The organism is Microcoleus sp. S13_B4 (genome assembly GCF_036700885.1).
Classification (GTDB): domain Bacteria; phylum Cyanobacteriota; class Cyanobacteriia; order Cyanobacteriales; family Microcoleaceae; genus Microcoleus.
On sequence record NZ_JAUBPU010000029.1, the window covers coordinates 1 to 57,671 of the forward strand.

The following is a 57,671-nucleotide window of genomic DNA, read 5'->3' on the forward strand; positions in this document are numbered from 1 at the left end:
GCGAGGATTTAATAGGGTTGAATCCGGGTTTGAGTTTCACTCAACTCAGCATCACTTCTACCAACAATCAGACTGTGATTACTGTGACGGACACCAATCAATTGTTGGCGAAGCTTAACAATATTACGCCCGGTATTCTCACCGCTAGCGATTTCATTACTCTGTAGTTATTATACCAAATCCAGGTTGGCTACTCCCTTTATCATTCTGCGTATCATTCGGCGGTTTCAACCGCTACTAAACAATCGAACTCCGCCTCTGCGGACTGAGAGATAAAGGGAGTAGTTAAGCCGGATTTAGTATTAAAGGAGATAGCAATAAAAAGTAGCTAAGCCAGAGAAATGTTATCTAATTTTCTGATGCTGTCGCCACAGATATTAAGCAATTATTCCTAATAAAGCAGACTTGATATTATTCTGTTTGTCTATCCTACCAGAAGGAATAATATTATTGATCCTTCTGCCTCCTACCTGATTTTTACTCGATCGCACAAATGTCTATCCTCCTCCTTCACATCAGCATTCGTTCGCAAATAATCCTGCACCCAGTCGCATCCATACTGGAGAAAATCGAGCTGGAAAATTCGCTCTAACTTCCACACAATTGCTGTAGTATCCTGACTGGCTGAGGCGAGGAACTTTCCATCAGGGCTAAATGTCACTCCGAACACCCCATCGCTATGTCCTTTTAAGGTTTCAAGCTCTTGACCATCGTACCTCCAAAGTTTAACAGTGCCGTCAAAACTTGCTGAAGCGAGAGTCTTGCCATCGGGGCTAAATGCCACGCCGAATACCCCATTTTTGTGTCCCTTTAAGGCTCTAATTTCTGTACCATCCAACCGCCAAAGTCTCACCATACTATCCATACCTGCTGAAGCGAGAGTCTTGCCATTAGGGCTAAATGCCACTCCAGCCACCTGACGGCGATGGCTTGTTAAAGTGTGTAGAAGCTTGTAGCTGGGCTTTCCAAATGCGATCGCATTATCCCACTGCCAAAGTTTGACAGTGCCGTCCACACTACCAGAGCCAATGAGCTTTCCATCGGGACTAAAGGCAACTCCGTTAATGTGATCGGTATGCCCTTTGAGAGTTGCCAATTGGGTGCCGTCAATACTCCAAACTTTGACCGTTTTGTCCTCACCCACCGAGACGAGTGACTGCCCATCTGGATGAAAATCAACCGCGAAAACTCTACCTTGGTGTCCAGTAAAAGTCTTGATTAAGGTTCCATCTAGTCGCCACAATCGAACAGTGCTGTCATAACCACCTGTAGCAATAGTGTCTCCCTTTGGGCTAAAATCAACTCCGAAAACTTTATCTGCTTGTTTGGGGAAAGTGCGAATTAAGCTACCATCAAGTCGCCAAAGTTTAACAGTATTGTCACGACTAGCGGTGGCAATTGTCTTACCATCAGGACTAAATTTTATGGTGTAAATCGATGCTTGATGTCCGTTAAGAGTCTTGAGCAAACTGTCATCAAGCTTCCAGAGTGCGATCGGGCCATCCCAACTGGATGAGGCGAAGATTTTCCCGTCAGGACTCCAAGCCAATCCAGAGACGACATCCTTCGCGACTAGAAGGGTTTTTACCAGAGTCCCGTCAAGCTGCCACAGTTTGACTGTTCTGTCTAGACTTCCCGAGGCAAGCAAACCACCTTGAGGGTTAAAAGCGATTTTGGTCACGGCATCGCTGTGTCCAGTTAGGGTTTTGACTAAAGTTCCATCAAGATGCCAAAGTTTGACCGTTTTATCCCAACTCGCCGAGGCGATGAGATTTCCTTGAGGGCTAAAGGCAACATTCTTGACTCTATCCGTATGTCCCGTCAGGGTTCTTATCAGTTGACCGTCTGCATTCCAGAGTTTGATAGTTTTATCTTTAGAAGCAGATGCAATAATTTGACTGTCTGGACTCAAGGCAACGCTGTCAACTTCATCTGTATGCCCGGTGAGAGTTCTCAGTAGTTTTCCGTCTGTAGTCCAGAGTTTAATGGTTTTATCTTTAGAAGCAGATGAAATAATCTGATTATTAGGAGCGATCGCGACTTGTGTAACGTTATCGGTATGTCCTTTTAAGGTCTGCCACAAGGTATAACTCGGCTTGACTTTGGGTAAATTTGTACTGTTTTTGCGCCAAAGTTTGACTGTTTTATCCCCAGAACCCGAAACAATTAGATCCCCTCTGGGGTTAAATACAACTCCCCAAACTGCATTGTTGTGTCCTTGAAGTATTCCTAGTTTTGTACCGTCTTTTTTCCAAAGATCGATCGTTTTATCGGCAGAAGCTGAGGCTATGAGTTCCCCATCAGGGCTGAAAGTTACATCATTAACCACATTGTCATGCCCCGATAAATGATTATAGTCAACGGCTCCATAAACAGCTTGATGAAGAGCTTCTTTAACTGAGCGTTCGAGTTCTGGGTCTACACCACCTAACTTTTGCAGTTGCCGCTTTCCTCTGATTGCCTCTATGAATGCGTCTAATTTTTGATTGGATGCGAATAGTGCTTCGGAAGATTTGGCGATCGCTTTGATCTCGCTGACAGCCGTTTGCCGATACTGAAAATACACCGCTAGCCCCAATGCACAGGCGATAATTAATGCTATTGTTACTACAAAAAGCAAAAACTTTTGCCGCCTAGAACTTTTTTTCTCTACAGCTAATCTTTTTTGTTCTTCTGTTAGTCTTGCTTCAATTTCTTTAGCCCGTTCTGCTTCCAATCCTATCTGCATTTCTCTTCTGTCTAATTCTTCAGAAGCGCCTAAAAATTGATAATCTAAGTCACTCAAACTTTTACCCTGGGCCCAAGCTTGAGCATTTTTCAATGCCTCTCCGCGCAAGAGTCGGGATTTATCGGTCTGCTTGGAAGTTATCCAAGCATCAAAGGCTTGAGAGTATGGACGCAAGGAAGCGAGATTTTTTTCTACCCATTTTTTGTTAAATACTTCTTGATAAATGGGGTTTCTTACCTGTAAAAAACCCTGGTATTTTACTACCAAACCAGACAGCAATAGTTCTACCTGTTCTCGCGAGTCATCGGTGGGTACTTCCACTCCTTGTAAGATTTTTTGATAGATGCCTAGTAGTCTTCCAGCACGTTGCTCATTTCTCAAAATGCGATCGCGGATCGTCTTTAAATGCTCGGGTTCATCTTGAGATTCCCAATTCTGGATGATGTGCGATCGCACGACTGATTCCACAAAAAATCCTTCAGTTTCCGGTGGAATTATCAGCACGTCACTGTGAGATTCTCGCGTCGCTCTTACTATCAATTGACACAGCTTTTGGCTCAGAAATGGTTGCCCAGAAGTCCAATATAATATTGATTTGATAATTGCCTCGGCATTACTAACTACACTCTCTAACCCTTGAGCTAAAGGAGAGGCTTCTTCCAAGTAAAAACCGGGCAAATCTACTGCTTGTCCGATATTAAAAGGTGTCCGATTTTTATCGGCGATTAAATCGCTGGGTGCAGCTACTCCGAAAATCGCGAAGGTAATTCGGTTGTATTCTGGATTAATGGCTCGTTGGTTGTAACAATAACGAATCAAGGCGAAAAAGTCATCTACGGGAAAATCTAAGCTTAAAATACTATCAATCTCATCGACAAATATAAAAATTCGCTCGTTAGGAAATCTCGCTAATAAAATCTCTTCAATAAATTGACTCAATCTTTGCAGGAGAGAAACTTCTTCTTGTTCTTGCCACCAGCTTTTTAAATTAACTTTTCCTACAAGATTGAAACTGCGCCACAAATCCCCAACAATTCCTTTGTACCACTGTAAAGGAGTAATGTTTTCGCTACCGATGCGAGTCATGTCGATCGCGCTGCATTGAAATCCTTCTGCTTGCAGTCGGTGCAGGGTGCGAACGAGAAGGGAAGATTTGCCCATTTGTCGGGAGTTGAGGACGTAGCAAAACTCGCCTCGTTTTAAGGCTTGATAAAGTTGGATATCTGCTTGTCGTTCGACATAGGTAGGCGCATCAGTTGTGAGACTGCCACCAATGTGGTAAGAGTAATCTTTCATAATGGATAGTTAATTGTTTCGGAGAATGTCACGATCGCCCACTGCATCGCACAAATGTCTATCCTCCTCCTTCACATCGGCATTTGTTCGCAAATAATCCCGCACCCAGTCGCAACCAAACACCAGCGGGTCCGTATTGAGAATGCGCTGCACATTCCACAAAATCGCCGTTTCGTCATGGCTGGCGGAAACAAGGAAAGTGCCGTCGGGACTGAAGGAAACTCCTGTCACTATACCTGTATGCCCCGCGAGCGTCCTCAGCAAGATGCCGTTTTTGTTCCAGAGTTTCACAGTGTTATCCAGACTTGCCGTAGCGACGATCTCACCATCCGGGCTAAAGGAAACTCCCATCAGTGCCTGTGTGTGACCTTTAAGCGTTCGCAGGAGCTGTGAAGAGTGAGGAACCGAAGTGTCAATAAGAGTCGATGAGAGATCTAATTTCCAGAGTTTGGCGGTGCTATCCATACTGGCTGAGGCGAGCATCTTGCCATCGGCACTGAAACTGACTTTTTTAATCAAAGCTTGATGGGCATCAATCGCCTGCAACAAAGTGCCATCGGGCTTCCAGATCGCGATCGCGCCACTGCTATTGACGGCGGCTAGAGCTTTTCCATCAGGGCTAAAGGCCACACTCCAGAAGGTGCTGCCATCTAGCTTCAGAGTTCTCAGCAAAGTGCCGTCTGGCTGCCAGAGTTTCACCGTGCCGTCTGCACTTGCGGAGGCAATAATTTTACCGTCAGGACTCCAAGTAATTCCGTAAACGATTCCGTTGTGTGCCTTGATTTCTCTCAGGAATCTGCCACCCTTGTGCCAGAGTTTAACTGTTTTTTCGCCCCCCGCGGCAATGAGTTTACCGTCAGGACTGAATGCCAAATCCCAAAGCTCTCCTGTGTCCTCCTTGAGCGTTTTGTGCAACGTGCCATCGACGCACCAAAGTTTCACCGTGCCGTCTATACTTGCAGTGGCGACGAGTTTACCGTCATCCGCGAAAGCAGCAGCATAAAGAGCAGCGTCGTGACCTTGCAGGGGCAAGAAAAAAATGTTTTTCGGCTGCCAAAGTTTGACATCATTTCCTACACCCAGCGAAGCAATGAAAGTGCCGTCAAGACTGAAATTGATATCCCACACGGCACTGCTATGTCCTCTAAAAGTTCTCAGCTCTTTACCGTCTTTGCTCCAAAATTTAATGGTTCGATCGTCGCTGCCTGTGGCGATAATCTCACCGTCAGGACTTAAATCTAGACTCTCAATGCCAGATGCGTGACCCTTAAGGGTTTGTAGGGGAGGCACTTGCGTTGGCGGGTTCCCCGACGTAAGCAACGTGCCTGGGTGTAACTCTTCGTCCAGGGGAGCATTGGAGCGCCAAAGTTTAACAGTTTTATCCATGCTCGCGGAGGCAAATATCTCGCTGTCAGGACTGAACTTGACATTCCAAATGGCAGCGCTATGCCCTTGAAACGCTCGTAGTAACTTTACGGAGTCCCAGAATGGGCCGTTTTTTTTCCACAATCGGATCGTACCCTCCGTACTGCCGCTACCGAGCATTTCCCCGTTGGGGCTAAAGCTCAGGCTCCTCACCGCATCGGTGCGATCGAGAATCGTTAATAAAACGCCGTTTTTGTCCCAGAGTTTAACGGTGTTATTCTCACCGGATGCGGCTAAAATCTCGCCATCTGGGCTGAACGCCACACCGTTAAACTCGGTGCTGTGTCCCTTAAGGGTGTGTAAGAGTTTGGGGTTTTGCCAAGACGTTCCCTGTTGCTGCCAAAGTTTAACTGTGCCATCTTCACTGGCGCAAGCGAGGAGTTTACTGTCGGGGCTAAAAGCCACCCTCCATACCACACCGTTGTGGGGAAGAGTGGCAACAAGGGTGCCATCTCGCTGCCAGAGTTTGACCACTGTCTCTGTACTTGAGGAGGCAATGGTTTGAGCGTCGGGACTGATTGCTAATCTAAACAGTGTCGCCTGTTGTCCTGACAAGCGGTTGAACTCCGACGCTCCATAAACTGCCTGCTCTAGTAATAATTGCACGCGATTTTCTAGTTCGGGATTTGCGCTGCCGAGTTGTTGCAGTTTGCGCTTGGCTTTGATGGCGGCAATGAGGCTGTCTAATTTTTGCTCTAAGGTGAAGAGGGCTTCGGAGGAGGTGGCGATCGCTTCGATTTCACTTATGGTAGCTCTTCGATATTGCCAAAAAGCTGCTGTTCCGAGAAAGAGGGCGATCGCTAATGCTAAAGAGAGTGCAGCAATAAACCACTTTTGCCGTCTGGCATTTTTTTCGACTTCTTTTAACCTTTCTGCTTCTAAGGTCAGTTGCATTTCTTGCTTGTCGAATTCGGCGCTAGCAGCTAAAAACTGATAGTCTAAATCGCTCAAACTTTTTCCCTGCATCCAGATTTGAGCATCTTTTAAGGCTTGTCCCCTCACAAGGCGCGAATAATCTGTTTGTTTAGAAGCAATCCAAGCATCAAATGCTTGGGAGTAAGGGCGGAGTTGCCCTAAGTTTTTTTCTACCCATTCGAGATTAAATACTTCTGCGTAAATTCGGTTTTTTACGTGCAAATAACCTTGCTGTTTTACTACTAAACCTGATAGCAATAGTTCGATGTGTTCGCTACTGTCATCGGTTGATACTTCAAATCCTTGTAAGATCTGCTGGTAAATACCCAGCCATCTGCCTGCGCGTTGTTCGTTTCGCAAGATGCGATCGCGTATCGTTTTCAGATGCTCTGGCTCATCTTGAGATTCCCAGTTGTTGACGATGTGCGATCCTACCACCGATTCGACAAAAAATTCCTCTGTTCCCGGTGGTATTTTTAAATCACCGCTGTGGGCTGACCCCGCCATTTTTACTACTAATTCACATATTTTTTGGGTTAAAAATGGCTGTCCTCCCGTCCAAACTAAGATTTCTTTGAGAACTTCTTGCGGATTGGCTATGACATTTTCTACCCCTTTCGCTAATGGTTGCGCTTCTTCTAAGCTAAATCCTGACAAATCGATCGCTTGTCCGATATTAAAAGGTGTCCGATTTTTATCGGCGATTAAATCGCTTGGTGTAGCTACTCCGAAAATCGCGAAGGTAATGCGGCTATATTCTGGATTGATAGCTCGTTGATTGTAGCAAAAACGAATCAAGGCGAAAAAATCATCTACCGGAAAATCTAAACTGAGAATACTATCAATCTCATCGACAAATATAACAATTCGCTCTTCCGCAAATCTGGTCAATAATATCTCTTCAATAAACTGACTCAATCTTTGCAGGAGAGAGACTTCTTCTTGTTCTTTCCACCAGGTTTTTAAATTAACTTGTCCTAATAAATTAAAGCTACGCCACAAATCCCCAACGATTCCTTTGTACCACTGTAAAGGAGTAATGTTTTCGCTGCCGATGCGGGTCATGTCAATGGTGCTGCATTGAAATCCTTCTGCTTGCAGTCGGTGCAGGGTGCGGACGAGAAGGGAAGATTTGCCCATTTGCCGGGAGTTGAGGACGTAGCAAAACTCGCCTCGTTTTAAGGCTTGATAAAGTTCGATATCTGCTTGTCGTTCAACATAGGTAGGTGCATCACTAGCGAGACTGCCTCCAATTTGGTATGTAACCTGGGTCATGCCGTTTCTGGGTTAATTTAAATGTGAGTATCTATTGAGTTTATTGAGAGGTGAGGATGTGGTGCGAGCGCTTAATTCTCATATAAATTACGCAAATAAACTCTCAAACCTCGATCTAAATAAAGTTGGGCGAACCAAAATATATGCGGTACAACTCGCAGCTCAGCGTACAGCGGTTATTATCGATATGAATCAGCCCCATACTAATTAATTTAGAAGCTACTATCGGATCTAATTCCACCCCGCGTTCCGATTTTACCACTTGTTTAAGTGCAACCGCAAGTTCGGGATACTCTTGCAATGTCACCCAAAAACTCCGCAAATAATCTTTATAAATTCCGGCTAGGGTGGGAGCTTCTTGTAGTAGCTGATCTAGCGTTAAACTGTTTTGACAGAGGTGGTAAAGAGCTAGCCGCACTAGATAAGGATGTCCCCCTACCATGGCCATCAGTCGATCGGCATCGGAACCCTCTGTCCAATCCAGTCCGTGACGCTGGGCTAAAGCAAGTATCTGCTCTTCTGTAAAATAGGGCAATTGCAGCGGTAAACCGACATTAAAAGGCGATTCAGTGAGCTTTAAAGGAATATAAATTTCTGTGGAGTGAAGAACGATTAACCGCAGTTTTCCCACCACTTCAATGCGCTTTGCTTCTTCATGCCAGCTTCGTAGCAGCGGCAAAAACTCTCTGGCAATTTTTGGATACTCAAAAATTCTATTGACTTCATTTAAAGCTAAGACTAGAGGACTCTTTATTTTGTCTAAAATATATTGTTGTAAATAGATAGCACAGCTTACTTTGCTACCCATGTCTTCATCCCAATAATCATCTAATAGAGGGGGCAATTCTAGTTGACGGCTGATGTTGGCACAAAACCAGCGTAAAAATTTATCGAGGTTGTCTAAAACAGCTTCCTCGGCTTGCTGAAAATCTAAACTTACAGTTCGATAGTCAAGAGAAGTCGCGCGCTCTAAAATCCTTAGCAGAAGGGAACTTTTTCCCATCTTTCTGGGAGCTTTTATCCGCAGAACACTTCCGGGTTTAGTAATCTCTCGATAGGCGAGTTCTTCAATTAGCGGGTGATGGATATAGAATGGCGAATCGAGGGGCACGGGAGAACCGGGAAATTCTAAAGGTGTTGCTAAGCATTGGCTGCGGGTGAATTCTTCTATTAATGCTCGTTCATCTGCAGTCAGGGAACGTGATTCTACACAAGAGCGAAAATTCGATTTGCTAATAGAGGTGTGTAAGATTTCAGAGAGAGATTGCCACAAGGACGAGGCGATGTTTCTCAGGTAATGCTCTCCGTAATTAGACGTAGATGCGATGCTTGTATAAGTCTTTCCTTCCCAAACTTGGCGGAGTATGATTTCTTGTACGGGATATAAATCTTTTTGCGATCGGACACGAGTTAGCTGGAGTACCTCATCTATCGTCATAAGTCACAATTACTATATAAGTGTATCGTTGATATTATCACTTATGATTGACTGTAAAGCCCAAAGTGATCGCCTATTGGATTGCGACACGATCCTGTCGCGACATTTGTCAGGGAATAACTGCTCAAATCCGTTAAATCTCGCGCCCAGAGTACCATTGTCAATAAAGAGTCGCCTGGTGGGTTGGGGGCGGGTGTATTTAAGTTGTCTGCACTCTTCAAGGCTACAAGAGTGCACCCACCTCTCCAGGTTTTTGAGAAGGGTTCTCTTCGTTAAGTTAAATCCGTGACATCGGTTAAATCTTGTACTTGCCCCGTTGCCTCCCTAGTCACTGATTCTTATAACCCAGTTTCAAGGTGTGTTGGTTAGCCTAACTTTCAGGTAGCTGCACTCACTTTTTTGCCCTCGTTAGCCAAAATGTCATGCAGGTGTCACAGTTGCTCATGAAGCCACAATTAAAAATGTGACACTTGACCTTGCTAAAATGTACTCAATTGATGTTAATTTAATAAAATGTACTTTCATATCGCTGCATCTACTCCTCACAAGTGTTAAGTCCAAAAGCCTAATTCTTCTTTTTGTGACAGCAGGTTTTGGGATTTTTTGCAATTTTTTTTAAAATTATTAGCCAATAACCGAGTTGATTTGATGCAAATGGTTCATAAAATGTTTCCCAATTATTTTATTCCTCACGGTCATTGCTACTTGTGGAAGCCGGGATTAGTGGGACTACACATTTTGTCCGATGGTTTGATAGCCGTCGCTTATTTTTTGATACCGATAACGCTGATTTATATTGTCAAAAAGCGACAAGATGTGCCTTTTGACTGGGTTTTCATGCTGTTTGGCTCTTTTATTATTTGCTGCGGTATTACCCATATTATGGAAATATGGACGCTGTGGCATCCTAATTATTGGTTCTCTGGTTTTCTTAAAGGGATTACAGCGCTGATTTCGCTATCTACCGCAGCAGTGCTGGTGGAACTCATCCCAAAAATCTTGGCTATTCCCAGTCCAGATCAATTGGCGGTGGCAAATGTAGCTTTACAAAAGGAGATTGGCGATCGCAAACAAGCTCAGGAATCACTCTCAGAATTAATGCTGGAACTGGAAAAACGGGTTCTGGAGAGGACGCTAGCTTTAGAATCCACTAATGAACTTTTGCTACAGGAAAATCGCGATCGCTTTTTGGCTGAAAATTCATTGCGGCACTCGGAAGCTAAACTGCTAGAACGAACTCAGCAGCTAGAGGAAACTCTGCAACAACTTAAAGGCGCTCAAACTCAACTCGTGCAAACTGAAAAAATGTCTTCTTTGGGGCAAATGGTAGCTGGGGTTGCTCACGAAATCAATAACCCTGTTAACTTCATTTATGGCAATCTGATTCCGGCACAGGAATACATTAAAGATATTTTGGCATTGATTAAGGCTTATCAAGTTTATTACCCCACTCCTGCGCCGGAAATTGCCGACAAGATTCACACTATAGAACTCGATTTTATTTTAGAAGACTTGCAAAAACTTTTTGGTTCGATCAAAATTGGAGCAGAGCGAATTAGGGAGATTGTTAAATCTCTACGAAGTTTCTCCCGATTAGACGAAGCCGAGATGAAAAAGGTAAATATTCATGAAGGACTCGATAGCACTTTAATGATTTTGCAGCACCGCTTAAAAGAACAAACAAACCGTCCGCCTATCCAAGTGATTAAAGAGTATGGAGAGTTGCCACTATTGGAATGCTATGCGGGACAGCTTAACCAAGTATTTATGAACATTTTTTCTAATGCTATTGATGCTTTAGAACAGATGGCACAGCAGGGAGAGTCGCCTCAAGGCTATTGGGAAAATAATTTCTCTGAACACTACCCATATACCTATTGCGACCTGCTAACAATTCGCATCCGCACGCTTTTAGTTGATGGCAAGTGGGTGCAAATTCACATTGCTGATAATGGCACTGGCATAGATTATGATGCGATCGCTAAAATTTACGATCCGTTTTTTACGACGAAACCTATCGGTGCTGGTACTGGGCTGGGTTTGGCGATTTCTTATCAGATTATTCAAGCCCATGAAGGTTATTTGCGCTGCACTTCCGAGGTTGGCAGAGGTACGGAGTTTATCATTGAAATTCCTTGGCAATCGCAACTTTGCCAATGCGATTGCCACCTGCCCCACAAGCAAGTTGTTATGAACGAGCTGGGTTGAGGCGTTAATAACTCATTCCGCATCCAGCTACAATTTTGAATCTATTTTACTTTTTTCCCTAGCTTAGGCATCGTTCACATCAACATTATCTGCAAATAGCAAATATTATGTGGGAAGCACTCAAAAATATCTTTTCTCCAACTCAGTATATGCCTCACGGTCACTGCTATCTGTGGCAAACGCCTTTAGTGTGGCTGCACGTAACAGGCGACTTTTTAATTGCGATCGCCTACTATTCAATTCCGGCGATGCTGATTTATTTTATCTTCAAGCGGCGCGACGTTCCTTTTTTAGGAATATTTGCTTTATTTGGTGCATTTATTATTCTCTGCGGCACGGGACACTTGCTAGACATTTGGACGTTGTGGCATTCCGCTTATTGGCTGTCGGGGATTGAGAAAGGAATTACTGCACTTGTTTCCTGCTTCACTGCTGGACAGATGGTAACACTATTACCACAATTTTTATCTTTAAAAACTCCCCAAGAATTAGAGGCAATAAATCGCAAGTTGCAGTGTGAAATTAATGTGCGTGAAGAGGCAGAATTAGCCTTGCGTCACGCTTATGATGACTTAGAAATTAAAGTTCAAGAACGTACCGCAGACTTGAGAGAAATAAATGGTTATTTAGAAGCAGAAATCCGAGAAAGAATAGCCGCTGAATCCGCTTTGCGCGAACGAGAGACTAGGTTAACAGAACAACAAAATGGTTTGCTCGAATTAGCAAAAAACTCTAGTATCTACGAGGGAAACATCGGCGAGGCGTTGAGAGAGATTACACAAATGGCAACCCGTACTCTGAATGTCGATCGGGCAAGTGTTTGGTTTTATCAGGAAGATAAATCCGCAATGTGCTGTGCGGATATTTACGAACTGACTCCCAATCAACACAGCGTCGGTGCAGAACTGAAAGTTGCTGACTATCCTAGCTATTTCCAAGCTGTGAATACACAACAGGTACTCGCAGTGGTTGATGCCAAAACCGATCCGCGCACCCTTGAATTTAGCGAATCTTATTTGACGCCTTTAAACATTTCGTCGATGCTAGATGTTCCTATTACCCATCAAGGACAAATTGCGGGTGTAATTTGTTTAGAACATCAGGGAACGACCAGGAATTGGACGCTCGACGAACAAAGCTTCGCTAGCTATGTGGCGCAGATCGCAGCTTTAGCAATGGAAGCTCGCGATCGCAAACAAGCCGAGTTAAACTTGCGCTCTGTCACCGAACGCTTGCAATATTTGCTGGCGACTACTCCGGCGGTGATTTTTAGCTGCAAATTAGGGGGAAATTATGACGTAACATTTGTCAGCGATAATATTGTTTCAATGATTGGTTACGAAGCACAAGAATTTGTTGATGGTCCCCTTGATTGGCATAGCCTCATTCACCCCGAAGATCGAGAAATTGTTGCTACTGCTTTTGCTCAGATATTGGAAAAAGAATCGATTTCCTACGAATACCGCGAACGGCACAAAGACGGTAGTTATCGCTGGATATACGATGAAGTTAAGTTGGTCAAAAATGCTGCTGGCATACCTGTGGAGTGCGTTGGTTATGGAGTAGATATTACTGCTCGCAAACAGGCGGAAGCAGCTTTGCAGCAACAAGTAAAAAGGGAGCGGCTCGTGAATTCCATTCAAGAGCGAATTCGTTCCTCTCTTAACTTAGAAGAAGTAATGACAATGGCTGTGGAAGAAGTCCGCCAGTTTTTGTCCACAGACAGGACTATTATTTACCGCTTTAACCAAGATTGGAGTGGATTGGTAGCCGTCGAGTCGGTAGCCGTCGGTACGATGCCTATTTTGGGAATTGACATTAATGACCCTTGTTTTCGAGAAGGCTACGTCTCTTTTTACGAGCAGGGACACATTCGCGCGATCGACAATATTTACACGGCAGGTATTTCAGAGTGCCACGTTAATTTACTGAGCGAGTTTGAAATTAAAGCTAACCTCGTGGTTCCCCTTTTGCAAGGTGAAAAACTGTGGGGGCTACTCATTGCTCATCACTGTCGCAGTCCTCGGCATTGGAGCTCTTCTGAGATAGAATCTCTCAAGCAAATTTCCGTGCAGCTAACAATTGCCATCCAGCAATGCACCCTTTTTGAACAAGCCAAAATAGAAATTGCCGATCGCAAATTAGCAGAAACAGCATTACAAAAAGCTGTCGTAGCTGCTGATACAGCTAACCGCGCCAAGAGCGAATTCCTTTCTTCTATGAGCCATGAATTGCGGACTCCTCTGAATGCCATTCTAGGATTTAGTCAAGTGATGGTGCGCGATTCATCTCTCAACAATCAACACCAACAGCACCTAGAAATTATTAATCGGGCGGGTGAACACTTGCTTGCCCTGATTAATGACATTTTGGAAATGTCCAAAATTGAAGCCGGCCGAAGTCAGCTTAATGAAAGCAGTTTTAATTTAATGCGCTTGCTAAAAACCTTAGAAGAAATGTTTCGATTAAAAGCTAAATCTAAGAAATTGCAGCTAAATTTGGAAGTGGGTGACGGTGTACCGGACTTTGTTAGTGGAGACGAAGGTAAATTGCGCCAAATTTTGATTAATCTTGTAGGAAATGCGATCAAGTTTACAGAGAGGGGTAGCGTTACTTTGCGAGTTAAAAAGAAGGTAGAAGAAAGTTTGGGGGCTGAAACCGCAGACTTTTCCGACACGCAAATACAACTTGCCGGCGCGGGTGGTGAACATTCCGAAAGCTTAGCGGTTGAAACCGCAGCTATACAAAGAAAACCCGGATGGTGGAATGGTTTTAATCAGTCCCAAAGCTTGGGGGACTGTGATTGTGTAGACGCGAATGACATTCACCCGAAATTGTTACGCCTTCAGTTTGAAATTGAAGATACGGGCCTTGGCATTGCCCCAGAAGAAATGAATAAGTTATTTGAACCCTTTGAGCAAACAAAAACAGGTCAAAAATCTCAACAGGGAACAGGGTTAGGTTTACCAATTAGTCGCAAATTTGTACAAATGATGGGAGGAAATATTACTGTCAGCAGTACACCTGAGTTGGGAAGTAAGTTTGCATTTGATATTCAAATCAACCTGGCCACTCCCACCCAGATTAAAATTCTTAAACCGCAGAAAAAAGTAATTGGTTTAGCACCGAATCAACCCGAATACCGGATTTTGGTTGTTGACGATCGCGCCGATAACTGCCTAGTCATAGACAGATTATTGTCACCACTAGGCATCCTCGTGCGAGAAGCTAGAGATGGTGAAGAAGCTATTGCTGTATGGGAGGATTGGCAACCGCACCTGATCTGGATGGATATGCAGATGCCTGTCATGGATGGCTATGAAGCCACCAGAAAAATTAAAGCTCATCCTCTCGGAAAACCAACTGTAATAGTTGCTCTTACTGCTAGCGTTTTTGAAGAGGAACGACAAACTATTTTAGGAGCAGGATGCGATGATTTCATGCGTAAACCCTTCGAGGCACAGATATTATTTGCGAAAATGGAAGAACTTTTAGGAGTGCGTTACATTTACGAGGAATCTGTTGATGTACCGCTAGAAAATGAAAGCGAAATTAGCGGAGGAACTAGCAATCTATCTGTCGAGGCACAACTCGGTCAAATGCCGCTTGAGTGGGTAGAAAAGATATCTCATGCTGCTCATGAATGTTGCGACGATAAAATTGTCAAGTTGATTGAGGAAATGCCTAGAGAGTTGGCTGTAGCCGCACAAGTTTTAACTACTTTAGTGGAGGATTTCCTGTTTGACGATATTATAGAGCTAGCGCAATCAGCAGTTACGACGATGATAATACCAGTTCCCAACTAATCTCAACTTAGGAGCATCTCCTATTTAAAAAAGACCTAACCTTAACCCCCCACCACTTCTGCTGAACCTCTTTTTGTAAGAGAGAAATTAAAATTTATACTGTTTCGTTTTGGTGGATAGCGAATTATTAAGTGTGAAGATCTTTGAGCTTAAAAAACAACCGTGAACCCTCGCATGGACAGCAATCAATATCCTACCATTAAAGCCAACATTTTAGTAGTTGATGATAAGCCCGATAACGTGCGGCTTTTATCTACAATCTTGACCGAACAAGGGTATCAGGTTCGTAAAGCGCTGAACGGGCAAAGGGCGATCGCGACAGTGCTGGAGTTTCCGCCGACTCTAATTTTGCTGGACGTGATGATGCCAGACATGAATGGATATGAGGTATGTGCAAAGTTGAAAGCTTCACCAAAAACCAGTTCCATTCCCGTGATTTTCTTAAGCGCCTTAGATGACGTTTTAGATAAGGTGAAAGCTTTTGAGGTGGGAGGAGTTGACTATATTACTAAACCTTTTCACGGTAAAGAAGTATTGGCACGAGTGGCAAATCAGTTAACAATTCAAAGTCAACAAAAGTTACTTCAAGAGCACACGAAGCAATCCCAAGAACTTATCGAACGTTTGCAAAACGAAATTAAAGAACGGCAGGGGGTGGAGGTAGCTTTACGGCTTGCTCAAACAAAGTCGGATCATTTATTGCTGAATATTTTACCAGCAGCGATTGTTGAAAGTTTGAAAAAGGGTCAGGGTTCTCCTGCCCAGAGGTTTGATTCAGCAACAGTTCTTTTTGCCGATATTGTCGATTTTACGTCTATTGCTGCTAGAATGTTACCTCTAGAATTGGTAAATGTACTGAACCAGATTTTTTCAAGGTTTGACCAACTAACTGAAAAACACGGTTTGGAAAAAATTAAAACAATTGGAGATGCTTATATGGTAGCGGGGGGGTTGCCTGTGCCGAGGGCAGATCATGTAAAAGCGATCGCGAATATGGCTTTGGATATGCAGGAAGCGATCACTGATTTTCAAACTGACAGAGGCGAACCATTTCAAATTCGGATTGGGATTCATACAGGGCCCGTAGTTGCTGGCGTAATTGGCACTAAAAAATTTATCTATGACTTGTGGGGAGATACTGTTAATGTTGCTTCTCGGATGGAATGTCAAGGATTACCGGGATATATTCAAGTTACTACGGCTATTTACGAACTGTTAAAAGATCGGTATTTATTTGAGGAAAGAGGTGCGATCACGATTAAAGGAAAAGGAGAGATGATCGCCTATTGGCTAAAGGCTAAAAAAGATAATTCAGCGGTTGAAATTGATTCTTGTCAAACGAAGTCTACTCCTAGCGAACTAAGAGAGTACCCAAATACCCCACTTCTTTAAGAAGTCGGGCATCTAACCTAGGATCTCTGGATGAGCGTCGAGCTAATCCTTAAAAAATGAAAATAATTTGCAGTTTCCAATTGGTATTTTCCCGGACGATTTCAATGCGGTCGATAAATTCTCGAAAGTAAAACCTGCGTTCTGATTCTGATAAATCGAGCCAAAATTGGGGAAGGGAAACGGTTTGGGCAGTTTCTCGCAAATTTACTGGGGGTAGTTGCGCTAATTTGCTTTGCAGTTCGGCAATTTCGGTGCGGATTTTGTAGGCTCTAAACTCTGCCGTTTCGGTGTCTAATATGCCGCTGTCAATCAGGGCGGAAAGTTGCTTTATGATTTCTTGTTTCGATGCGATTGCCCTGACAATTCCTGCTTTAATTCCACTCATATTCGGCATTTGCAACCCAGCAACAGCATCGGGTAAATCCCGACAAATACCGGCGATAGTTAATTGCAATACTTCATCGTAGGAAAGGCCGCTACATTTAGGCTGTTTTGGACAGTTAATGGGTCGCAAATAAAGGTATTCTTTTTGTTTGTGGTAGGAGGTGACTTTGGCAACTGTCATGGGCGATTTGCATTCTGCACAAATTGCTAAACCTGCGAGGGAACGTGGGGCGCTAGCGCTGCGAGGAGAAAGGCAGCGGTTGCGGCGCAGTAACCGATCTATTTGGGCGGCTTCTTCTCGGGAAATAATCGGGACGTGGGTGTTAGAAATTACTTGGCCGTTTTGATATTCCAAATCGCCTCGGTAGGCGGGATTTGTCAGCCAGCGGCGGCCGGTACTTACAGAGATTTTTTTGTTGTATTTCTTGGCTAAATACCGCACGGAACCTCGCAAGGAACCGTAAATTAAAAAGTGTTCAAAAAAGTCTTTGACGGTGGGGGCGGTGGTTTTATCGATCGTATAACAATCTTTGCCGCGCCGGTAGCCGTAGGGAGCCTTACCCGGTGGAATCCGGGATTTGATGCGGTTGCGCGCGTGTCCTTTGCGAATACTCCGGCTGTGTTGGCTGCGCTGGATTTCTGCGAGTATTTGCAGCAAGTTTTTGCGGTTTCGCGGTTCTGTTTCTGCTTGTACGATGATTTCGACGCCGAGGTTTTCGAGTTGGGCGAGGTGCGAACACACTTGCTGCAATGTGTCGCCTAGTTCTTCAAACCGCTGAATTAATAAGTATTTGACTGGTTCTTTTTCGCAGTCTTTTAGGAGTTGTTGCAGTTGTTGTCGCCCTCCTAAGTCTTGATAGGTGCGATCGACTTCTTGACCCCAAATTTCCGGTGCGGGTGCTGCTTCCAGTAGCGGTTCAGTGTAAGAATAAGCGATGATTTTCATCTGTTACTCGCTGAGTTCGATGATGTTGCCGTCGGGATCTTGGGTAAATAATGCCGATCGACCTGACGCGCTCATTTGAAACGGGCAATTGTGAACGATTAACTGCTGTTTGGCTGCCTCTAAGTTAGCAACAGAAAATGCTAGATGTCGGTTGCGTCCCCATTTGGCATGGTCTACGGCATCTGGGATAATTGTTGCAGCTAAAATTAAGTGGAGCTGGAAGTCGCCGATTTGATACCAGATTCCGGGAAATTTTAAGTCTCGATCTATTTTGGGCAGTCTGAGTACGGTGCTGTAAAAGTGTTGGGATTTTTCTAGGTTGGAGATGAGTATGGCGGTATGGAAGGCTTGAGTAATTTGCATTTTTGTTGAGTATTTATTTTTTTATTTTAACCGCTGATGGAGGCAGATGAGCGCTGATTAACGCAGATTTTTTGATGTTGGTTGAGTTTTTGATATGATAACATTGTTAGTCGCTCTTAATATATCCATTATCAAGTCTTGTAACAAAAAACTGCCCGCTGGGAGTGTTTTTAACAATGGTTTCTCAAAAAAGTGCGATCGTCTCCAGATCGGGCAAATTCCGTCTCCGCAATGTCTTGGTAGTTCCCTTTGTTCTCCAAATTTTGGCTGCTGTTGGCTGCGTTGGCTATCTTTCTTACAGAAACGGAGAGCAGATAGTTAACGATATTGTTAGTCAGTTGCGGCATGAAGTGAGTGCGAGAGTTTACGAACGGGTCCAAACCTATCTGGAAGCTCCGCCACTGGTGAATCAGATCAATCAGGATGCTGTACCTTTGGGAGTGTTGAACTTTGACGATTTGGAGCAAGCTCGACCCTATTTTTGGAAACAAGTTCTGCAATTTAAATCGATCGGTTACGCGGGAATTGCCAACGAAAAAGGTCAGTACCTGCGTGTGGGTTGGGTAAATCGGCTGGTTGGACTTGAACAACCTCAACTTGCCCAGCAACTGAGTCCTGGGGGTGGCGACTTGATATTTTACAACCTTGACGCTGATGGAAACCCGACAAAAATTGACAAAACCACGCCCAATTATGACGTTCGCACGCGCCCTTTTTACAGGGTTGTTGTTGAGAAGAAACAGGCAGCTTGGAGTGAAGTTTATATTAATTTTGGCTACGGTACACTACAAATTAATGCGAGTCTACCCTATTATGATGCCGAAGGGAAACTAATTGGCGTGCTGACTTGCCAGATGGGACTAGATCAAATTCGCCACTTCCTGGAAACCTTAAGCGTGGGTAATTCTGGTCAAGTATTTATCATTGAACCCCATGGTGAATTAATAGCCACCTCGGTTAAAGAACAGCCTCTTTCGGTGGGAACAGGCAAAGATACAAAGCGGATCAAAGCACAGGAAAGCAGCAACCCGCTGATGCGTCAAAGTGTGGTTTATCTGCTCGATCGCTTCAAGCGTTTGGAAGACATCCATCAAACTGTTCAACTTGACTTTAAGCTGAACGGTGAGCGGCAATTTATCCAAGTTTCTCCGCTAACTGACAAATACGGCCTCAATTGGCTGAGTGTAGTAGTAGTTCCTGAATCGGACTTTATGGCGCAAATTTATGCTAACACCCGGCAGACCATTTGGCTGTGTATTGTGGCTCTCATTGTCTCTGTTGGAGTGGGTATTTTCACCGCTAGCTGGATTACTCGCCCCCTAAACCAAATTGCTCAAGCTTCAGAATATTTAGCAGGTGGTGCTCTTAACCAGAACGTTGCTTCCAGTCGGATTTGGGAAATTGAAACCTTAAGAAATTCTTTTAACCGCATGGCGAGACAACAGCAAGAATCCTTTGAAACTCTAGAAGATAAAGTCAAAGAACGCACCTCTGAACTCGCCACAGCCACTAAACAAATTGCCGCTCTAAACCAGCTCCTGAAAGCGGAAAACCTCCGCATGAGCTCCGAACTCGATATGCTCAAACAAATGCAGCAGTTGATTCTCCCTAAACCCGCAGAACTTGCAGCCATTGAAGATTTAGATATTGCCGGATTTATGGAGCCAGCCTCGGAAGTAGGCGGTGATTACTACGACGTACTTTGTACTAACGGGGTGGTCACGATTTGCATTGGTGATGTCACCGGACACGGGTTAGAAAGTGGCATTTTGATGGTGATGACTCAAGCTGCTGTCCGCACTCTTCAGGAAATGCAAGAATCCAACCCGGTGCGTTTTTTAGATACCCTCAACCGCACTCTTTATAAAAATGTCCAGCGCATGAACTCCGACAAAAATATGACACTAGCTGTGCTAAACTATGCGGATCGTACAATTAGTATTAGCGGTCAACATGAGGAAACTCTTGTGGTCAGAAAAGGTGGTAAAATCCAGCGGATAGACACCATAAATTTAGGATTTCCTCTCGGCTTAGATGAGGATATTTCCGATTGGATTAGCCATGTTTTAGTAGACTTAGAACCTGGGGACGGGGTGGTGCTTTATACTGACGGCATCCCCGAAGCTAGAAACATACACAAAAAATTTTACGGTATCGAAAGACTCTGTAAAGTGCTTTCTCAAAACTGGCATTTGAGCGCCGAACAAATTAAGGAAGCCACCATCGATGATTTGCGGAAATTCATTGGAGAACAAAAGGTATTTGATGACATTACCTTGCTAGTATTGAAGCAACAGGGAAATATTGTGCATAATTTATGATTTACGGTCGTCAACCCGGTTTCTAGGAGGAATCTTGGATGTAGTGATCCAGCATCGAAGCAGAAACAGGATTTCGAGTTCCGCGCCTGTAAGTTATAATAATTTACAGCGAGGAAGTCAAACAATTTTGCGCTTCCAGATTCGGAAGTATAAATTATGAAACCACAAATAAATTTAGCACCATCTAAATCTCCAGAAGAACTCCATAACCAGCTACAGGAGTTGAGCGAAAGACTTGAGGAAGTCGAGGATGAAAAAAACAGCTATGAAACCTTAGTAGAAATTATCACGCAACACTCCACGGATCTGGAAAACCAGATCCGTCATAAAAACCGAGAGATGCAGACTTACATTGAGCAGGTAAAAAAGGTTATAGATGCAGCTATTGCTGTAAAAAACAATAGCTTTGAACCCCAGATATTGTCAGATGTGGCAGCGCGCAGTGATGCACTGGGAGAACTGGCACAGGTATTTTCGCATATGGTGGAAACGGTGAAAGCGCGGGAACAAGAATTAGAGAAACTTTTGCAGGCTTACGGACGTTTCGTTCCCGATGAATTTCTCCAATTTCTCGGCAAGCAGAGCATGGTTGATTTCCAGCTTGGAGATCACGTGAGCAAAGAGATGGCAATTATGTTTTCCGATATGCGTTCGTTCACCACGATGGCGGAGCAAATGACTCCTCAAGAAAACTTTGATTTCATCAATAACTATTTACAGCAAGTTAGTCCCGAAATTCGTAAGCACAACGGTTTTATTGTCAAGTATATAGGAGATGGAGTCATGGCAGTTTTTCCTGATGGCGTGGATGATGCTATTCAGGCAGGAATTGTGAAATTGGAGCAGTTGCATAAATACAATCAAAGCCGTAAAATAAATGGGGAGAGACCGCTGAAGATTGGCATTGGTATCCATGTGGGTGATACGATGGTTGGGATTATTGGAGATGCGAATCGGATGCAAGCAGATGCGCTCTCAGATCATGTCAATCTCACCGCTCGTCTGGAAGGTTTGACTAAGTATTATGGCGTATCTTTATTAATTTCGGGAGATGTGGTACAACGTTTGAGTCAACCCGAAAAGTATCATATCCGTTTTTTGGATCGGGCTATTGTCAAAGGTAGACAAGAAGCCATTACAGTTTGTGAGGTGTTAGATGTTGAAGTAGAACCAGTGCGATCGCTCAAAATTCAAACTTTGCCTATATTTGAGGAGGGACTCCAAGAATATTGTCAGGGAAATTTTGCTAAGGCCATAGTTTGTTTTAAACAGATAGTAGCCCTAAATCCAGATGACAAGCCCAGTCAACTTTACCTAAAACGCATCCAATCGCTGTTAGAAAAGAGTATTCCTGCTAACTGGAATGGCGTGTGGAAATTCACCCAGAAGTGACATTAATACATCAATTGGAGGGATAAAAATCATGACATCTGGAAGCTTAAAAACAATGACACAAATCTTTGGAGAATTCATTGAAGAATTTCCTCCTGAACACGACTCCCTAGAACTTACATTTACCCCGAGTTCTCGCCCCATCAAACAGCGCTGGCGCAATAACAGGCTGTCAGCTCATTTTGTAGCCGATTATTTGTCTAGCTTTCTTCCGGTGGATGAGGAGGATGCTAGCAGCGAGAAACGGATAAAAGAAAGCAAGGGAGCTGTGAGCTACGTAGCCAACGAACTGTTAGAAAATGCGATAAAATTCAACAACGATGATACCAATTACAAGGTCAAATTTGGTATACATTTTATTGGTGAAATAGAGGTGACGGCCGTAATTTTTGCCAGTAATAGTGTCAAGCCACAAGGGGCAAATAAGTTGAAGGAGTTTATTGAAGAAATTCTGGCTTCCGATCCCAATGAACTTTATTTGCAGCAGCTTGAAAAGAATGCGGAATTTGAAAGTGATACCTCGGGATTGGGATTGCTGACGATGATTAATGACTATTCAGCTAAGATAGGTTGGAAATTCGATCGCACGCCAGATAGTGATACCATCATTGTTACGACTGTAGTTCAAATTAGGGTCTAGTTTCTAGCATTTCAATGTTTACTCTCTTGTGCGATCGCAATATTTTAGTCAGGAAACAAAATTACAATGGGCATTCAAGAAATTAAAGGTGAAGATTACAGCATTCAGTACGCTCCCGAATCAGTCACTGTCACTTTCCAAGGCGAACTCAGTCTGAGCGGCCCAGCAGAGTATGCACCAATAGTCGAATTGTTAGATGAGGTCGCCAATGGCGAACCGCCTACTATTACCTTGAACCTAAAACAATTGGAATTTGTTAACAGTTCCGGTATCAGTATGCTGTCTAAATTTGTCATTAGCGTCCGGAAAAAGAAAACGATTCAACTTTTGGTATTAGGTTCCAATGATATTCCTTGGCAACAGAAATCTCTCAGAAATTTAGAAAAGCTGTTGCCAACTTTGAAGCTCGAATTAGCGTAGGATATGTGTAAATTTTAATTACAGTTAACACAGGCGGGACGCCCATGCCACACACAGTTAACACAGGCGGGACGCCCGTGCCACAGTTAACACAGGCGGGACGCCCGTGCCACAGTTAACATAGATAAATTTGGATGATTAGTAAATTGCTTAAGTTTGCTCGATCGGCAGTTCAATGATAAACTCGGTTCCCTTGCATGGCTCCGACTCGCACCGGAGCGATCCTCGGTGATTTTCTACTAATATTTTATAGACAATAGACAATCCTAAACCGGTACCTTTACCGATTTCCTTGGTGGTGAAAAACTGCTCGAACATTCGCTCTTTTATCTGTGGTGTCATTCCGGGTCCCGTGTCAGCAATCCGCACTCTCACGTGATCGGGCCCAGCTAATTCTGTGGTGATCAAAATTTTTAGCGGAGCATAGGGCTGATTTTGTGATACCTCGTCTAAAGCATCGATCGCGTTGGTAATTAGATTCATAAATACTTGATTTAGCTGTCCCGAATAACACTCTACAGCAGGCAATTTTCCATAATTTTTAACTACTTGAATGTCGCGACGGTCTATTTGAGAATTGAGACGGTTTCGCAAAATTAACACGGTGCTGTCAATGCTGTCGTGCAAATCGCACATGGTCATGTTACTGTTATCGGTTCGCGAAAAGTTGCCCATAGATTTGACAATTTCGCGAATGCGATTGGAACCCATTTGCATGGAAGAGATAACTTTAGGCAAGTCTTCAACTAGAAAATCAAGATCTATCTCTTCGATTAGAGCTTTAATTTCGGGGCAGGGATTGGGACAGTATTCTTGATATAAACACAGCAGGTGCAACAAATCTTGAGTATAAATGGCGGCATGGCTCAAGTTGCCGTAAATAAAACTAACTGGGTTATTAATTTCGTGGACGATACTAGCCATTAGCGCCCCCAGCGAGGACATTTTTTCGCTGTGGAGGAGTTGAGCTTGAGTTTGTTTGAGTTCGTAAAGTGCGCGATCGATCTCGGCCGCTTGAGCTTCTGCTTTCGCGGTAGCAGCACAACTTTCTTGATAAAGTTCAACCTGTTTGAGGTCGATTTCAAATTGTTCTATTTCGCTTTCTTGCTGGTATTGACTCACCACGGCATCGAAACCTTCTAGCAAGTCGCCGCCCGCTGCTTCGACAATATACAGCAGATGGGGATTTTCCAGCATGAGTTCGGCATCGGGAACTTGCAGCAATGCTTTTATGCGATCGATATATGCGCGCACTTGTTTGTCTAAATACACTGGCGACTCAAAATACAGTGCCTTGACGGTGGCTGAAGGAGGACTCACTAAGTTGACGCTGCTGCCAATATTAATTAAGTCGCGGTGCGATTTTTCCATAAGATCGATCGCCTCTAACAAATTCCCCCGCAGTTTTGATCTTTCTGCCGCATTCTCAGAGCAAACTAACCTCATGCAAAAAAAAGCCGTTCGTTGGGAAAGCATTCGCTGGCGGCCGCTGATGTTAATTACCGCAGCACTAATTTTTCTGGCTGTCGTAATTTCTTCCAGATTAAAATAGTTCCTCATTGCCGCCATTGGTAATATCCCCGACTCAACTAAATGTCTGTCGCTCCTGCTGACACAAGATTTAAGAGCCATAAAAATAATTGTACAATACACTAATCAATATATTCTGTATTTTTTTAAAAAGTAGTATACTAAAACACAATTATTGGCAATTAGTGGCTTATCACAATTTTTAGGATTCGGCTTCTTGGACAGTTTGTCTTAATTATTCAAAAATTTACAAGTCAACTTCGCCATAATTTGAGCTTGAGTTTGGGGCAACCCGTGAGCAGCATTAGGAATAATTGCTAACTCGGCCCCTGGTATCTCGTTAGCGTAGGTTTCACAGTGCCATAGAGGAATTGTTTCGTCACTCTCTGCTGCGATTACTAAGGTAGGAATTTGCAATTTGTGAATTTCTTTTTCTACTGTATCAACTGCGTCTTCAGGCCGCATCCGGCTCATTAAAAATGACCTTGCTACTGGTTGAGACATTAACTCCCTGCGCCACCCGGAAATTTGCTGCAATTTCTCACTTTTTCCAGCTAAACTAGCAAAAGGTTTTGCCAACTGCAAGGCCCAATCAACGGCTGGGGTTTCCCACAGCAGCGGCCGCAAAGCATCGTATTGACCGCAAAAACTGTCGTCCCGAATTCCGGCTGGTGCTGCTAACACTAAACTGCTAACAGAATTAGGATATTTGAGGGAATATGCAGATGCTACCCAACCGCCAAAAGAATGTCCGATAATGCAGCAGGGTTCGATATTTAGTTGTTCTACAACTTGCCGCACAAAAGCAACTTCTACAGCTACGTCATAGCGGATTTCTGGTTTGCTGGATTCTCCAAAACCTAACATATCTAAACTGATGCACCGAAACTGAGATTGCAATAACTCAATTAATGGCAGCCAGCAAGTCTTTTCTCCGAAGAAACCGTGCAGCATCAATAAGGGTCTGCCGCACCCGATGTCGAGGTAGGCTGCTGTTTGGGTGGTGCTATTGACAAATGTACTTAAGGTGTGCTTTTGTCCTACAACTGCTTGAGACTGCATGGGGATCGACTCCGGATAGGTAAGAAATATTTGTAAACAATTGTAACAAAATAGCAGTCCAAAGGTTAAAGTTCATTACGGAGTACACAATTAGAAATAGACCATGATATTCTCTATGATTATTAGAAAATACTACAAACTCAAAGCAGGAGAACACTTTGAACTCTACTTTAAAACAGTACCCGGCTTGCTCTCTTCGCGAAGATGTCAGTGAGTACGTAGCACACCTACAGCTTCACATGACGTTACAAGCTCGCAACTTGCTCCCTACCATTACCACCGCTAAGGATAGTCGCGAACAACTCTTGCAGCAGACTCAGGCTCATTTTGAGAAACGAGTTTCTCGACAAGCTATTTAAACAAATTTTACGATCGCCCGCGGTCGAACTTTTCCACCTTTCAGCATCCCAGAAACCCGGTAGCCTCAAAAATACCGGGTTTCTTTTCGGCTAATTACGCAGGGGGCCAGGTTTTGGGTAATATGCGTTGGGTGTGCTTTAAATTTAATGTCTATGCGAATTCCGATTATTGCATTTTTGACTTTGGCTGCGCTGACTGGCGGCGAATTGGCAGCGCGGGCGATCGATCCGAGTGCCGCACCGACTGAGGCGGAGTTTAGAGAGGGAACCGCAGAGGCACAGAGGGCGCAGAGGGAGGAGGATGAGGTCATTGCTGACAACTTAACGTCAAACCCACCGTCTCTGTTGTTTGTAGCGAAGTCTAGATCCCCCCTAACCCCCCTTAATAAGGGGGGGACAAGAAATATTCTCAAAGTCCCCCTTGTTAAGGGGGATTTAGGGGGATCTAGACTCGACTACAAGCGAGATTTATTATCGGTTTCAGTCTTAAGTTCTCATCAATCGGATGAGGTGAACCCAACTGTGCAGAACTTGCCGGCATCCGATGAGTTCGCAGCTTCTGGAGAAGTACGCGCGCCGCAGCTATCCCCTAGGGAATCGCCCTCTCTCAAGTCCAGCCACAAAAAAGATTTTACATCTCTGTTAAAAACTCCGGCGAGGATCGCGGCAAAAGCCGAAATTCCCGAAGCAGTAAACAGCAACGCCCGACAGCTAGGCGGTACTCTACAAATCAGCCAAGCAAGCAATGCTGAAGGCGTTTACGTTGCAGAGGTAAAAATTCGCTTTGTTAATTCCCGAGGTGAAGCTGTTGATAAAAAAGGGAATCCGGTTGAGGGCAGAATTTCGGAAGATTTTATCCGAGGTGAGCTCAAACTCAAGGCGGGGGATAACTACAGCCGGGAAGTTGTACGATCGGATTTACAGCAGTTGCAGCAATTGGGATTGTTTGACAAGGTTACGGTTTCGATCGAAGAAGTTGGCACAGATGTTAATGTAATCTACAACGTTCAAGAGCGCTCGGCTCGCTCTTTTAGCGTGAGTGCCAGTCTTAGTGATGATATAGGCGTTGCTGTTCCTCTTTCCTATACCGATCGAACTTTCGGAACAACCCCGCAGCGGCTGGCGGTGGAACTTCAGCCCAGCCTCCGAGGTATCCAGTACGATGTCCAGTTTGTCAGCCCTTACGTTGCCGCCGAAGACCGTTTGGGATACAGTGTGAGAGCTTTTGGCGATCGCAGAATATCGGAAATTTTCAACAAAGATATTGATTTGCCCAACGGGAACCGAGTTCGGGAGATTCGGATGGGGGGAAATCTCAGGTTTACTAGACCTTTGGGCGATTGGCAATCGACTTTGGGACTGAATTATACAAATATCAGTACGCGCGATCGCAACTTAAATATCGCCCGCCGCGACGAACTCGGCAATCCTCTCACATTCAGCGGTAGTGGCGTTGACGAGCTATACACTGTTTCTTTTGGTGCGATGCTCGATCGGCGGGACAATCCCTTCAACCCCACCAGCGGCTCGATTCTCAGCCTCAGCACCGAGCAGTCGATACCTCTGGGTCGAGGCAACATTGTGAGTAACAGGCTGTTAGCCAATTATATACAATATGTACCAGTAACTTTGTTGGGCATCAGCGAGTCTGAAGCCTTGCCCGAAATGCTGGCTTTTAACTTGCAAGCGGGGACGGTAATCGGGGATTTGCCACCAACGGAAGCTTTTCGCCTCGGCGGCCGCAATTCCGTGCGGGGTTACGATAGCGGGGATATTGGCAGTAGCCGGAGTTATTTTTTAGCTTCCGGCGAATATCGGTTTCCTGTGGGTCAGGATGTTGGCGGCGTGATATTTGTTGATTTTGCGTCGGATTTGGGAACGGGAGATAGCGTACTCGGGAAACCGGCGGTAGTCAGGGACAAACCGGGGACTGGGGCGGGTGTTGGGTTAGGTGTGAGGGTGCGATCGCGCTTTGGATTAATTCGCTTAGATATGGCGGTTAGCGACTCCGGCGATCTCCAATTTATACTCGGTACAAAGCAACGTTTTTAAGAATAGTGCAACAGATCAGTTAACTCACAGTCTTAAATAGATTTTGCGCGACGCAATTGCCGCCAAACCCGTTGGCAGGGCATCATCAAACCTATGGGCCTCGGCTGGCGGGGTGTCGGTGATTTCTGCTAAGAATTGGGTAAATTGTCGAGACAATAATTGAGTTTGATTTCGTTCCTCAACCCAACCTCTACAGTTTGTGGTAGTAATCGAAATTGAGTGAAATACAGCACCTCGGTAAGGACACAACAATGTTGTATCCCTACTGTGTTTTAGGCAATTGATAATTGCTATATTTATGCTAGTAACTTCTTAACGCTTTGGTTTCTTCACCTCAACAGTTTTCGCCTTAGCAGGCGGAGTGCGCGGATAAAACTTAAACTTATTGAGCGCAGCACTTGCCGATTTAGCCACACCGCTATCTGTATCCCGCAAAGCTTTTTGTAGCAGCGGAATCACTTTTTCCGACTTAATCATTGCTAGTGCTTCCACAGCAGCTTCGCGCACCTCCGGGTGAATATCTTGAGCTAATTTTCCCAAGGTTTCTATTGCTCGCTGTCCTTCGGCTCTCAGAGCATTAGCAGCAGCCATTTTACCTAAAGCATACGCTGCAAACTTGCGGGTTTCTTTGTCCTGACTTTGAACACATCCCATCAACTGCGGTAGGGAATAGCTTGGTGCTTGTCTGGCAATTGGAAGCAGTGGTTCGACTTCTGGTTGATGTAAATCAATCGGTTGTGGTTCCGGAAAATCCGTGTAATTTAACTCTTCTTCAACGTCTGTTTGATTTAACTCGCTTGACAGTTCTTGCCAAACTTCTTCTTGTGATAAACCTTCGGCCAATTCTGTGGGATTTAACTGACTGAACTGCTGATCCGGGACTTCTTGTTGTACATTACTTTCGTACTGCTCTTGCAAAGACCTGATAGTAGCTTGCATCTGAGCTTCGTGAGTTCTCAACTGCTCGTGAGCCGCTTGCAACTGACTCTCGTATTGCTCTTGCAAAGCCTCCATATTTAACTGCATCTCAACCTCTCGGTTCTCATATTCCTCGGCAATTTGCCTCAAGCGAATTTCGTGTTCATCTTGCAGGTTTTGCAAATGTTGCTCCATCTGAGCTTGATAACTTAGATGCAATTCGTCAGCAACTCTGAGTAAATGATTTTCGTGTTCTGCTTGCAAAGATTGGATATTTTGCTGAAGCCTAGCATTGTTAGCAGCCTCTAATTCCTCGCTGATTTGTCGCCGCAGCTCATGCTCGTCTACGGTGGCAACTGGTTGGAGCTGACTGTTGCGTTCTGCCCGAACTTGTTGGAGCTGACTGTCGCGTTCTGCCCGAACTTGTTGGAGCTGATTTTCGTATTGAGCTGCAACTTGTTGGAGCTGGTTTTCGTATTGGGTAGTAACTTGTCTGAGTAAATTTTCGTGTTCGATAGTAGCTTTTCTAAGCTGATTTTCCCGTTCTCCTTGCTGAGATTCGACAGCTTGTTGCACGCGAGACATCTGAGCTATTTCTATTTCCTCAGTAATTCTGCGAGTTTGCTGCAAGTATTCTTGCTTTTGCTTGTTTAAGCGCTTTTCCACTAACCAGTAAGCAACTGCTATCCCTGCCAAAAAACCTACGATCGCTCCTATGATAGCCACGACTCATCTCCTCCGGACAAAATAGTTATTCTGGACTTTTTACATTTAACCATACAGCCTCCTGTAACCCCCCAATAGCAGCAGCCAGGCTGTCACTGCGAGCCAGTGAACCGCCACCGCAGGCCAGATAGAACCGCTTTGCAGGTATGCGATGGAGCACGCAACTCCCAAAATTGCCGCCAGCAGCAAAAACACTGGATTCATAAAGGTCGATCGACCAACCGGGTAAAAAGTCAGCGCGTTCAGCGGGTGGTAAACTACAAAAACCGCCAAACTCGCGCATCCCCAAAACCACAGCATTAACCCAGAAGCCTTCTCGAACGGGTGCGGCAGCATTAACACCCGGAACAATAATTCCTCGGTGATGCCCGGACTTAACAAACAGCCAAGAAGCACTCCCACAATTGTACGCCGAGAGGTTTGCACGTCTACTTTTAGAAATCCCGACCAAAAACCCACGGAAAGAGCGATCAAAGTGTAAACCAGCGCGATCGTAACTGCAACCAGGCAATCAGTGAAATCGGGAATAGTTGAAAAAGCCAGTGTGACGCGGCGTACTAGCAATCCCAGCAGCGGGATCGCACTAAAATTTAACATAATCAAACTGATCCTTAAAAATTTCCAACAGATGTTACCAGTAAGTTAACCCGTGTATGCAAAACCAATCACCCCCGCCCGTCAGAGTCCACGTTTTTGTTTCCGGAGTAGTTCAAGGAGTAGGATACCGATATTCAACGAGGAATCAAGCAAAGTATTTCGGCCTGGGCGGCTGGGTGAGAAATCTCCCTGATGGCCGCGTCGAGGCTGTCTTTGAAGGCTCCAAAAAAGCTGTTGAAGGAATGATTAGTTGGTGCCGCCGCGGCCCCACCGGTGCTAGGGTTAGTGAGTTGGTTTTGGAATACGAAGACCCGGAGGTCGATTCCCTTCAAGATAGCTCCGCCGCGCGTACTTTTGAGATCCGCCGATAAAACAATAAAGAGCATAAACTGCGGTTGAAACCGCTACTGTAGAAACTAGGTCCGCCTTGTATAAGGCAGGCTTCGTTCACGCTGACTAAAGAATGAATCGCATAAAAAGCGCGAATTTGGTATTGCCAATTCATCCATGATTAGCAAGTTGACTTAAATTAGCAAACAATTGAGCAACTTTGGTCAAATCTTTATCTCCCGGCGCTATTTCTACGCCGCTAGAAAGGTCAATACCGCTGAAGTTATTGCCGATCGCGCTATCAATTGCATTTAAAATATTATCAGGTGTTAAACCGCCCGCCAGCAGCCAAGGACACTGCGGTCTAAACTCTGATAACATCCTCCAGTCGATCGTTTGGCCAGTGCCGCCGAGTTGATTGGGATGGTAAGCATCGAGCAGTAAAGTATCGACACGAACAGCGTAAATAGCGGCAGTCTCTAGAGTTTCAGGAGTCTTAACTCTCAGGGCTTTGATAATTTCAATTCCCGGCAAAAACTCCCGCAGTCGATCGCAATATTCCACTGTTTCATCTCCGTGCAACTGCACCCCACTTAAATTTGACACTGCCGTTACTTGACAGATATTTTCTATTGTGGTATTTGCAAAAACGCCGATGCGATCGACATTTTCCGGCAACTGCTCGACAATGAGCCGAATAGTTTCTGGACTGACATAGCGGGGGGAAGTAGGCACGCAGATAAACCCCAAAGCCTGGGCTCCCAAGCGGGCGATCGCCATTCCTTGGTCTAATTTAGTGATTCCGCAAATTTTAACCCGCACTCCTCGTCCTCCGTTCCGAATTTGTATCAAAATATCAACGAATTGTTAACTATTAAAACAAATCTTAGTTTAATGCAAACCGCTTTTTATAATCGTGGAAATCAATTTATCTGTGAAATCAGGAGATAAGAACGTGATCAACTCATCTTTGCTGTTAGCCGTACAATCTACCGCTCCCTCAACACCCGAGTGGTCGCCAATGGTAGGACTGACAATGATTTTATGTAATTTGCTGGCGATCACGATCGGCTACTACGGCATCTCCAAGCAAAACCGAGGCAAGGGCCCAGCTTTACCTGTTGCACTCCCTGGAATGTTCAAAGGCTTCGGCGTACCAGAATTGCTGGCAACAGCCAGCTTCGGTCACTTGCTCGGAGCCGGAGTAATCTTGGGCTTGGGTAACGCCGGAGTTCTGTAAAAATCCGGGGAAAGGCAAAGGCAAGGGGTAGAAAAGATATAATAGAAACTCTTTCTTGCTCTCCTTTCCCAGGAAACTTCATGCAGACAGGTTGGCGAATCGGCTCTTTATTTGGCATCCCCCTACTTATAGATTATTCGTGGTTTATAATTTTAGCCTTAGCAACCCGCGAATACGCAAACAGTTACCACCGGTGGGGGACTGCGCTCTCCTGGAGTGCGGGGTTAGCAATAGCTCTGCTGCTGTTTGCTTCCGTACTCTTGCACGAACTCGGACACAGCTTGGCGGCGATATCGCAAGGCATTAAAGTTAATTCTATTACCTTATTCTTATTTGGCGGGGTAGCTTCGATCGACTCGGAATCAAAAACTCCTGGTCAAGCTTTTCAAGTAGCTATTGCCGGCCCTCTCGTGAGCTTTGCGCTGTTTTTAATCCTCGGTTTGGGTGCTCAAGTTCTTCCCACGCAAAGTTTGCTAGCAATTGTCACCGAAAGGGTAGCACTAATCAATCTCGTTTTGGGATTATTTAACTTAATTCCCGGTCTACCTTTGGATGGAGGACAAGTTTTAAAAGCAGCAATTTGGAAAATCACCGGCTCTCGATTTGCCGGCGTCCGCTGGGCGGCAAAAACAGGACAAGTTTTAGGTTGGCTGGCTGTTGCTTTGGGTCTGAGTTTATGCTTTTTAGCCCACGAGTACGGCGGCTTGTGGATTGCGCTGATCGGCGGGTTTGGCATTCGCAATGCCACTGCTTATAGCCGATTGACTTCACTGCAAGAAGCCTTGATTAAAATTAAAGCCAGCGATGCTATGAGCCGCGAGTTTCGAGTTGTAGATGCAGATTTAACTCTGCGAGAATTTGCCGATCGATATTTGTTAGAAGTCAATCCGTTTCCATTTTACATTGCTGCGACCAACGGCCGGGATTTGGGCTTAGTGTCGATCGACGATATCCGCTTCACAGAACGCAGCCAGTGGCAAATTCAGACTTTGCACAACATTTTGAAACCCCTGGGAAAAACCCCCACAGTCTCAGAAAAAGCATCCCTCGCAGAAGTAATTAACAGCATGGAAGCCCGTCAACTCCCCCGAATCATCGTCCTCTCGCCGATTGGTTCAGTAGCGGGCACGATCGATCGGGGCGACGTGGTTAAAGTTTTGGCAAAATACCTCAAACCCCAGATTTCCGAAGGCGACATCAAGCGCAGCAAAGAAGAAAACAGCTATCCTCAAGGATTGCAGTTAAGTGCGATCGCCAAAACCGCACAAGAAAACTAAAAATTGGGCATCGGTAAGGGGTATCAGTGATAAGTTAAGATGTAGGATACTTTGTCAATGAGGGTTGAAGCAAAAAATTTTATGCCCAAATTCTTTAGTAGAATTTATCAGAAATGGGCAGATGGACGTGGAAAAAACTTAACTTATTTCTTCCCCTTCCCTGACTTGCAGCCTCTTGCTATTATCTGGATTGTCGTGACCGGAACTCTATTGGGAGTGAGGCATTTAGGCGGGTTGCAGCCACTAGAATTAAATGCTTACGACCTCATGGTGCAGTTGCGTCCTGATCAGGGCCCTGACCCCAGGTTGCTGATAGTTGAAGTCACTGAGCGGGATATTAATACTATTGAAAAATGGCCAATTTCCGATCGCACTTTAGCAAAAGCGATCGCCGAAATAGCGCGTCTTGAACCCCTAGCTATTGGCATCGATATAATTCGCGACATTCCCTACGAGCCGGGGAATGCAGAATTAGCAATTCAATTTAAAAACCCCAAAGTATTTCCGATTACCTTCCGGGGCTACTCAAAGCTGCAGCGAGTGCAACCAAATCCTAACATACCAGAGAAACGGGTAGGATTTAACGATTTAGTAGTCGATCCAGACCGTATAGTGCGTCGCAATTTGATGTTTGCTAGCGAGGGTAAAACGACACAGACTTCATTGTCAATGCGGCTAGCTTTTGCCTATTTGGATAGTAAAAAAATAGAGTCTAAATTGACAGAAAAACAAGAAGTTCAGGCAAATAAAATAGTCTTTTCAAAATTGCGCTCTGACTCAGGAGGTTATCAAAACATTAATGCCCAAGGCTATCAAATATTGCTCAATTACCGATCTTCTAAAAAGATAGCAGAAATTGTAACACTAAGTCAAGTTTTGGAGGGCCAAGTTGACCCCACATTGGTAAAAGGTAAAATAGTTTTAATCGGGGTTACAGCCCCAACTGTAAAAGATATTTTTTCTACCCCTTACAGCGCTACTAAAAACGGTAATATCCAGACGCCTGGGGTATTAATTCATGCAACTGCCACCAGCCAAATTCTCAGTGCAGTTTTAGACGGCAAACGCCTATTTTGGTATTGGGAGGAATGGCAAGAAATTCTCTGGATTGCTGTTTGGAGTGCAGTGGGCGGCTGTTTAGCTTGGCGGCTAGAAAAATCCCTGAATTTGATGGGAAGTGCGATCGCAGCTTGCGGCTCATTATTCGGATTCACCTTTTTCCTCTTCATGCAACAGGGGTGGATACCTCTAATAGCTCCAGCCCTGGCCCTTTTAATCACGGCAGGAGTCGCAGTTACCTATAAATACGAGCAGTCGAGGCAACAGCAAGGGATTGTGATGAAATTATTAGGACAACAAACTTCACCTGCGATCGCAAATGCCCTGTGGAAAGAGCGCGTCCATCTGCTCGAATCAGGGTTATTGCCAGGGCAAAAAGTTACTGCTACGATCGTCCTCACCGACTTGCAGGGTTTTAGTACAATCTCCGAAAAACTACCACCAGAAGTGGTAATGAGTTGGTTAAATGAGTATTTATCAGCAATGGCGCAAGAAGTCCAAGAACATCAAGGCGTGATTAATAAATTTACCGGAGATGGAATGCTGGCAGTATTTGGCGTACCCATTCCCCGCACCACTCCAGAAGAAATTGCAGAAGATGCTCGCCTCGCCGTATCTTGCGCTTTAGCCATCAGTTCCCGCTTGCCAGAAATGAATCAAAATTGGCTTGATCGCGGTTTACCTGTCGTAAAAATGCGAGTAGGCATCTTTACAGGGCCTGTTATGGTGGGTAGTCTGGGAGGCACAACCCGTTTAGAATATGGAGTGATCGGCGACAGCGTAAATATTGCCTCTCGCCTGGAAAGCTGCGAAAAGGAGCGGCACGAGGACACTTGCCGGATATTGATTGCAGAAGAAACCTTTGTGCATCTGGCGGACAAATTTGAGGTAGAATCTTGGGGAGCTTTACCGTTAAGAGGCAGGGAACAAAAAGTTAATGTCTACCGGATTTTGGGAAGAAAAAAGAAATAAAAAGAAAGAATCTATCCCTACAAATTCATGGAGTTAATATGAAAACAATTACTAAGTTTCTCATCAATCTGACATCTGTTGGCTCAATAGTATTGATAGCAACACTTAATGCTTCCCAATTAGCAGTTGTGGGACAGCCGCTTCCCCCGAATGTGGGCCAGCCACCCACTGAACCGGGAGGGCCGCGCTTCGTTCAGCCCCGTGAAGATATAGATGAGCGACCCCCCACTCAACCGAGACGCCCTGTGCGCGGTGGCTGCGCGAGCATTAGTCAGCTAGGTCTCACAGCCTTAGTGCCTAAAAATAAGATCGGACGGACTGTTTCCGACTATCCAACATTCTTGTTCTACTTGCCTCAAACAGAGGCGCAATCAGCCGAATTTATCCTACAAGATCCAAGCGGCAAGCCGATTTATAAACAGGATGTCACAATTAGCAATTTATCAGGGGTGATCGGCGTTAGTATCCCTGCTGACAAAAATGTGCCACCCTTGGAAGTAGGCAAAAGTTACACTTGGAATTTGACAGTGATTTGCGACTCTCAAGACCGATCGAGCGATCAGATCGAAAGCGGTACTGTACGGCGAGTTGAAATCAGTGCAGATATCCGTCGTAAATTAGATCAGGCAGATCCGCGCCAGAAAACCGTTATTTATGCTGAAAATGGGATTTGGCAAGATGCCCTCAGCACCCTAGCTGCCGCTCGCCGCGATCAGCCTAATGATGCAGCGCTCAAGGCTGATTGGGAAAGCTTGCTGGATTCAGTAACATTGGGCCAAATTGCCAAAGAGCCGATAGTTGAAATTGAGCAGCAGCCATAGATGAGTTTTCCGATTTTAGATTGGCGATTTTAGCGAGATACCCGACTTCTTCAATAAGTTAGGTATCTAGTATCTAATATATTTTCCTTCTTCCATCTTCCTTCAATATCTGCTATATCCTGCCATTCCCGATCCGAAAGCGGCTGCACTTCCAAATCAATTTCAAAACAGCGACAAGCAGCCGCACTCAAAACATCAATTACAGTTGCAATTAAATCATTCCCATCTGAAGAGAGAGGTAATTTCACAGGAATTAATTCCTCCCCAAACACTTGAGAAAATAATTTAACATCCGGCTGCAAACGCATCGAACCGTGCTGCAAAATAGCATCACCCCGTCGCAATTGCGCGCTACCAATTAACTTGCCGCCATCAAGTGTAACTAAATCCGCACCCGTCGCAGTACCAAAACAATTCGGATTGTGAATATAACCCCGTCCCGCTTCCCCGTATTGCAAATCCAAACCCATCGCCCTCCAACCCTCAATCAAAAACTCGCAAATAGTCTGATAAGCTTTCAGACGGCTGCTTCCAAATCCCGACGCCACAACTGCATAAGTTAAATCCCCTTGGTGCAGCACGGCGCGCCCGCCGCTGGGCCTCCTCACTAACTCCACAGGCATTCCCTGCCAAGACAAATGCTGCCAAAACTCCGGCCACCTGCGCTGGTGGTAGCCCAAGGAAATCGCCACCGGTTGCCAAGTGTAAAATCGCAGAGTTGGCGGATGTTTGCCCGCTAGATGCTGTTCCAGCAGCCATTGGTCGATCGCCATCTGCACGCTACCAGACCCCGACAACAGTGGAATTAAACGCCATACAGAATTAGCCATCAGTCTCCCGTCCTGAGTTCGCACTCAATAATTCGCAGAATGTTTTAAAATTAGTAACAGTTTTTTGGGCCTGTCTTCTAAGTTGGTGCAAGTTTCACCGAGCGGTGCTTTAGAAATAAATAGAAAAAATAATCCCAGAACCATGAGCAACAGTGTAATTGTCATTAACGACGAAAAATTTGAAACAGAAGTCCTGAAAGCAGAGCAACCAGTGCTTGCCTATTTTTGGGCTAGTTGGTGCGGGCCTTGCAAACTGATCGCGCCTTCGGTAGACTGGGTGGCGGCCAACTACAGCGATCGGCTGAAAGTGGTTAAAATGGAAATTGACCCCAATCCTAATACTGTCAAGCAGTATAAAGTAGAAGGAGTCCCAGCTCTCAGGCTGTTTAAAAATGCCGAAGTAGTGCTTTCTCACGAGGGAGCTATTACTAAACAAACTTTGGTCGGTTTGCTCGACGCTCACTTATAAAGTTTGGAAACGATTCGGGAGTTTCCAACTCCCAACTTAGAATTATAACAAGCACAAATATTTTTTTTTTCAGACCTCTCTTTTCTCCTCGATATTCCTCTCTAACTCTGCGCCCTCTGCGCTCTGTGCGGTTAGTAAAAAAAATAATTCACAAAGCCCATAAAAATGTAACATAAAAAATAATTTAGCTAATATAAAAATATTCATTAAAATCCCCCAAAAATACAGAAGATATGCAATTTGCTAAACGTTTAGATCCACTGCAATTTAATGTATTTGCCGATATGGATCGGGCAAAAGCTCAAGCTAGAGCAGCGGGGCAAAAGGTGATTGACTTGTCTCTGGGTTCTTCGGATTTGCCTGCGGCTGCTCACATTACAGATGCGATCGCACATTCTCTGTCCGACACCAGCACTCACGGCTATTTGCTATTTAACGGCACAAGAGATTTCCGGGATGCAGCAGCTATTTGGTACGAGCAAAAATTTGGGATTGCAGTCAATCCAGAAACGGAAGTGCTGCCGTTAATTGGTTCCCAAGAAGGCACGGCGCATATGCCTTTAGCTGTACTCAACCCGGGAGATTTTGCTTTGTTGCTCGATCCGGGCTATCCTTCCCACGCGGGCGGTGTGCATTTGGCGGGCGGTCAAATTTATCCGATGCCGATATTAGCAGAAAATGCGTTTTTGCCGATATTTGAAGATATTCCGGCAGCAGTGCTGGCTCAGTCGAAGATGATGGTTTTGAGCTATCCTCACAATCCTACAACTGCGATCGCCCCGGTTGCTTTTTTTGAGAAAGCTGTGGCTTTTTGTCGAGAACATCAGCTTGTTTTAGTTCACGATTTCCCTTATGTGGATTTGGTTTTTGACGATCGCAATTCTGGACTTGAGGCCGCTGGGATCGAGGAAAACCGAAAATTGATGGCGCCGTCAATTTTTCAGGCGGATCGAGATAAGAGTGTGGCGATCGAGTTTTTTACACTATCGAAATCCTACAGTATGGGGGGTTTTCGAGTCGGATATGCGATCGGCAATTCCGAACTAATTGCAGCCCTGCGCCAGGTAAAAGCCGCAGTAGACTTCAACCAATACCGAGGGATTTTGAACGGAGCGATCTCCGCATTAACCGGCCCTCAAGATACCGTCAGAACCAGCGTAGAAACCTTCAGAAAACGGCGGGATGCCTTTGTAAACGCGCTACAGGGCATCGGCTGGCAAGTGCCTGTACCCCCCGCCACCATGTACGTCTGGGCGAAACTGCCGGAACCTTGGGCCCAAGATTCCGTGAAATTTTGCACTCAGCTAGTAGAAACTACAGGAGTCGCAGCTTCCCCTGGTGCCGGTTTCGGGAAATCAGGAGAAGGCTACGTGCGATTTGCCTTAGTCGAGTCGCCAGAAATTTTGGAAGCAGCAGTTAGAAAAATTGCTGAGTTTCTAAATTGAGCGATGTGATATTTGTCAACTTAACCCGAAACACCCTCGTGAGACTTAAGCCCACCAGACTTGAGCTTTCAGGCAGGGGTTAAAACCCCTGCCTGACTGGGGCTTTGACGTTTTTGGACATAGGATGAAGGGCACGGCGTCTAAGTGCTTACCCGTAGCTCAAGATGGATGCAATTGCTAAAATAGTGTGATTTCTACCTAAAGGAATAGATATTGGCACGCAGTATCTGTCACAATCTTTTTTAAGAAATGTTAACGTGAGACATCTTGGGAATTAGCAGTTCCGCTCACCCACTCTAAAAATCCTTGAACTGAATTCTGTCGGGGTAGCGATTGTTCCGTAGCGGCTAGCGCACACCCGAAAAAGACCACACTGCCCAAAATAGCAATCAGCGGAAAAGGCTTACCCAGCCCAAAGTCCCGCTGAAGGCGAGCTAACGGTCTGCTCTCGCGCCTGAGCATCTTTCCCACCGTCAGTTGTTTGAGACTAAAAGGATCGCGCACAAAATGACCGCTCCAGCTAATTACCATATGAGAATGGCAGTGGGGACAAGTGAATAGTCCACTGACCATCCCGACTGGGCCTACGACGCTGGAACGGTTGCATATCGGGCAAGTGACAGAATGAGTGTTATAGGTGGGAGCGTTCATAACTGTTTTTCTTGAGTAAAAAAAACTAACAAGTAATTGGGAGCCTGTGTTAACGCCTAAGGTATAGACCTTGAGAAGCACTTTTCCTTAATTCTTAGTTTACCGCTCCGATCGGGTCAATCGGAGCTCACTGCTTGGGAAAACCTTCAACTTGCCAATCCCGCAACGAGTGCAAGTCTGGAGCACAGGTGAGATTGTACTGCAGCGGAGTAACGGTAATTTTATTGTCGCGAATAGCTTGTACGTCCGTAGGAATATCATGCGGCACTGCCGGATCATGGACTTCTTCTACATCTTCTAACAATTCCCCAGCTAGCCAATAATAAGTTTTGCCGCGCGGATCAGTGCGCTTTTGAAATATGTCGAAATAGCGGCGAATGCCTTGACGGGCGATCGCAACTCCGGTAATTTCTGCTTGTGTCACAGCAGGTATGTTGACATTCAACAGTACCGGTTTCGGCATTGGCTGTTTTTCCAACTGTGCCAGCAAGGTGACAGCGAAATCCACCGCCGGCCCAAATTCCTGCGAAGTAAAGCTGGCGAGGCTAAAAGCAATGCTGGGAATGCCTTCCATAATTCCTTCCATTGCAGCAGAAACCGTACCCGAACAGATGATATCCGTGCCTAAATTGGGCCCGTGGTTGATACCGGAAAGAACAAAATCCGGAGGTTTGTCAAGTAAAGCCCACAAAGCAAGTTTTACGCAGTCGGCGGGAGTGCCCGAACAGGCCCAAGCTTGGACTGCGGGATCAAAAATAGATTCGACAATTTCGGCGCGGATGGGTTGGTGCAGGGTAAGGCCGTGGCCGGTAGCAGAGCGCTCTCTGTCGGGACAAACTACGCTCACGTCGTGGCCAGCGGCGGCGAGAGCGTTGGCGAGGCTACGAATGCCTTGTGCAAAGATGCCGTCGTCGTTGCTAATTAAAAGTTTCATTGAAATTTTTATAGGCCTTATAACAATAGTAAACTAGATTTAACTAGGGCGATCGCTCTAACATCCCATTACTTATTACGAATTATCCGTAAATACCGAAAATCTAAAATATAAAATCAACAATACTGTCGAGCCAAAATTGCGCTAAACTCAACTTGGCCCAAAACCGCCCTCAATCTAAAATCTAAAATCAAAAATCTAAAATCAAAATGACTGTCCAGCTAAGCGACATTGAAACTCAACTAGAAACCCTCGGCCAAGAGTCCAAAAGTGCGATCGCCACTGCCAATACCCTCGAACAACTCGAACAGTTGCGCGTCGGCTACCTCGGCAAAAAAGGCCAACTCTCTCAAATTTTAGGCATGATGGGCAAACTGTCGCCAGACCAGCGGCCCAAAGTAGGTGCGATCGCCAATACTGTAAAAGAAGCTCTGCAAGCCGATTTAGAAGAGAAGCGCGCCGCCCTCCAAACCGCCCAAATAGGAGCCAAATTAGCCTCAGAAACCATTGATGTCACCATGCCGGGGATTTTTCGTCCCCAAGGCCGTATTCACCCCTTAAACGCCGTCATAGACCGCGCTCTCGATATCTTTGTCGGCCTCGGCTACACCGTCGCCAACGGCCCGGAAATAGAAACAGATTATTACAACTTCGAGGCGCTCAACACCCCGCCAGATCACCCAGCGCGGGATATGCAAGATACATTTTACTTGCCAGGCGGCGACTTGCTGCGGACTCAGACATCATCAGTGCAAATTCGCTACATGGAACAGCACAAACCACCGATTCGGATTGTCTCTCCCGGCCGCGTTTACCGCCGCGATACTGTCGATGCTACTCACGCGGCAGTCTTCCACCAAATTGAGCTTTTAGCAATTGATGAAGGTCTAACATTTACTGACTTGAAAGGCACAATTAAAGAATTTTTGCGGCAAATGTTCGGGCAAGATTTGCCGATCCGTTTCCGCACGAGTTACTTTCCGTTTACGGAACCTTCTGCCGAAGTTGATTTGCAGTGGAACGGCAAATGGCTGGAAGTTTTGGGCTGCGGAACGGTCGATCCTAATGTTCTTAAAGGAGTCGGTTTAGATCCAGAAAAATATACTGGGTTTGCGGCCGGTTTTGGGGTCGAGCGGTTCGCAATGGTACTTTATGAAATCGACGACATTCGCCGGGTTTATGCTAGCGACTTGCGCTTTTTGCGGCAATTTTAAAGCATGGTTTGGGGTCGGTTCTACCAACCCTCTAGAGGTCTTGGTCAATGTACCTCAATCTTTCAGTTTCAAGTAAGTAAGTACAAATAAACATTACTGGGGGAGAGGGCGGGTTCTGCAACGATCGACTCGCCCTTACTGTAGATAAGCCCTAAAGCCGCCCCTACAAGCCCCTGCAAGATATTATTGTTTTTTTGCGCTTACCTACTTATTTATTGTCTACTTGCTAAAAACACCCTTGATGCTGTCAACAGCGCTCTCGACAGCATTCTTGGTATTATCTACTGCTTTCTGAGTCCGAGCTGAATCTTCCGATGCTCTTTTCTCAATTGTGGCCGCATCTTTCTTAGCTTTGCGCTCTACTACACTACCATTTTCCGATGCTCGATCGACTTTAGCAGCATTTGTCTTGGCAGTTTCCTTAACCTTCTCTTCTGTATCTCGGATGAAATTCTTGGTTCGTCCAGCATCTTTGCTGGCTTTTTCTTGAACCCCATCGCCCGCATCTGCTGCTGCGATCAAGTTTACGGCAGGAGATGCCATTGCTGCGGTGTTCGAGAAGAACGCACCAGACCACACGAAGGCCATCGCTGACACGCAAAGCACAGTTGTAGCCATCAAGCGTCCTAAAGTCGAAAGCCGTTTCGTAAAAGAATTCAGTTTCATAGAATACAAAAGGAGAAAGGAGATATGACATTCTATTTTTACTCGATCAGAGCGATCGGCGTAACCGTTCTCTAGATAGAGGTTATCCACCGACGAGCGGTTAAAAAAGTTCCCTCTTTTGATAGATTCCAGCCAGGAAAGTCCGTCAATTGTAGATTTGAGACTTGAGATTTGAGATTTGAGATTTGAGATTTGAGATTTGACTCCACAACCGCCATTGGGAATCTTGAACTTGGGTGAGTAGATTGTAAATTGTAGATTTTAGATTAAATATTAAACAAGTGATATCAAATCTGTTAGGAGCGGAATTATTCATATATCTCCGATCTGCATCTGCGTGAATCAGCGTCAATCCCTTGTCATCTGCGGTCCGATAAATTATCTTTTTTTTACCGCAGATGAGGGCAGATAAATACAGATTAACGCAGATGAATGATATCAAATCCGGTTGCACCCTCCATCGGTAATTGTTGATTGTTGACTGGATTTGACTATTCCGATGCAACCGGAATTGATATGACTCCACAGGCGGAACCCACATTCCGCAGGTGCGATCGCCTCGTCCAGTATTTTTCTTTCGATGGGACTTGAGAGAAAAGGCAATGAGTGGAGGAATGTACAAGCGTTACATTAAAAAATCGAGCGTAAATAATTAGGGCTTGATGAATAAGCGATCGCTTTCCCAATAACAGGAGCGATCGATATATTCAAGCTCAATTTAAGATAAATCTCTCATTCGTTAATTCCCTAAAAGTATAGCAACCGCTTTCGTCGGCATCGGACACCAAGCGTAAGACATTCTCTATTGCATCTGGTAAATAATCAAACTGATCCAGTTTTTTGCGGATGCGACTCTTTAAGCAAGACTCACAATATTGAAGCAAGCAGATTGGATATTACCCATTCCCATACCAGATTGCCAATTACCCATGGTCAATTAATTTTCGGTAGCGGCAGGAGAAGGCGCAGCTTCCGGCGATGGCGACACTTCCGGGGTCGGAGATGGCGACACTTCGGGGGCAGGAGAAGGCGCAGCTTCCGGCGATGGCGACACTTCCGGCTGCGGGGACTCTTGGGCGGCAGGAGAAGGCGCAGCTTCCGGCTGCGGGGACTCTTGGGCGGCAGGAGAAGGCGCAGCTTCCGGCTGCGGGGACTTTTCACCCGGGTGCGGTTGAGGAGAAGGCGACTGTTCCGCGGCTGGTTTCGGTTCACGCGAGGGCGACGGTTGAGCCCCGGGCTTGGGTGCGGGCGGCGACGGTTTGGCCCCGGGCTGCGGTTTGGTGGAGGGGGCCGGCGGCTTCTCAAACTGCGGTTTCACTTCAGTAGGCGCTGGGGAGGGCGGCTGGGCTGTTGGTCTGGGCGCTGTCGGGGCGGGCGCTGGCTGCTGCTGGCCTGGTGGGTTGGGCCTGGTTGGGGTGAGAGGAATGCCACTGCAAACTTTTTCGTCGTACTTAAACTCGACAGCCAGTTGGTAAAGCTTGTGCGTGCTGGCTGCGGCAAATGTTAGGGAAGGGCTAATAATCGCAATTTTAGCCGCATTATCGAGAATACCGTAACCCGTGGGGACGATCGGCTGAGGCTCTGCCTTGAGCAAGCCTTGAGGGCTGACAACTGCTCCAAAAACTGCTGTTCCTTGGAGTTTTTGCGAGCAAGCGGTTACCGGATAAGGGACATTCACAGGAGTCGGCCCCGTCATTTCCAAGTCAGGATAAGCCTTTTTGAATTTCTCAAACAAAGCAACATAGGTATTTGCAGCCGCAAGCTGTGTCTCTCTGTCGGTGGGTAAGTTTGAACCCGGTTGGCCGGACTGTCCTAGCTGTCGCTGTCCCTCTTCAAATTGTTGCCTCCTGATTCTTTCTTCGGGAGTTTCTGCGATGAGATTCCTTTTATTGGGATCTTTTTGAGTCAATTTTGGTACTCCATCGGGTCCCACATTCCTGCCGGCAATTGGGAATTCCGGGGTAAAGACTGGAGCTCCGTCTGGAAATAGTGGGAGTCCGCCTCTACTGGCTATGAGCTTTTTGAGCGTCTCTGCTTCATCTTCCGAGCCACCGGGAAGCTGGGGCGCTTCTGGCAGCGATGGTGGCGGTGGCGGGATATTGCGATCGAAATTACCAGGTAAGGGTGGGAAAAGCAAACCGCTGGGAGGTACGGGTGGGACGAAAGTGGGTGTTGGCTGGGAGCGGGCTCTGACTGTTGGGGATGGAGTTTTGGGAGGTGGCGGGGCTGTTGGGGCCGTTAAGGGCGGGAGAGGGGAAGAAGGCAGAGGGGAAAAGAATCCAGGAGGGGGCATTCCCGGCGGCATGGCGGGCAAGTTGATGGTATCAGGTGCGGGAGGCAAGGGCGGGGCTAACTTTGGCGCTGGCCGAAGGGGAACTGGTGCGATCGAAAATGGCGTAAATCGCGTATTAGACGGGCGCGGTGGTATGGTTTGTGGCAGGCGGCCGGCCTCTGCGGGAGTTAGCTCTACTAACCCGACGGAACCGGGGATATTTTTTGAGGAATTTCCACCACCATAAATTATTTTTGAGATCGTCGGGGCACTTACTCCGAGCACTCCGTGAAGGCTGACAGAAGCTAGGGCTGCCCACCAAAAAGGCTGGCGCAGCGGTTCGGAAAGGGTGTTGGCTAGGGAGGAAGAGTCAGTCATGACTATGGGGAATGGGGAATTGGTAATTGGTAATTGAGAATTGATAATTGGGAATTGGAAGTTAAGAGTTATTAATTGATATTTTTTTTGAGTGATTTTAAAAGTGGCTGTTGGAGAATTCAAAGGTATAATTTTAGCACGGTCGGTATCGAAATTGCCCGATCAACTTTTAGGGAGATTTCGCGACCCTCACATCAAGCACTCAAGCGTAGAAACCCGGTTTTTGCCTGGTTCCACGCTTGTATAGCAGTCGCCAATAGGGTAAGGACGTTGTTAATTGCTCAAACCATTGTTTTTCTTGTTTAATGCCTTTGGCCGAATCCTATACGCGGTTTATCAGATATTGTTGAGAATGGTCAGCGGGCGTCAGGCGGGCCGGACTGGGGCGACCTAAAAAACAGACTGCACCGCTGCTATACCGTCTTTTTCCGGGGTCTGAAGCCCAACTAATTCATTAAACACGATCGAGCAAACGGATCGAGCCCTGTTTCCAATTCGGTTACACAACCGGATTCATCCGTGGAAGTAATTATTCAATCGAAAATCCCAAATCCAAAATCCCAAATCGATGGATTCACCAGCGATAGCGGTAATTTTTAAAAGGAGCTCCCTCGATGGTGAGCAAGTCGATGGGATAAATTGGAGCGCCGCTTGCCATATATTGAAACATTTCTCGAACTTCCTCTCCCCGCAACGACAACTGGTCTAATTCCTTGAGAGAATACCAGCCCGCGCACAAAGTATGCTCATCCGGCTTACTCTTGGGCGGCGTCTTATCTTGTGGACGAGCCACAAAAATGACTCGGAGGCGCACATTGCCCTTAGGCATCACTGTGTGCTCTACCCGGAGAATTCCCTCAATGATGATGGAAATGCCCGCTTCCTCAAGGGTATTACGCATAGCAGCTTCGAGCAAAGTCTCCCCTTTTTCCACTCGCCCTGCTGGGAGATACCACTGCTGCTCGTACTTGCGCTCTTGTACCAGTAGAAAACGGTCTTCTAAGTGAACGACAACTAGGGTAAAATACCATGTTTGAATCGGCTCGCGAGCCATAGAAGTAGATATTCCCTAAGCAAAAGGTTTAACGAGCGGCAGATGTTAGTAATCCAAAGGATGCTTCGGCAAGCGTCTTTGAACTTGAAAAACAGATCGTAGCACTCTGGCCGCAAAATCTAAAATCTAAAATCTAAAATCTAAAATTGACAATGCCATTACCAACCGTGATTTTACCAGGATATTTTGCTGCTGCTTCCGACTATCGCGAATTAGAAAAATCTCTGGTTGATCGAGGTTTCCCAACAGTAACAGTGCCTCTGGGCAAGGGAGATTGGTTGCCGACTTTTGGCGGGCGGTCGATGGTGCCAATTTTGCGACAGCTCGATCGTACGGTCAAACAAATGTTACAGCAATACGGCGTTCCCCAGATCAATCTCGTCGGTCATTCCGCCGGCGGCTGGATTTCTCGCATCTATTTGGGCGAAAAGCCTTACACAATTCACGGCGACGTGCTTGAGGACGCGGGTTTGTGGGAAGCTCACCCATGTGTGAATACTTTAATCACTTTAGGCACGCCGCACGTCTCTCAAGAGCGCTGGACGCGCAAAAATCTAGATTTTGTCAAAATTCACTATCCGGGGGCTTTTCACCCGCAGGTGCGCTACGTGTGCGCTGCTGGGAAGGCTGTTTTTGGCAAGCGCGGTTTAGGAACTTGGCTGGCTTATAAAAGTTACGAGTTGACTGTGGGGAAGGGCGAAACTTGGGGAGATGGAATTACGCCGGTGGAAGCTGCTGTTTTGGACGGGGCCGAAAACCTGGTGTTGGAGGGGGTTTGGCATTCGCCTCGTTCTCCGGGGAAGTGGTACGGTTCGCCGGAGGTTTTGCCGACTTGGATTGGGTATTTGTGTTAGAAACGAACCGCGAAGACGCGAAGGACGCGAAGGAAGAAGCAGAAGTTTTAAGGGAATGATTTAGTTAGATATTTATATTAGGAGCGAGTTTAGTGCGACAAAACTTGCCCCCGCGATGCTATGTTTGCTTGAATTTTTATGGCTAACTAAATAGATAAAAAAATATTTTATGTGGCTTTATCGGTAAGATTCAGAAATCACGGCGAACCACACAATGAAATTATACGTTGGCTGGGGTGGAATTGGGCGAAAATGCTACTGTGTGCTTGGATGCAGATAACGAATCTCAGCCGGATGCTTTGGGGAGAATTTATGCGGAAGGTCGATCGCGAATTAGCGATGATGATTATGTGCGATCGCACTCTGTCCAATAATCGCAGTGTTTGGTATTTGGTGCGAGGGGCGATCGCTCTTTTTTTAACTCAAGCATCGCTTTCCATCTAATCCTCGCATTATCATAGTAGAAATAGAATAAGATTGTCAAAGGTGAACAAATGGCACAAATTACCACGACTGAATTACCTCAAACCCTCCAGACTCTACTTATAGAGGTCGAACGTACCAAAACTCCCCTCACCATCATCCATGAAGGGAAACCATTAGTGATTATCTATCCTGCCACTACCCAAACCCCACGCCCCGTGTTTGGCACAATGAAAGGCAGCGGTGAAATATTAGGAGATTTAATTTCTCCTGTCGCCGAACTATGGGAAGTTTTAGAATGAAACTTTTACTCGATACCCACATTTGGCTTTGGTATTTACTCGGCGATCAACGCCTATCGCTTCAACTTCAAACCGCGATCGCCGATCCTAATACTGAACTTTGGCTGAGTCCAATTAGCATTTGGGAGACGCTCATTCTTGCAGAAAAAGGAAGGATATCTTTACAGCCCGATCCAGTTACATGGGTTAACTTAGCTTTAAAAACTCTGGAAACTCGTGAAGCCCAAATGAATCACGCCATTGCCATTTTAAGTCGCGAGATTTCACTACCCCATCAAGACCCCGGAGACCGATTTATTGCCGCCACAGCCATTTACTATGGGTTAAAATTAGCTACTGTTGATGCCAACCTTACAAGTAATTCGGTGCTACAAACACTCAGTTAGGCAATATTTTATATTTCTGTAGGCGATCGCCCTTTTTTTGCTGGGACGATTCGCTATTGGATAGCTACGCTTCACGCCTGGAGTGCAACCATAGCCCTTTGAAATGGTGGAAATGGATCAGATTGTAACTGGAAAAAGAAGTTGGGTAACACGAGTGTCAACGGAATAGGCAAGATGGGCGAGGGCACTAAGTTATGCTGCGACTACTTCGACAGGCCTGAACATTTTATCCATTCAACCTTTGATGCCAAATCTCTCATAAAGCATCTTTCTTAACCTATTGCTACCGCGTTTCACGAAGTCATCTTCAGATTCCTGCTCCAAAGGTTGACCAATTTGATTACTCAAGTCAGATAAAAAAGACTCATTCTGAATTAAGCTCGATACTTCTTCTGAGAATTTTTGCTTTTCATTATTTGAAAATGAGAAGGGCGTCAACATAAGGAAAGTTCCTGCTGTTAAAGCCATTTGAAGGCATGGAAGAGTTAAATCAGATTCTGGCAGTGATTGAGTAGGTGATTGCTTAATCTCATCCATAAATTACTTAAAATTACTCATCACTGATTGAGTAGGTGATTGCTCAATCTCATCCATAAGTTCCTTAAAATTACTCATCACTTATTCTCACTTGGGAGGCCGATTTTTCCACGAACCATAAAAAGAACGAAGCAGCTTTTCAAATGACTTGACAACTTCCTCTATAATTTTACCTTTCGTTTTATCATCCAACCGATTCCATAGTCTGAAAAACCAATTAAATAGTTCAGATAGCCAACCAAACATCCGTATACTCCAAAGCTACGAAACAGAACCTATAGAACCCATTTGAGATCTTTTTAGTGATCGAGTAAAATCAGCAACATAGAGAGCAATTTAAGCAGGTCAGGGCTGAAAATGGGTTATTCCAGCGATGTGAGCGACAAAGAGTGGGAAATTATCGAGCCATTATTACCACAAAAGAAAAAAACTCGACCGCCAGTGTGGACAAAGCGACAAATCCTCGATGGTATACTTTATCAACTCAAGAATGGTTGTAATTGGTCTGACTTACCCAGGGATCTACCACCATATTCCACGGTTTTCTGGCATTACCAAAATTGGTGTGAGGATGGTGTACTCGATCGGATCATGACAACATTACATAGCAAGGTGCGCGAACAAGTCAAAAAAAACCACAGTGGACGACATTGATAATAGTTGACTCACAAGCGGTGAAAAACACTTGCAATGCTAGTGTTGAGTCGAAAGGTTTTTGTTTCTACAAATGCACTAATGGCATCAAAAGACATCTGGCAGTGGATATCCTAGGCTTTCCCTTCTTCACTCATTGCACCAAAGCTAACATATCTGACGACCAAGGGTTGATTGAAATGTTTGAGAAAAACATCGATTATTTCAAATCTAAACCGGCTTCGCTGCCTAAGACCACTATCTTACTAGATAACGGCTATCACCCGGAAAAACTTACTCAAGCCTTGGAAGATATTTATCCCCAGATCATGACTAAGATTCAATTTGAACTCTCAGCCAAACCATCGAAAGCCGAAAAAGAGGCTTTCATGACAATCTGGATTTGTGCCTGTTGCCGCTAGATGGGTGATTGAGAGGTCGAACGCTTGGGTGGAAAGATGTAAAAGCTTGATCAAAAACTTTGACCGTACACTGGCTCGTTCCAATGCCAAGCTCCAGCTTTGTTTTATTCGGCTGATGCTTAAACGACTAGGCACCGCCTAAAAAGATATCAAATGGGTTCTATAACCCAACGCTGTAATATTGGCTGCATATAGATAGTCAAGCTTACCTTTTCAATCGCTGGCAGTTTTCTGATATTTGCTGCGAGGTGCGAGGAAATACTAAAGCCAGACTAAACGCTGATGAAGGTTGGGTTGCAACAGGAAACCCAACCTACCAATTCAAACTGAACTAACTATCTTTACCCTTTACCTCCACACAGTTTATATATTCCGTATCCAACAGCAGCCGCAGCAGCAACAGGTGCAGCAGCAACTATGGCAGTACCAGCAATTGCGCCTCCCCCGACAACACCACCGATACCCGCAAGGGTTCCCATAATTGCAGCACCAGAAGCATCGCCAGCTACCGTTACAGCACCAGCACCAGCTAAACCGGCAACAACCCCAACGTTTGTAGCTGTTCTTGCCGCTGCACGAGCCTTATTCTCTTCCTGAGACAAGTTCGATTGCTCTTTGAACAAAGTTTCATTCATGATTTTTGCCCCAAGATAAGCTGGGCCTGCTGCTAATACCGCAGGAGCGACCGCCATACCACCACCAACCACACCACCTGCCGCAGCTAGACCAGAAGTAATTCCTGCTCCTGAAGTTGCTGCTACAGTCAATCCTGTAGCAGCACTCGCAGCCGCGCCTACCGCAGCACCAGTTTCTGCAACCGCTTTGACTGTTCTGACTGTATTTCCATTAATTCCCAGATTTTTTTCTACTACATTTTCTACTACTTCTTCACCTGCTTTACTGGCCAAATCTTCCCACTTCATAAATTAATTTATCCTTTTAATACTTGTTCCATTATCCTTAATAAATTCAAGGTTTGTCTAGCCCAAAAATGTTCTATTTTGCCACCACTTCTCCCTCGCTTTTACTTTAACTTTAATCTAAGCTTGTACAACAATGTACGAAAATGTACGAAAATGTTGGCAGTTGTGAGCTACAATACACAAAATTCTCGCATCTCCCTGCCAGATGAATCTTAAAGAAATGTTAAATGTCGCCGATCGCATAGTTTTCGAGAAAACAGGTCAGCATCTTGACGATTTACAAGCAGCGGTACTGCGGGGAACTCTACAACGCGAGACATACAAAGAAATAGCAACAGATTTTGACTGTTCTGAAAGTCGCATCAGGGAAATCGGATCGGAATTATGGCAGATACTTTCACAGGAGTTAGGAGAAGATGTTAGTAAATCGAATGTTCGCTCAGCAATAGAGAGGTTACAAAACTCTAATGTTGTAAACTTTGCACAAGACGTTGTAGTGAGCGGTAGTTTTAATATCTGTGGAGAAGCTAGACACCCGCCAAATCTGCCAAACTCGCACCCACCCAATCAGGAAACAGCTAACCCAAAACAAACCAAAACTCTACATCAAGATTTAAGCGAAATGCCGGAGTTGGGTGATTTCTTCGATCGCACTCCCGAACTCCACACCCTCACCACGTGGATTCTACAACAACGCTGTCGCCTCATCACCCTCACCGGCATCAGCGGTATCGGCAAAACCACCCTAGCAGTACAACTCGTACAACAAATCAAACACGAGTTTGAGTACGCAGTTTGGTACACTCTAGACGAACTCCCCACCCTAGAAAAATTTCAATCAAACCTAATACAGCTTTTTTCCCATTCCGAAAAAGAAGATTCATCCCCAACAAACCAAAAACGCTTACCGCTGATAAAGTATTTACAAAACCATCGCTGTTTAATAGTCTTAGATGATGTTCACAACCTTTTCTGTAGCGGCAAATTGGCAGGAAAATATAAACCAGAATCCGAAGACTATCGCTCTTTATTCAAACAAATAGAAAAATTATCCCATCAAAGCTGCTTTCTGTTAATCGGTTGGGAACAACCGAGAGAAGTGACTCAAGTTAAAAGCCAAAATACTTCTATTCGTACCTTACAACTCAAAGGTTTAGGCATCGCCGCCGCACGGGAAATACTCAGAGAGTATGGGTTAGAAGAAAGCGACAACAGTGAAGCACTCATTCATCGTTACCAAGGCAACCCCCTATGGTTAAAAAGCGTGGCGAATCTGATTCAAGACTTGGGTGGAGGCGTGACAGAGTTATTACCAAATGATACTATATTGTTGCCGGAAGATTTGAAAGATGTTTTACAGCAGCAGTTCGATCGCCTATCCGAACTAGAAAAACAAGTAATCTCCTTGTTAGCCAAAGAAAGCCAGCCGATCGATCGGGCAAAATTACTAGAAAATGACATAATTCCGGCTTCCGATTTGCTAAATGCGCTGCAATCTCTATCGCGGCGCTCCTTGATAGAACAACAAGCAAATTTTTACACGATTTCACCTGTACTGAGGCAATATGCGATCGCCTCTGCGGTGTAATTGATATCTATTAGTCTGCAGAGGCAGACTTAGTTTGTATAATAGCGATTTCAATCGCGGAGTGACTAAATACATAAAATCGCACAAACAAAAACCGGGCAACTCCACAGCTACCCGGCAATCCTAACTTTAGACCTCAGACAAATCTAAAATCTAAAACCTAAAATTCTTAAACAGCCACAGTCTTCTTAGCAGAAGAGCTCAGTTCGCCCTTAGCATACTTAGCTGCAAAATCGTCCAAAGACACTTGCTTAATCTTTGTACCGTGACCAGCGCAACCGAAAGAGTTATAACGATCGCTACAAACCTTCTGCATATACTTGATCGACGGCTTCAAGAAGTGGCGGGGGTCAAACTCATCTGGCTTGGCAAACAAAGCTTCGCGCACCGCAGCGGTAATCGCCAAACGGTTGTCAGTATCGATATTGATCTTGCGAACGCCGCACTTGATGCCCTTTTGGATTTCTTCCACAGGTACGCCGTAGGTTTCGCGGATTTTACCGCCGTTGCTGTTGATAATTTCCAGCAATTCTTGGGGAACAGAAGAAGAACCGTGCATTACCAAGTGAGTATTCGGCAAGCGGCGGTGAATTTCTTCAATGCGACTGATTGCCAAAATTTCGCCAGTCGGCTTGCGAGTGAACTTGTAAGCGCCGTGAGAAGTGCCGATCGCGACTGCTAGAGCATCAACGCCGGTTTGCTCAACGAAATCAACAGCTTGTTCAGGATCTGTCAGCAACTGATCGTGAGAAAGCGCACCTTCAAAGCCGTGGCCGTCTTCTGCTTCGCCCATTCCTGTTTCCAGAGAACCCAAGCAACCCAGTTCGCCTTCAACGCTAACGCCGATCGAATGAGCAACATTCACCACATCGCGAGTAACTTGAACATTGTACTCGTAGCTAGCCGGAGTCTTAGCATCAGCTTCCAGAGAACCGTCCATCATCACGCTGGTAAAACCTTGGCGCATGGCAGAATAGCAAGTGCCAGGGGCATTGCCGTGGTCTTGGTGCATGGAAATGGGAATGTGAGGATAGGTTTCAACTGCTGCCAAAATCAAGTGGCGCAGGAAATTTTCGCCAGCGTAGGAGCGAGCGCCGCGAGAAGCTTGCAGAATCACAGGGCTGTTGGTTTCGTCAGCAGCGCGCATGATCGCTTGGATTTGCTCCATGTTGTTGACGTTGTAAGCCGGTAGGCCGTAACCATTTTCAGCCGCGTGGTCGAGCAGCAATCGCATAGGTACAAGCGCCATAGATATTCCTCCTAATTATTTGTGATTTTTGGGCAGTGAATTTTGAACAAGCTCAATTCTTACGATAATATTAAGACAATTTGCCACCGATCGCGCACTATCTTTCCAGATTTACTTAAAAGTTCAAAAAACAAAATTTTGAGTTCCGAGCATTCCACTCAAAACTCAAAATTTTTAGCTCACAAATTTTTTATGGGTCGCCCGGGATTTGAACCCGAGACCAATCGGTTAAAAGCCGAATGCTCTACCGCTGAGCTAGCGACCCGCGAAAACATTGTTACCGCACACAATTTCTAATAGTAGCACCCCTCATTTGAAATAGCAAGTGTTTTTTAAATAAAATTTGCAGTCATGCGAACCAGCATCTGGCAAGTCGCTCCCGGCTGCAAATAAATCATGTGTTCGCCAGTATTGAGGGCATTGCGAGGAGCAGTCCAAGGTTCCAAACAGTAAAAATCCTTGCCCTTCACCATCCAGAAAACCAACTTCCCATAGCTGGAGTTGTAACTGAGGGTAAGCCGCAAGCCGCTCGCCGCGTCAGTGACAGTAGCAGCAAGACCAGTGAGTTCGTCAAAGGAAACATCAATTTCATCCAACGTCGGGTCAAAAACCCCAGTGAAGTAACCCTTTTGATGGGTGTTCTGATCTCTGTACTGCATCCCCGGAATATCAAAGCGCAGCTTAGATTTGTCCGTCGCCAAAAAGTAGGGGTGCAAACCACTAGAAAACGGCATGGGTTCTGCAGACAGATTGGTGTATCGCTGAAAAATTTCCAAAGAATTGCCTTTAATCTGATAAGTGAAGGCTAGTTGGAAATCAAAGGGATAAACAGCCAGCGTCTTATCGCAGCTATCGAGAATTAGCGTAAGAGCGGCGCAACCCTCCGTAACTTGTTCGCCTATTGTCCAAGGCAAGTCTCGAGCAAAGCCGTGCTGTTTGAGCTGACGCTCCACTCCCTTGTGGGTGTAAGTATTGTCGGGGAGATTGCTGCAGATGGGAAACAGGATGGGAATCCCGCCACGTACAGTCAGATCGGGATTGGCGAACCGTTCCGCGTCCAAGTACAAGATTTCTTTGCCTTCAACCAGCCAGCTAGTGGCAATACCGCCCCGTTCCGGCACAACTTCTAGAGTAGAGTTAGCGGTTTCGTCGGAGAGGATATAGGTTTTGTACTGCTTTTGCTTGAGCGCGATCGCAAACACATTTGTCATCGGTAGTAGGTCATTGATCATTGGTTGTCAGTAAATCGGTCATTAATAATTGGTCGCTGGTATGTTGATGTTCCACCCATTACCGCCCCTATCCTCCCCCTGCATCCTCACTCCGACCCCCGCCGGCTAACCAATGCTCCCAGCTATAGGAGGCAGGGCGAGCCGATGCTTGGAGCGTTTGCTGCTGCTACCTGGAACGATCGCTGAGGTGGGCTGCTGTTTGAGTGCGACTTCAAAAGATACAGCCCTGGGGGGAAGATAGCTTTGGGGACTCGGCACTGCTCCTTGACTGGGAGATGGGGGCGAAATAAACGGTTCTTTGATGAATGGCTCTTTTGTAAACGGCTCTGGTTCCCGGCTGGGATTTTGAGGTTGAGTGGGGTAGATGCGCGGCGGCAAATTTTGATTCGCAGGCGGGTTTGATTCAATTGCAGGCCCTGTCCCGTTCGGGAAAAATGAGGAGTTGTCCGGTTGTTGGGGCGCAGCCGGCAAAGCCGGCAAAATCAAAGTAGGTTTGGGTTGTCCGGGGCTTGGCAGATTGCTTTCACCCGAGGTTCCCCCGGAACCTCGTCCGGGCTGGTATGTACCACTCTTTGCTGATCCTGGCAATGGAGAATTTGGAGTTTTTGATGCCGCTCCTGGCTGGACTATGGCATCGAGAACTACAGAAGATCCCATCGGTCGATCGAAAATACTAGAAATTTGCTCGACGCGTTTGAGGATGCGATCGGCTGCGGCTCCCTTCACCACCTTCGGCTGAAACTTTTTCACCTCCACAGGCAGAAACTCTACCTTCATATTCCTGTCTTTGAGCGATACTTTCAGGACTGCGGTATCGTAATCCCTGCGAGCATTCCCGCCGAATATAAAATTACCCAGCGAGTAAACTATCGGGCGGCCCTTATAAATTTCTGCACCTTGCAATACCTGGGGATGGTGTCCCACTACCAAATCAGCTCCTTGGTCGATCGTGAACCGAGCCAAATCAATCTGCCAGTCCCCCGGATAATCTGCCAATTCGACTCCCCAGTGGTAATTAACAATAATCCAGTCTACCTGACCCCTAATAGCTCGAATATCCTCGGCCACGCGATTGTTACGGCGGGGGTTAGTGCCCGCTTTCCCTTGGTCAGCGACGTTAAGCTCGGCATCGTAATAACTGAGGTAGGCAATCCGTTGACCCTTAACTTCAATAATATCTGGACGCCTCGCTTCTTTAATATCTCTGCCGGCTCCCAGGTGTTGAATCCCACTATTATCTAGAGTATTCATCGTCTCCACCAGCCCCGGTTCCTCGTAATCCATAGCGCGGCTATTTGCCAGATTGACAATATCCACTCCTCCGGCTGTTAATACTTTCACCGCTTCTGGATCGGCTTTAAAATTTAATTGTTTTTTGCCAGACCCCAATGTAGAGCGAGTCAGGGAGTTTTCTAGGTTAACCATCGCCACATCTGCTTGCCGATACTCGTCCATATTGGCGAAAGCCCATTGGTGATCGTTGGCAGCAGATGCTCCGAGCGCATCCGATAGATTCACATTTCCTCCGAACATCAGCGTTACTGTTGGGTCGTAAGGATTAGCAACTTGCTTTTGCTGTACTACTGGTACCACTTCTAAGGCCGCTTGCACCGTATCCGCACGTTTTGGAGGCGGCCCCGACATTACCGCAGCTTGCTGGTAGCCGGATACTGGAGATACTAACTGCATGGTTAGAGCCTCGTGGTAACTGACCCAACACCCTAAAATAAATGAGGCAAGTGCCGATCCCACTAGCAGCAGAGAACGATACGTTTTAAATTTAACCCAATCGACGATCGGTAGGGAACGGTAACGCCGCCGCTGGCGGTTTGCTGGAGTCACAATTCGCACTGACTGTTTCCAGAGAATGTCTGCATCCCCAGCCAAGCGCGCGTGAATTCGCACTCCTTCTACTGCTGGCGAGTTAAGTCTCCAGAGTTGGTGGCAAATAAATTTGACTAAGCCTTCCCGGATAGTGCTCCCGAGTAATGTACTATCTGGCGCAAATTCGCGCTGGAATTCTACGAGGATTTGGACGCAGCCGGCCTGAGCCTGTTCGACGCGGGCATAAATCCCTTCGGGGCGCAGCAAGCTGTCAATCCAGTAATTCAGGGCTTGAAAGTTGCCCGATCGCGCTAGCTCCAAGATAGACGGCTGCGACCAATTTTCTGCGTACACCATCAATTAGCCTCCTTAATACGAACGAGCAATGACTCCAATTTGTTTTGAACGGAACCGCAATTCTTTTAGCTTAACCGCCACAGGTTCCGCTGCCCGTTTTGAAGCTAGTTGTTGGCCGCCACCATTTTCTACATTTAGGGGCTGCCTGCTGTCAGTGATTTTTATCACACTCCAGTCTGTTGATTTGAGATTTGAGATTTGAGATTTGAGATTGAGTTCACAGAGGGTACTCAGGGTCAGAACAAACGTCGAAACAAAAGGTTTCTGGGGAAGTTGAGGTAGAAAAGAGCGAGATTTTTGAGGCAGAGCCTGTTTTTATTGTCGCTGTTTGAGTGTCGCTTTAAAGCTTTCGCTTTGAGATTTAAGATTTGAGATTGAGCCAAGAGGCGTTAGTGAGCGATAAAACAAACGTCGAGACAATACATTTCTGCGGGACTTGAGGCAAAAGAGAGCGAGATTTTTGAGGCAGAGTCTGTTGTTATTGTCGCTGTTAATCGCGTGCCGTCGTCAAGTCCTAATGCTTCGATCTCTGCTGGCAAATGTCTCTCACGAGGGATGCCACTGGCTACACAACCTGTAATTGGATAAATGGCGTACTAGATAGATTTGGTGGTAAAATCAAATTTGGTAACTCCCATCGGTACCAAAGTTGCGGAAAACGTGAAACTGGCCAGTCCACACGGCTGTGCCTTCCGATGTAAAACCCAAAGTACGTTACGGTAAACAGGCCATATTTTAAGCAAGTTACACTGCGCAGGAGAACTGACAAATGCTACAGCGCAAAATCTATCAACTCTGTTGTGATGGTCGTGAGGTTTCTATTTTTCTTCGAGATCAGCAACGTTGGATAGAGCGCGCTCGTATCCTAGATATTGAAGGGGATCTAGTCACGCTGCGCTACGAAACCGACGAAGAAGACGAAATCAGCTCCTGGGAAGAAATGGTGCGTCTCGAAAGTATTGGAGCTGTGTCCCAGAAGTTGGCTTCGGTATCCCGAACTAACTGCGAACCCCTAGTTTCTGACGATTGTCCCGAAGCCGAACAAATTCGCAATCACTACCCGGACTCGAATTTGGAATAGTTTTGAGCTGGCGCTTGAGGCACAAGGAAAACTTGGGGGAAAAGAAAACGACTTT

Annotated in this window: 48 protein-coding genes and 1 tRNA gene; 26 read left to right on the top strand and 23 right to left on the bottom strand. The window is 45.7% G+C overall.

Annotation, left to right across the window (positions count from 1 at the left end; genetic code table 11):
- Window positions 1-466: 466 nt before the first annotated feature.
- The 3 genes from QT994_RS16280 to QT994_RS16290 all read right to left on the bottom strand — a co-directional run bounded on the left by QT994_RS16280 (window position 467) and on the right by QT994_RS16290 (window position 9,077).
- Entirely contained in the window at window positions 467-4,024 is a 3,558-nt protein-coding gene (locus QT994_RS16280) for a WD40 domain-containing protein (RefSeq protein WP_333176155.1), read from the bottom strand.
- A gap of 9 nt (window positions 4,025-4,033) precedes the next feature.
- Window positions 4,034-7,639, bottom strand: a complete 3,606-nt coding sequence (locus QT994_RS16285) for an AAA-like domain-containing protein (protein WP_333176157.1) — start codon at window positions 7,637-7,639, stop codon at window positions 4,034-4,036.
- A 115-nt stretch (window positions 7,640-7,754) separates the two neighbouring features.
- Window positions 7,755-9,077 (bottom strand): AAA-like domain-containing protein, encoded by a 1,323-nt coding sequence (locus QT994_RS16290; RefSeq protein WP_333176159.1) that lies wholly within the window; start codon window positions 9,075-9,077, stop codon window positions 7,755-7,757.
- Between the two features lie 648 nt (window positions 9,078-9,725).
- Here QT994_RS16290 and QT994_RS16295 point away from each other — a divergent pair.
- The 3 genes from QT994_RS16295 (at window position 9,726) to QT994_RS16305 (ending at window position 16,483) form a co-directional block, all read left to right on the top strand.
- On the top strand, window positions 9,726-11,285 hold the full coding sequence (locus QT994_RS16295; RefSeq protein WP_333176225.1) for an ATP-binding protein: 1,560 nt from the start codon (window positions 9,726-9,728) through the stop codon (window positions 11,283-11,285).
- Window positions 11,286-11,392: 107 nt separating this feature from the next.
- Window positions 11,393-15,091, top strand: coding sequence for a GAF domain-containing protein (locus QT994_RS16300; protein WP_333176161.1), 3,699 nt, complete (start codon window positions 11,393-11,395; stop codon window positions 15,089-15,091).
- Between the two features lie 174 nt (window positions 15,092-15,265).
- Window positions 15,266-16,483: an adenylate/guanylate cyclase domain-containing protein gene (locus QT994_RS16305; protein ID WP_333176163.1), complete on the top strand. Its 1,218-nt coding sequence runs from the start codon at window positions 15,266-15,268 to the stop codon at window positions 16,481-16,483.
- A gap of 49 nt (window positions 16,484-16,532) precedes the next feature.
- On the opposite strand, the gene QT994_RS16310 is transcribed toward QT994_RS16305, so the two are convergent.
- Both QT994_RS16310 and QT994_RS16315 read right to left on the bottom strand, forming a co-directional pair.
- A complete protein-coding gene (locus tag QT994_RS16310) occupies window positions 16,533-17,813 on the bottom strand; it encodes a recombinase family protein (RefSeq protein WP_333176165.1) in 1,281 nt (426 codons plus the stop codon).
- Window positions 17,814-17,816: 3 nt separating this feature from the next.
- Window positions 17,817-18,176, bottom strand: coding sequence for a VOC family protein (locus tag QT994_RS16315; RefSeq protein ID WP_333176167.1), 360 nt, complete (start codon window positions 18,174-18,176; stop codon window positions 17,817-17,819).
- A 176-nt stretch (window positions 18,177-18,352) separates the two neighbouring features.
- On the opposite strand from QT994_RS16315, the gene QT994_RS16320 reads away from it, so the two are divergent.
- From QT994_RS16320 to QT994_RS16335, 4 genes are all read left to right on the top strand, one after another.
- Window positions 18,353-20,497 carry a SpoIIE family protein phosphatase gene (locus QT994_RS16320; RefSeq protein WP_333176168.1) on the top strand — a complete coding sequence of 715 codons (2,145 nt, stop codon included), beginning with the start codon at window positions 18,353-18,355 and terminating at the stop codon, window positions 20,495-20,497.
- Window positions 20,498-20,653: 156 nt separating this feature from the next.
- The gene (locus QT994_RS16325; RefSeq protein ID WP_333176171.1) at window positions 20,654-21,889 is read left to right on the top strand and encodes an adenylate/guanylate cyclase domain-containing protein; all 1,236 of its coding nucleotides are present in this window, start codon (window positions 20,654-20,656) and stop codon (window positions 21,887-21,889) included.
- A gap of 31 nt (window positions 21,890-21,920) precedes the next feature.
- Window positions 21,921-22,529 (top strand): DUF6272 family protein, encoded by a 609-nt coding sequence (locus QT994_RS16330; RefSeq protein ID WP_333047763.1) that lies wholly within the window; start codon window positions 21,921-21,923, stop codon window positions 22,527-22,529.
- Window positions 22,530-22,595: 66 nt separating this feature from the next.
- Window positions 22,596-22,949 carry a slr1659 superfamily regulator gene (locus QT994_RS16335; RefSeq protein ID WP_333176173.1) on the top strand — a complete coding sequence of 118 codons (354 nt, stop codon included), beginning with the start codon at window positions 22,596-22,598 and terminating at the stop codon, window positions 22,947-22,949.
- Between the two features lie 150 nt (window positions 22,950-23,099).
- Here QT994_RS16335 and QT994_RS16340 read toward each other — a convergent pair whose 3' ends face one another.
- On the bottom strand, window positions 23,100-24,581 hold the full coding sequence (locus QT994_RS16340; protein WP_333176175.1) for an ATP-binding protein: 1,482 nt from the start codon (window positions 24,579-24,581) through the stop codon (window positions 23,100-23,102).
- A gap of 129 nt (window positions 24,582-24,710) precedes the next feature.
- Window positions 24,711-25,541: an alpha/beta hydrolase gene (locus QT994_RS16345; RefSeq protein WP_333176177.1), complete on the bottom strand. Its 831-nt coding sequence runs from the start codon at window positions 25,539-25,541 to the stop codon at window positions 24,711-24,713.
- Window positions 25,542-25,699: 158 nt separating this feature from the next.
- On the opposite strand from QT994_RS16345, the gene QT994_RS16350 reads away from it, so the two are divergent.
- Window positions 25,700-25,900, top strand: coding sequence for a hypothetical protein (locus QT994_RS16350; RefSeq protein WP_006634481.1), 201 nt, complete (start codon window positions 25,700-25,702; stop codon window positions 25,898-25,900).
- Window positions 25,901-26,053: 153 nt separating this feature from the next.
- Entirely contained in the window at window positions 26,054-27,952 is a 1,899-nt protein-coding gene (locus QT994_RS16355) for a BamA/TamA family outer membrane protein (RefSeq protein WP_333176178.1), read from the top strand.
- 312 nt (window positions 27,953-28,264) lie between these two features.
- Here QT994_RS16355 and QT994_RS16360 read toward each other — a convergent pair whose 3' ends face one another.
- Window positions 28,265-29,596 (bottom strand): HEAT repeat domain-containing protein, encoded by a 1,332-nt coding sequence (locus tag QT994_RS16360; RefSeq protein WP_333047768.1) that lies wholly within the window; start codon window positions 29,594-29,596, stop codon window positions 28,265-28,267.
- 45 nt (window positions 29,597-29,641) lie between these two features.
- Window positions 29,642-30,193: a CPBP family glutamic-type intramembrane protease gene (locus QT994_RS16365; RefSeq protein WP_333176180.1), complete on the bottom strand. Its 552-nt coding sequence runs from the start codon at window positions 30,191-30,193 to the stop codon at window positions 29,642-29,644.
- Window positions 30,194-30,249: 56 nt separating this feature from the next.
- Between QT994_RS16365 and QT994_RS16370 the strand changes: the two genes are divergently transcribed.
- Window positions 30,250-30,564 carry an acylphosphatase gene (locus QT994_RS16370; protein WP_333047770.1) on the top strand — a complete coding sequence of 105 codons (315 nt, stop codon included), beginning with the start codon at window positions 30,250-30,252 and terminating at the stop codon, window positions 30,562-30,564.
- 130 nt (window positions 30,565-30,694) lie between these two features.
- Here QT994_RS16370 and QT994_RS16375 read toward each other — a convergent pair whose 3' ends face one another.
- The gene (locus tag QT994_RS16375; RefSeq protein ID WP_333176182.1) at window positions 30,695-31,345 is read right to left on the bottom strand and encodes a phosphoribosylanthranilate isomerase; all 651 of its coding nucleotides are present in this window, start codon (window positions 31,343-31,345) and stop codon (window positions 30,695-30,697) included.
- A 133-nt stretch (window positions 31,346-31,478) separates the two neighbouring features.
- Here QT994_RS16375 and psaK point away from each other — a divergent pair, with 133 nt between their 5' ends.
- The 4 genes from psaK to QT994_RS16395 all read left to right on the top strand — a co-directional run bounded on the left by psaK (window position 31,479) and on the right by QT994_RS16395 (window position 35,892).
- Window positions 31,479-31,763 (top strand): photosystem I reaction center subunit PsaK, encoded by a 285-nt coding sequence (gene psaK, locus QT994_RS16380; protein WP_333047772.1) that lies wholly within the window; start codon window positions 31,479-31,481, stop codon window positions 31,761-31,763.
- An 80-nt stretch (window positions 31,764-31,843) separates the two neighbouring features.
- Window positions 31,844-33,040: a site-2 protease family protein gene (locus QT994_RS16385; protein ID WP_333176184.1), complete on the top strand. Its 1,197-nt coding sequence runs from the start codon at window positions 31,844-31,846 to the stop codon at window positions 33,038-33,040.
- An 81-nt stretch (window positions 33,041-33,121) separates the two neighbouring features.
- Window positions 33,122-35,071 (top strand): adenylate/guanylate cyclase domain-containing protein, encoded by a 1,950-nt coding sequence (locus QT994_RS16390; protein WP_333176186.1) that lies wholly within the window; start codon window positions 33,122-33,124, stop codon window positions 35,069-35,071.
- A 38-nt stretch (window positions 35,072-35,109) separates the two neighbouring features.
- Window positions 35,110-35,892 carry a DUF928 domain-containing protein gene (locus QT994_RS16395; protein WP_333176188.1) on the top strand — a complete coding sequence of 261 codons (783 nt, stop codon included), beginning with the start codon at window positions 35,110-35,112 and terminating at the stop codon, window positions 35,890-35,892.
- Window positions 35,893-35,942: 50 nt separating this feature from the next.
- Here QT994_RS16395 and QT994_RS16400 read toward each other — a convergent pair whose 3' ends face one another.
- Entirely contained in the window at window positions 35,943-36,722 is a 780-nt protein-coding gene (locus QT994_RS16400) for a biotin/lipoate A/B protein ligase family protein (RefSeq protein WP_333176190.1), read from the bottom strand.
- A gap of 142 nt (window positions 36,723-36,864) precedes the next feature.
- Between QT994_RS16400 and QT994_RS16405 the strand changes: the two genes are divergently transcribed.
- On the top strand, window positions 36,865-37,191 hold the full coding sequence (locus tag QT994_RS16405) for a thioredoxin family protein (protein ID WP_015177073.1): 327 nt from the start codon (window positions 36,865-36,867) through the stop codon (window positions 37,189-37,191).
- 233 nt (window positions 37,192-37,424) lie between these two features.
- The gene (locus QT994_RS16410; RefSeq protein ID WP_333176192.1) at window positions 37,425-38,636 is read left to right on the top strand and encodes an LL-diaminopimelate aminotransferase; all 1,212 of its coding nucleotides are present in this window, start codon (window positions 37,425-37,427) and stop codon (window positions 38,634-38,636) included.
- A gap of 252 nt (window positions 38,637-38,888) precedes the next feature.
- Here the strand turns inward: QT994_RS16410 and QT994_RS16415 are convergent, their stop codons facing one another.
- Entirely contained in the window at window positions 38,889-39,287 is a 399-nt protein-coding gene (locus QT994_RS16415) for a hypothetical protein (protein ID WP_333047778.1), read from the bottom strand.
- Between the two features lie 127 nt (window positions 39,288-39,414).
- Window positions 39,415-40,221, bottom strand: a complete 807-nt coding sequence (surE, locus tag QT994_RS16420; RefSeq protein WP_333047779.1) for a 5'/3'-nucleotidase SurE — start codon at window positions 40,219-40,221, stop codon at window positions 39,415-39,417.
- A 209-nt stretch (window positions 40,222-40,430) separates the two neighbouring features.
- On the opposite strand from surE, the gene pheS reads away from it, so the two are divergent.
- Entirely contained in the window at window positions 40,431-41,435 is a 1,005-nt protein-coding gene (gene pheS / locus QT994_RS16425) for a phenylalanine--tRNA ligase subunit alpha (RefSeq protein WP_333176194.1), read from the top strand.
- Between the two features lie 219 nt (window positions 41,436-41,654).
- Here the strand turns inward: pheS and QT994_RS16430 are convergent, their stop codons facing one another.
- Together QT994_RS16430 and QT994_RS16435 are read right to left on the bottom strand one after the other, a co-directional pair.
- Window positions 41,655-42,101 carry a hypothetical protein gene (locus QT994_RS16430; RefSeq protein ID WP_333176196.1) on the bottom strand — a complete coding sequence of 149 codons (447 nt, stop codon included), beginning with the start codon at window positions 42,099-42,101 and terminating at the stop codon, window positions 41,655-41,657.
- Window positions 42,102-43,038: 937 nt separating this feature from the next.
- Complete coding sequence (locus QT994_RS16435; RefSeq protein WP_333176199.1) at window positions 43,039-44,010, bottom strand: hypothetical protein; 972 nt, start codon at window positions 44,008-44,010, stop codon at window positions 43,039-43,041.
- Between the two features lie 103 nt (window positions 44,011-44,113).
- On the opposite strand from QT994_RS16435, the gene QT994_RS16440 reads away from it, so the two are divergent.
- The gene (locus tag QT994_RS16440; RefSeq protein WP_333176200.1) at window positions 44,114-44,620 is read left to right on the top strand and encodes a hypothetical protein; all 507 of its coding nucleotides are present in this window, start codon (window positions 44,114-44,116) and stop codon (window positions 44,618-44,620) included.
- 705 nt (window positions 44,621-45,325) lie between these two features.
- Here QT994_RS16440 and QT994_RS16445 read toward each other — a convergent pair.
- Window positions 45,326-45,805, bottom strand: coding sequence for an NUDIX domain-containing protein (locus QT994_RS16445; protein ID WP_190662957.1), 480 nt, complete (start codon window positions 45,803-45,805; stop codon window positions 45,326-45,328).
- 152 nt (window positions 45,806-45,957) lie between these two features.
- Between QT994_RS16445 and QT994_RS16450 the strand changes: the two genes are divergently transcribed.
- From QT994_RS16450 to QT994_RS16465, 4 genes are all read left to right on the top strand, one after another.
- The gene (locus QT994_RS16450; protein ID WP_333176204.1) at window positions 45,958-46,659 is read left to right on the top strand and encodes an alpha/beta fold hydrolase; all 702 of its coding nucleotides are present in this window, start codon (window positions 45,958-45,960) and stop codon (window positions 46,657-46,659) included.
- A 171-nt stretch (window positions 46,660-46,830) separates the two neighbouring features.
- A complete protein-coding gene (locus QT994_RS16455; protein WP_333176206.1) occupies window positions 46,831-47,103 on the top strand; it encodes a hypothetical protein in 273 nt (90 codons plus the stop codon).
- A 50-nt stretch (window positions 47,104-47,153) separates the two neighbouring features.
- Window positions 47,154-47,384, top strand: a complete 231-nt coding sequence (locus QT994_RS16460; RefSeq protein ID WP_333047788.1) for a type II toxin-antitoxin system Phd/YefM family antitoxin — start codon at window positions 47,154-47,156, stop codon at window positions 47,382-47,384.
- Entirely contained in the window at window positions 47,381-47,770 is a 390-nt protein-coding gene (locus tag QT994_RS16465; RefSeq protein WP_333176208.1) for a PIN domain-containing protein, read from the top strand. The genes QT994_RS16460 and QT994_RS16465 overlap by 4 nt, the downstream gene beginning before the upstream one ends.
- A 234-nt stretch (window positions 47,771-48,004) precedes the next feature.
- Here QT994_RS16465 and QT994_RS16470 read toward each other — a convergent pair whose 3' ends face one another.
- Window positions 48,005-48,307: a hypothetical protein gene (locus QT994_RS16470; RefSeq protein WP_333176210.1), complete on the bottom strand. Its 303-nt coding sequence runs from the start codon at window positions 48,305-48,307 to the stop codon at window positions 48,005-48,007.
- 357 nt (window positions 48,308-48,664) lie between these two features.
- Here QT994_RS16470 and QT994_RS27870 point away from each other — a divergent pair, with 357 nt between their 5' ends.
- On the top strand, window positions 48,665-48,961 hold the full coding sequence (locus QT994_RS27870; protein ID WP_377473312.1) for a transposase: 297 nt from the start codon (window positions 48,665-48,667) through the stop codon (window positions 48,959-48,961).
- A gap of 20 nt (window positions 48,962-48,981) precedes the next feature.
- Entirely contained in the window at window positions 48,982-49,362 is a 381-nt protein-coding gene (locus QT994_RS16475) for an IS5/IS1182 family transposase (protein WP_333176212.1), read from the top strand.
- Between the two features lie 341 nt (window positions 49,363-49,703).
- Here QT994_RS16475 and QT994_RS16480 read toward each other — a convergent pair whose 3' ends face one another.
- Window positions 49,704-50,285, bottom strand: a complete 582-nt coding sequence (locus QT994_RS16480) for an RNA polymerase subunit sigma-24 (protein ID WP_333176214.1) — start codon at window positions 50,283-50,285, stop codon at window positions 49,704-49,706.
- Between the two features lie 205 nt (window positions 50,286-50,490).
- On the opposite strand from QT994_RS16480, the gene QT994_RS16485 reads away from it, so the two are divergent.
- Window positions 50,491-51,873: an NB-ARC domain-containing protein gene (locus QT994_RS16485; RefSeq protein WP_333176216.1), complete on the top strand. Its 1,383-nt coding sequence runs from the start codon at window positions 50,491-50,493 to the stop codon at window positions 51,871-51,873.
- Between the two features lie 169 nt (window positions 51,874-52,042).
- On the opposite strand, the gene fba is transcribed toward QT994_RS16485, so the two are convergent.
- The 5 genes from fba to QT994_RS16510 all read right to left on the bottom strand — a co-directional run bounded on the left by fba (window position 52,043) and on the right by QT994_RS16510 (window position 56,703).
- Window positions 52,043-53,122 (bottom strand): class II fructose-bisphosphate aldolase, encoded by a 1,080-nt coding sequence (gene fba, locus QT994_RS16490; RefSeq protein ID WP_006633469.1) that lies wholly within the window; start codon window positions 53,120-53,122, stop codon window positions 52,043-52,045.
- 193 nt (window positions 53,123-53,315) lie between these two features.
- Window positions 53,316-53,387, bottom strand: a tRNA-Lys gene (locus tag QT994_RS16495).
- A 67-nt stretch (window positions 53,388-53,454) separates the two neighbouring features.
- Entirely contained in the window at window positions 53,455-54,324 is an 870-nt protein-coding gene (locus tag QT994_RS16500) for an aldose epimerase family protein (RefSeq protein ID WP_445243916.1), read from the bottom strand.
- 135 nt (window positions 54,325-54,459) lie between these two features.
- Entirely contained in the window at window positions 54,460-56,535 is a 2,076-nt protein-coding gene (locus QT994_RS16505; RefSeq protein WP_333176218.1) for a CapA family protein, read from the bottom strand.
- A 12-nt stretch (window positions 56,536-56,547) separates the two neighbouring features.
- Window positions 56,548-56,703: a hypothetical protein gene (locus tag QT994_RS16510; RefSeq protein ID WP_333176220.1), complete on the bottom strand. Its 156-nt coding sequence runs from the start codon at window positions 56,701-56,703 to the stop codon at window positions 56,548-56,550.
- A 601-nt stretch (window positions 56,704-57,304) separates the two neighbouring features.
- On the opposite strand from QT994_RS16510, the gene QT994_RS16515 reads away from it, so the two are divergent.
- Entirely contained in the window at window positions 57,305-57,616 is a 312-nt protein-coding gene (locus tag QT994_RS16515) for a DUF6679 family protein (RefSeq protein WP_006633466.1), read from the top strand.
- The last annotated feature ends 55 nt before the right edge of the window (window positions 57,617-57,671 follow it).

What these genes read in the sequence shown, in the direction of transcription:
- QT994_RS16280 (WP_333176155.1), bottom strand. Translation starts at nt 4,024, where the DNA reads ATGAAAGATTACTCTTACCACATTGGTGGCAGTCTCACAACTGATGCG.
- QT994_RS16285 (WP_333176157.1), bottom strand. Translation starts at nt 7,639, where the DNA reads ATGACCCAGGTTACATACCAAATTGGAGGCAGTCTCGCTAGTGATGCA.
- QT994_RS16290 (WP_333176159.1), bottom strand. Translation starts at nt 9,077, where the DNA reads ATGACGATAGATGAGGTACTCCAGCTAACTCGTGTCCGATCGCAAAAA.
- QT994_RS16295 (WP_333176225.1), top strand. Translation starts at nt 9,726, where the DNA reads ATGCAAATGGTTCATAAAATGTTTCCCAATTATTTTATTCCTCACGGT.
- QT994_RS16300 (WP_333176161.1), top strand. Translation starts at nt 11,393, where the DNA reads ATGTGGGAAGCACTCAAAAATATCTTTTCTCCAACTCAGTATATGCCT.
- QT994_RS16305 (WP_333176163.1), top strand. Translation starts at nt 15,266, where the DNA reads ATGGACAGCAATCAATATCCTACCATTAAAGCCAACATTTTAGTAGTT.
- QT994_RS16310 (WP_333176165.1), bottom strand. Translation starts at nt 17,813, where the DNA reads ATGAAAATCATCGCTTATTCTTACACTGAACCGCTACTGGAAGCAGCA.
- QT994_RS16315 (WP_333176167.1), bottom strand. Translation starts at nt 18,176, where the DNA reads ATGCAAATTACTCAAGCCTTCCATACCGCCATACTCATCTCCAACCTA.
- QT994_RS16320 (WP_333176168.1), top strand. Translation starts at nt 18,353, where the DNA reads ATGGTTTCTCAAAAAAGTGCGATCGTCTCCAGATCGGGCAAATTCCGT.
- QT994_RS16325 (WP_333176171.1), top strand. Translation starts at nt 20,654, where the DNA reads ATGAAACCACAAATAAATTTAGCACCATCTAAATCTCCAGAAGAACTC.
- QT994_RS16330 (WP_333047763.1), top strand. Translation starts at nt 21,921, where the DNA reads ATGACATCTGGAAGCTTAAAAACAATGACACAAATCTTTGGAGAATTC.
- QT994_RS16335 (WP_333176173.1), top strand. Translation starts at nt 22,596, where the DNA reads ATGGGCATTCAAGAAATTAAAGGTGAAGATTACAGCATTCAGTACGCT.
- QT994_RS16340 (WP_333176175.1), bottom strand. Translation starts at nt 24,581, where the DNA reads ATGGCTCTTAAATCTTGTGTCAGCAGGAGCGACAGACATTTAGTTGAG.
- QT994_RS16345 (WP_333176177.1), bottom strand. Translation starts at nt 25,541, where the DNA reads ATGCAGTCTCAAGCAGTTGTAGGACAAAAGCACACCTTAAGTACATTT.
- QT994_RS16355 (WP_333176178.1), top strand. Translation starts at nt 26,054, where the DNA reads ATGCGAATTCCGATTATTGCATTTTTGACTTTGGCTGCGCTGACTGGC.
- QT994_RS16365 (WP_333176180.1), bottom strand. Translation starts at nt 30,193, where the DNA reads ATGTTAAATTTTAGTGCGATCCCGCTGCTGGGATTGCTAGTACGCCGC.
- QT994_RS16370 (WP_333047770.1), top strand. Translation starts at nt 30,250, where the DNA reads ATGCAAAACCAATCACCCCCGCCCGTCAGAGTCCACGTTTTTGTTTCC.
- QT994_RS16385 (WP_333176184.1), top strand. Translation starts at nt 31,844, where the DNA reads ATGCAGACAGGTTGGCGAATCGGCTCTTTATTTGGCATCCCCCTACTT.
- QT994_RS16390 (WP_333176186.1), top strand. Translation starts at nt 33,122, where the DNA reads ATGCCCAAATTCTTTAGTAGAATTTATCAGAAATGGGCAGATGGACGT.
- QT994_RS16395 (WP_333176188.1), top strand. Translation starts at nt 35,110, where the DNA reads ATGAAAACAATTACTAAGTTTCTCATCAATCTGACATCTGTTGGCTCA.
- QT994_RS16400 (WP_333176190.1), bottom strand. Translation starts at nt 36,722, where the DNA reads ATGGCTAATTCTGTATGGCGTTTAATTCCACTGTTGTCGGGGTCTGGT.
- QT994_RS16405 (WP_015177073.1), top strand. Translation starts at nt 36,865, where the DNA reads ATGAGCAACAGTGTAATTGTCATTAACGACGAAAAATTTGAAACAGAA.
- QT994_RS16410 (WP_333176192.1), top strand. Translation starts at nt 37,425, where the DNA reads ATGCAATTTGCTAAACGTTTAGATCCACTGCAATTTAATGTATTTGCC.
- QT994_RS16415 (WP_333047778.1), bottom strand. Translation starts at nt 39,287, where the DNA reads ATGAACGCTCCCACCTATAACACTCATTCTGTCACTTGCCCGATATGC.
- surE (WP_333047779.1), bottom strand. Translation starts at nt 40,221, where the DNA reads ATGAAACTTTTAATTAGCAACGACGACGGCATCTTTGCACAAGGCATT.
- pheS (WP_333176194.1), top strand. Translation starts at nt 40,431, where the DNA reads ATGACTGTCCAGCTAAGCGACATTGAAACTCAACTAGAAACCCTCGGC.
- QT994_RS16430 (WP_333176196.1), bottom strand. Translation starts at nt 42,101, where the DNA reads ATGAAACTGAATTCTTTTACGAAACGGCTTTCGACTTTAGGACGCTTG.
- QT994_RS16440 (WP_333176200.1), top strand. Translation starts at nt 44,114, where the DNA reads ATGAGCTTTTTGAGCGTCTCTGCTTCATCTTCCGAGCCACCGGGAAGC.
- QT994_RS16445 (WP_190662957.1), bottom strand. Translation starts at nt 45,805, where the DNA reads ATGGCTCGCGAGCCGATTCAAACATGGTATTTTACCCTAGTTGTCGTT.
- QT994_RS16450 (WP_333176204.1), top strand. Translation starts at nt 45,958, where the DNA reads ATGCCATTACCAACCGTGATTTTACCAGGATATTTTGCTGCTGCTTCC.
- QT994_RS16460 (WP_333047788.1), top strand. Translation starts at nt 47,154, where the DNA reads ATGGCACAAATTACCACGACTGAATTACCTCAAACCCTCCAGACTCTA.
- QT994_RS16465 (WP_333176208.1), top strand. Translation starts at nt 47,381, where the DNA reads ATGAAACTTTTACTCGATACCCACATTTGGCTTTGGTATTTACTCGGC.
- QT994_RS16470 (WP_333176210.1), bottom strand. Translation starts at nt 48,307, where the DNA reads ATGGATGAGATTAAGCAATCACCTACTCAATCACTGCCAGAATCTGAT.
- QT994_RS27870 (WP_377473312.1), top strand. Translation starts at nt 48,665, where the DNA reads ATGGGTTATTCCAGCGATGTGAGCGACAAAGAGTGGGAAATTATCGAG.
- QT994_RS16480 (WP_333176214.1), bottom strand. Translation starts at nt 50,285, where the DNA reads ATGAAGTGGGAAGATTTGGCCAGTAAAGCAGGTGAAGAAGTAGTAGAA.
- QT994_RS16485 (WP_333176216.1), top strand. Translation starts at nt 50,491, where the DNA reads ATGAATCTTAAAGAAATGTTAAATGTCGCCGATCGCATAGTTTTCGAG.
- fba (WP_006633469.1), bottom strand. Translation starts at nt 53,122, where the DNA reads ATGGCGCTTGTACCTATGCGATTGCTGCTCGACCACGCGGCTGAAAAT.
- QT994_RS16505 (WP_333176218.1), bottom strand. Translation starts at nt 56,535, where the DNA reads ATGGTGTACGCAGAAAATTGGTCGCAGCCGTCTATCTTGGAGCTAGCG.
- QT994_RS16515 (WP_006633466.1), top strand. Translation starts at nt 57,305, where the DNA reads ATGCTACAGCGCAAAATCTATCAACTCTGTTGTGATGGTCGTGAGGTT.